Below are 51,425 nucleotides of genomic sequence, written 5' to 3' on the forward strand. Positions count from 1 at the left end.
CGCTGCTTTTGCGCCAGATCCCGCTGCGCAAGGACGGCGTCGTCGTTGGTTCGATCGATCTGGCGCTGGAGCGCGCCTACATCTATCGCGAATATGCCGAGAGCGAGATCGCCGAAATCCCCGGCGACGAGAAGGCGCGCGAGCTTGAAGCGCGCTTCGCCATGCTGGAAACGCTCGCCGACCACGACGACCAGCTGATGGAGCAACTGCTTGAGGAGATCGAACCGCCCAAGGACGAAGTCTTCGACGACCTCGCCGCCGACCTGCGTGACGGCGCCGTCACCCCCGTGCTGATCGGCTCGGCCGAAAAGGGCAATGGCGCGCTCAGGCTGCTCAAGGCGATCCGCCACGACGCCCCCGACATCGAGGCGACGCGCAAGCGGCTCGGCCTTGCCGACGGCAGCGCCGCCGTGGTGCAGGTCATGAAGACCATCCACACCTCGCATGCCGGCAAGCTGTCGTTGTCGCGGATCCTGTCCGGCCAGGTTGCCGATGGCGCCGAGCTCTGGCTCAACTCAACCGACACCGCCAAGGTCTCAGGCATCTACCGCATGCTTGGCAAGGACCAGTCGAAGCAGTCCAACGCCACCGCTGGCGACACCGTCGCTCTCGGCAAGCTTGAAAATGTCGCGACCGGCCAGACCCTGACCTTGGCCAAGGGCGGCATCAAACCGCTTGTCAGCCTTGCGCCGCCGAAGCCGGTCTATGCGTTTGCCCTTCGCCCCAAGGAGCGCAAGGACGAAGTCAAGATGTCGGCGGCGATCCAGCGCCTTGCCGAGGAAGACCCCTCGCTCACCTTGCATCACAACCAGGACTCGGCCGAAACGGTGCTGTCGGGCCATGGCGAGATGCATCTGAGGGTGATCCGCGAACGCCTCGAAGGCCGAAACCAGATCGCTGTCGAAGGCCATGCGCCGGCGGTGCCCTACCGCGAAACCATCCGCAAGGCCGTCCAGCAGCGCGGCCGCCACAAAAAGCAGTCCGGCGGCCACGGCCAGTTCGGCGACGTCGTCATCGAGATCAAGCCGCTGCCGCGCGGTTCCGGTTTCGAGTTCACCGACACTATCACCGGCGGCGTCGTGCCCAAGCAATACATCCAGTCGGTCGAAGCCGGCGCGCGCGACTTCCTCAAGACAGGCCCGCTCGGCTTTCCCGTCGTTGACATCGCCGTCAACCTGTCGGACGGCTCGTACCACTCGGTCGATTCCTCCGACATGGCGTTCCAGATGGCCGCCAAGATCGCGATGAAGGAAGGCATGCCGGGCTGTTCGCCGGTGCTGCTCGAACCGGTCATGAAGGTCGAGATCTTCACCCCCTCCGATGCCACGGCGCGCATCATCGCGCTGGTGCCGCAGCGCCGCGGCCAGATCCTCGGCTACGACGCGCGGGCCGACTGGCCCGGCTGGGACGTCGTCGAAGCGACGATGCCGCAATCGGAGATCGGCGACCTGATCATCGAGCTCCGCTCGGCCACCGCCGGTGCCGCCACCTATCGCGCCGAGTTCGACCACATGGCCGAACTCACCGGCCGCCTCGCCGACGAGGCGATGCAGTCGGGCGGCAAGGCAGCGTGAACTACGTTGCCGGGCGATCTTCGGGTCGCTCGGCAGTGGTCGCGTGGCTGTCTGGTGACGGATGGCGGGGAAGCGCTCCGCCATTTCCAACCTAGCAGCCAATTTCCCAGACCGATACAAACCAGTAACTGACAGGCTCGGTACGAGCCTCATCGCAACGCTGACGATTGGCCAAGGCGATACCCTTCAATCCGTCATTCCCGACCTCGTGAGCGAGTGAAACGAGCGGTGAGTGTCGGGAATCTATGCCGTGAAAGTCGAGCTGCCGCCACGGTCCAGACCGATGCGCCCAAGGTGCGCCGGTGCCCCTTCAGCGCGAGGCTTTCCCCGAGAACCAGGACTACCCGCACCCCACAGCCCGTACCAAACAGACAACACAATCCGACCTCGTCCTCCCGGACCACGCAATACGGCAGCTCACATGCCATCAAACTCCCGTGACCAGGAGAAACACTTGCCCCTCCCCACGCGTATGTGAACGTGACAGCGTTGATTTCGCCGTCCGCAGGCGCGACCTTGCGGCCGGCCTATTGGAGAACAAGCATGGCATTCATACACCGCCGCCGGTCCTGGGCGATCTCAGAAGCCCTGGCCACGCCCGAAGAGATGTTCCTCAACCGGCGCAGCATTCTCGCCGGCATGGGCATTGGCCTCGCCGCTGCCGCCCTGCCCCGTGCGGCGCGCGCCGAGGATGCGGATCCCACCGCTGATCTCTATCCGGCCAAGCCGAATGCGGCCTACAAGCTCGACCGTGCGCTGACGCCCGAAGAGATCAACGCCAACTACAACAACTTCTACGAATACGGCACCTACAAGGAGATCGCGGCGAACGCCCAGCAGCTCAAGACGCGGCCGTGGGAAGTTGAGATCGGCGGTCTCGTCGACAAGCCGATGACGCTCGCCATCGACGACCTGATCCGGAAATTCCCGCTCGAGACGCGGCTCTACCGCCACCGTTGCGTCGAGGCCTGGTCGATGACCATCCCGTGGAGCGGTTTTCCGCTGAAGGCGCTTGTCGCCATGGCGAGCCCCAAGGCGGACGCCAAGTTCATCCGCTTCGAGACCTTTAACGACCCGGCGATGGCGCCAGGCCAGAACGACTTCGTCTATCCCTGGCCCTATATCGAAGGCGTTACCATCGAGGAGGCCGCGCTCGACCTGCCCTTCCTCGTCACCGGCGCCTACGACAAGCCGCTGGCCAAGCAGTTCGGCGCGCCGCTGCGCCTGGCTTTGCCGTGGAAGTATGGCTTCAAGTCGATCAAGTCGATCCGCAAGATCGACTTCGTCGCCGAGCAGCCGGTCGGGCTGTGGGAGGCGATCCAGCCGAGCGAGTACGGCTTCTGGGCCAATGTGAATCCGGAGGTTCCGCACCCGCGCTGGAGTCAGGCCAAGGAGCGCGTGCTGCATACCGGCGAACTGGTGCCGACGCAGCTGTTCAACGGCTATGCGGCCGAGGTCGGCCAGCTCTATGCCGGCAAGGACCCCGCCAAGCTCTACATGTGAACATTCGGGCAAAGGCTCCCGCGTTCTCGCGCGTCCAGTTGGACGCGCGCACGTCCTAGTCGGCTTTTGCCTCGACATGCCACCATTTCGGCCGCCCGCCCTTGAACGAGTGGCCAGTCGGCATGAGCTCGGTCGCGCCCGGCTTGTCGAAGACACCAAGCAGCAGAGCCACGACCGGCGCGTCGTCGACCGCACCAAAGGAGCTGCCGCAGGCCGGGCAGAAGGCACGGCTGGAATAGTCCGACGGGCGATAGACCGCAGGCGCGCCGCCCGGGCCGGTCCAGGTTACCCGTTCGCTTGGAAACTCGACCCACGCAGCGGTCAGCGCGCCGGTGTGGCGCTGGCACATGCGGCATGAGCACGTATGCGGTTTGCCGGCCAGGCCAATCGCCTCAAAACGAACCGCGCCACAAAGGCAGCCGCCGCTGTAGACCTTGGCCTTGGCCGCGCTTGCCTTGTTCACACCTGCTTTACTCATGAAGTACCCCCAAGATGTCTGCGGCCCTGTTTCGCGAAACATGGATTCGCAGCAATGTCGCGCAGCCTTGTTCGGCTGCCGACAAAATAAAAGCGGCGCCCGAGGATATCCTCGGACACCGCTTTTTGCGGACCGTTCCGCGGGAGGCGGGACGGCAGGTCCGCCGCTACGTGGCCAACGTCTTGGGTCGTTGGCAATCTGCTGGACGCGGCGCGTTGCCTAAGCCCGGCACGTTCGGGTGATGCCCCCATCTCCCGACGCACCATCACCGCGTCCATGTAAAAACTAGGCGCGTCGCGGGGTCCGGGGAATGTTACCAGGGGTTACATGTCACTGTTACGCGGGAGATTTGGCCTGTTTCAGGCAACAAAAAAGCCGGATCCAAGAAGATCCGGCTGAGTTTGTTTGGAAGTGCCGATTAAGGCTAACCTCCAGAGGGGAACACTCGAGGGCGCTAATGGGAGGAGGAACGCGCCCTGGAGATGATCAATATATGTGCTCTCCTTGCCCAACAAACAAGCATCTATTTTGCAACGCACGCATGCAAAAACATACAGGCTGTGGTCCAACAATGTTAGAATGGCGATAGGACCAGTTTTCACCGCGAAAATCGCCCTTTGGGCATGTTGCAGCGCACACTCGGCATTCACGCGGGTACCGAAACCGGCCTGAATGCCCTTCATCGGGCAATGCTGGAAAATCGGGCACGACAAGATCATTGTTGCGGCGGAAGCAAAGCCAATAGGCAACATGCCCTGAATGCGACCTGAAAGATCAAGAGGAGTGCAGGCTTTGCGAAAACCATCCGCCATGCTCGGCAGCGCCGTCTTCTTCATCGCCGCGCCTGGCGTCGTCGCCGGCCTCGTACCCTGGCTGCTGAGCCGGCATTACGGCCTGCCGCTCGCGCCCTGGCCGCTGGTCGTTGCCGGTGCGAGCCTCATCGCAGCCAGCCTCGGTGTGCTGCTCCACGCCTTCGCGCATTTCGCGCTGGAGGGGCTCGGACCCCTGCCCCGATCGCACCGACAGACAGGCTGGTCATCGGCGGCATCTACCGCCATGTGCGCAATCCGATGTATGTCGCCGTGCTGTCGATCATCCTCGGCCAGGCGCTGATCTTCGCGCACTGGCCACTCGCAGCCTATGCCGCGCTCATGGCCGCTGTGATGGCGACCTTTGTCCGTCTTTACGAGGAGCCGGTACTCTCCAGGCAATATGGCGACGAGTACGAAACCTACCGGACCAACGTTCCGGGATGGCTGCCGCGCCTGACGCCGTGGCGCGGAGCCAGGAGCTGACTTCCCTAGAGCCTGTTCCATTCGGAATGGAACAGGCTCTAACTTTTTGTTGGAGCATGATCTTTTCCGAAAACCGGCTTCCACTTTTCGGGATCATGCTCTAGCCGTGCGGCATTCGCACGAACGTCCGCAACGCCGGGTCCAACGTGTCCCAGCCATGACCGCGGATGGTGTAGGTGACCGCCTGTGGATGGAACTGGCCCGGATCATCAAGGCTGGCCGCGCTGATCGCGATCAGGTCCGGCATGGCGACGAATGTCAGATAGACCGGCGTCCCGCAGGTCGGGCAGAAGGCGTGGACCTTTTCGTTGCCGCTGTCGGCGGCGACCCGCCATGTGCTCGCTTCGCCGGTGATCGCCATCTCGGCGCGGCGGGGGAAAGTCAGGTACGATCCGTGCCCGGTACCGCTACGCTTCTGGCAGTCCAGGCACTGGCAGTGGTTCTCGAAGATCGGCTCGTTGCTGGTTTCATAGCGGATCGCGCCGCAGGCGCAGCCGCCGGCATAGACCTTGGTCATCGTCATTCTCCTGCTGGCAGATTTGTTGGCGCATGGCCCGAAGATCGGTGCCGATCTTCGGCAAGAATCCTGCGCAAGATCATAGTGCTGGAGCGTCCCTTGCGCCTGGCAAGGCACGCGCGGCGCTCTCATTGGCGCCACAATTGATCAGGCCGCTTTCGGCTTGGCAAAAATGTCGAGGGGACGGCCGGTTTCAAGATAAGACTTCAGGCTCGACAGCACGATCGGCCAGCCCTTGCTGATGCCCTTCGCCATGCCGCCTCCAGCTTCGAGCTCGTCGTGAGTGACGGTCAGCCGAACCATGTTGTCGTATTCTTCGATGTCGAACGTCACCCGGCTGTAGCTTGCCGGATTTGCAGCCTCGGACGGGTCTGCCCAGGTGATGACGAGACGGCTCGGCGGCGCGGTCTCTACGACCTTGCCGACAATCTTGACGGCCCGTTCACCGCTGGCCTGGACATGCTCCCATGTCGAACCCGCGTTCCAGTCGGAGACGTTTTCGTGGCCCCAATAGCGCCTTGCAACATCAGGCCTGGTGATGGCCTCGAACACCTTGTCCGGCGTCGAGACGATGTAGGTCACGTAGACGAAGCTCGTCGTCTCTCGGGTTCCTGTCTTCTCTTGCGTCCCGATCTTCTCTTGCGTCATCGTCATTCTCCTTCGAGCTCTTTCTTCAGGTCGTGCAGCAGGCTGAGCCGCTGACTTTCGAACTTCCGCACCCACCGCTCGTAGACCTCGTGCAGCGGCACGGGATTGATGAAATGCAGCTTCTCCCGGCCACGCTTGACCGTGCTCACCAGATTGGCTGCCTCCAGGATCTCGAGATGCTGCGTTGCCGACTGGCGGGCCATATCGAGGTTGTCGCAGAGCTCACCGAGCGTCTGTCCGTTCCGTTCGCACAGGAGATCCAACAACCTCCTGCGAGTCGGGTCGCCCAGCGCTTTGAAAACCTTGTCAGCGTCCATCGGTCTCGCTCATTTCTAAATCATATTAGGCAGGCAAATACCTGCATGTCAACTCATGCAGGGAAATACCTGCACATCAGATGCCAGCACGGCCATGCCAACGCAATCGGCACGCCCCAAGGCAGCGTCCCGGTCGGAATGCAATGAAGCTGAATGAAGGGCGATCGGAAGCGCCAGCATGCGCGCGGCGGCGAAATCGATTCCGGTGGCTGTCCCAGGCCGCAGGACAGCCCTGCCCTCGCTGACGAGGGCAGTTCACGGCAGGCATGATTGTCGCGGATGCGAGCCTAGAAGGCCCAGCTGCGGGCCTTGGCGATGACGAAGTCGCGGAACACGTGCAGCTTGGCCTGCTCGCGCATCGCATCGGGATAGGCGAAGTAGGTGTCGAAGGACGGTACCTCTGTCTCAGGCAGCAGCTGCACCAGCCCGGCATCCTTGCCGATGACGTAGTCGGGCAGCATGGCAATGCCGGCGCCCGTCTGCACCGCCTTCTTGATCGACAGGATGTCGTTGATCTGAAGCGTCGGCACGCGCTGGCCGCCCTCGAAGTCACCGACCGTTTCCAGCCAATTGAGCTCGCTCAGATGCGTCGGCACCGGCACGCCGAAAGTGACGATGCGGTGGTTCTTGAGGTCGGCGATCGATTCCGGCTTGCCGTATTTGTTGACGTAGGTCGGCGAGGCATAGAGGTGGAAATGCACGGTGAACAGCCGGCGCTGGATCAGGTCCGGCTGCTGCGGCTGGCGCAGGCGTATCGCGCAGTCGGCCTGGCGCATGGTCAGGTCGAGCTCCTCATTGGCGAGGATCAGCTGGATCTGGATGTCGGGATACAGCTCGAGGAACTCCTGGATGCGCTCAGTCAGCCAGCCGGCACCAAGGCCGACGGTCGTCGTCACCTTGAGCACGCCGGACGGACGGTCCTTGGTCTCGGTCAGGCGCGTCTTGATCGTCTCGAGCTTCATCAAGACGTCATGCGCCGTGCGGAACAGCATCTCACCTTGTTCGGTCAGCACTAGGCCACGCGCATGGCGGTGGAACAGCGGCACGCCGATGTCGTGTTCGAGCGCGCTCACCTGGCGCGAGATCGCCGACTGCGACAGCCTCAGCGTCTCCGCTGCGTGCGTGAACGAGCCAGCCTCCGCCGCTGCGTGGAACACGCGCAACTTATCCCAATCCAACGCCATTTTTCCCCTCTTATGTCAGGCGTTTGGTGGCCTATTCGGCCGCTTCGCGATGCACTTCAACTCCGGCCAGATACTTTTCGGCTTCAAGTGCTGCCATGCAGCCCAGGCCGGCCGCCGTCACCGCCTGGCGGTAGATGTCGTCGGTCACGTCACCGGCGGCAAACACGCCCGGCACGTTGGTGCGGGTCGAATTCGCCTCGGTCCAGAGATAACCGTTCGGCTTCTGCTTGAGCTTGCCGACAAACAGCTCGACCGCAGGCGCATGGCCGATCGCCACGAACACGCCATGCGTCGCCATCTCGGTGATTTCGCCGGTATGGACATTCCTGAGCCTGACACCGTCGACCGACGGCGGCAGCGGCTTTTGTGCCGGCGCACCGACGATCTCTTCGACGGCGTGGTCCCAGATCACCTTGATGTTGTCCTTGGCAAACAGCCGCTCCTGCAGGATGCGTTCGGCGCGGAAATGATCGCGCCGGTGTACCACCGTCACCGTCTTGGCGAGATTGGACAAATAGAGCGCTTCCTCGACCGCCGAATTGCCGCCACCGACGACCACCACGTCCTTGCCACGGTAGAAGAAGCCGTCGCACGTGGCGCAAGCCGAAACGCCAAAACCCTGGAAAACCTGCTCGGAGGGCAGGCCGAGCCACTTGGCCTGGGCGCCGGTGGCGATGATCAGCGCGTCGGCGGTGTAGACAGTGCCGGAATCGCCCTTGGCACGGAACGGCCTGACGTCGAGATCGACCTCGGTGATGATGTCGTTGACCATCTCGGTCCCGACATGCTCGGCCTGCGCCCGCATCTGCTCCATCAGCCACGGGCCCTGGATCGGCTCGGCGAAGCCGGGATAGTTTTCGACGTCAGTGGTGATCATCAGTTGGCCGCCCTGCTGCATGCCGGCAACGAGCATCGGCTTGAGCATGGCGCGCGCCGCATAGATCGCCGCCGTGTAGCCGGCGGGACCCGAACCGATGATGAGAACTGGCGCATGTTTGGAGGTCATCGAAGGGCCTTCGTGGTCAATGGAAAAGCAGCATCCCGTCAAACGGGCTGCGGATCGTCCCTAATCTAGGTGTTCACCCATACCCCGCGCAAGGCGGCAAGATGTTACTCCCCCGAAAGCTTGACTGCCCAACCTCCGACACGTCGCCGAATGCGGCATGAAATGCATTTGACTGTGGCTCGGGTTCCCCAACCGATGCGAGTAGTTTAATTACGTGATTGCGCAAGATTCTTGCGTCAATCCTGGAGCACACATGCCCATCAAGGCCGATCTCGACGCCATCGATTGGAAGATCCTGCGCGAGCTGCAAGACGACGGCCGCATGACCAATGTCGAGCTGTCGCGCCGCGTCGGCATCTCGGCGCCGCCATGCCTGCGCCGCGTCAAGCGCCTCGAGGACGAAGGCATCATCCAGCGCTACCGCGCTTTGCTCAACGCCCCGGCACTCGGCATGGACGTCGTCGCCTTCTGCCTCGTCGGCCTCAACCGCCAGTCCGAAGTCGACCTCAAGGCCTTCGCCGATCGCACCCGCAACTGGCCGATCGTCCGCAGCGCCTGGATGGTCTCAGGCGAATCCGACTTCATGCTGCACTGCCTGGCCCCCGACCTCGGCACCTTCCAGACCTTCGTTATCGAAGAACTGACGTCGTCACCCAACGTCGACACAGTGCGCACGGCGCTGACTATTCGTCAGGTCAAGGACGACGGGCTGGTGGCTATCTGAGGGAGTGGAAACCAAGACTCAGGCAAATGGCACCCTGAGCCGCTCTAGGCCACGTAGTCGCGAGTTCAAGAACATCCATGCTTGCCGCAGGGGTCTCACGACCTCTCTCAGCGGCTTGCTCATCTGCTCGCCTCGGCTTTTTAGTTCAGGCCGTTCGTTTTCAAGTGTACTTTCGAAACCGACAACTTGGCTGCCTGCTCCCACCAGCATGTCCTGAATGCAAATTGCGGGTGTCAATTGGTAGATCGTAAGATCAGCCCAAGCCGTAGACGCTGGATTGAACATAAACTGATCGACTGGATCGACAAAATCCTCACTTAATTCAATGAGTTTCCGTGCAGCAGTTTTCGACAAGATGTAGCCGCTTGCGCCAGTATGCGTAGCCCGCAACCTCTTGAGAAAACGTCCCCCAACCATCTTGCTACGCTGTTTCTCAAGTAGGGTGTGCACCCTTGTCGTCTCGAGTTTCACCACATCAGCGTCGCCAGGAATCCAGCCGTCGTTGCTCAGCAGATCGGCGAGGCCAGATCCGAAATGGACGTCGTCCTCGAAGACTACTCCATGCGCGGGGGCAGCGCCCGCGATCGCCTCCCAGCACGCCCGATGGCTGAGAAAGCAGCCGGTTTCCCCTGGTCCGAGCTGGTAGATAAGCCCTGCCCGCTCCGGCTGGCGCAGCTTGCCCTCGGCGATCAGCTTCGCGCCGTCGACAGCCGGAACCCTTGTGAAGTCCAGGCCGAGACCGCCGAAGATCGCGGCCATGCGAGCCAACCGATCAGGCGAGCGATCCAGATTGATCAGGTAGATGTTCATTGGACGACCGTTCACGTCTTGCCCCAGTAGGTCGGTCAGCGGAACCGCACCTTGCCCCATCGCTGCCCGCGGAGACTTGCCCCAACGGAAGCAGCAAGGCGTCCCAGCGGCCTGGCAATCTCCTTCATCAGCTTCTCCGTGCCGTGCGCTTTTTCCTGCACGGGCCGCTCGTGTTTCAGCCCACTGGCCAGCGCATCGACGGAATCGTCCTTGCCGACGACCACCTCCTGTACGCAGATCGCCGGATCGACCTGATAGATAGTCAGCGCATTCCAGGCAACGGAGACCGGATTGAACATGAACTGGTCGACCGGGTCGGCGAAATCAGTGCTCAGTTCGAGCAGCTTGCGCGCACCCTTGCGCGAAACGATGTAGGCACCCGTCCCTGGATGCGTGTCGCGCAAACGCCGCACCGAGCGGTCGCCTGCGCGGGCGGTGCTGCCGCGGTCGACCAGCGTGCGCACGAGTGTCGTTTCGAGCTTCACCACGTCGGCATCCACGGGAATCCAGCTTGTATCCGCAAGCAACTCTCGTGCCCCGGCCCCGAAATGGACGTCATCCTCGAAGATCGCGTTGTATTCGGCTTCTTCCTTCTCGGCAGCTTGCCAGCACTCGATGTGGCTGAGAAAGCAGCCGATCTCGCCGCTGCCGAGGTCGTAGTACATGCCTTTCCGGGAATGACTCGCCTGCCTGTCCGCCAGATCACGGCCGTCGATCGCTGGCACCCTGGTGAAGTCGAGCTGCAGTTCGCCAAACAATGACGCCATGCGATCGAGGCGCTGCGGTGCGCGGTCTAGGTTGATGACAAAAATTTTCATCCCTCTTACGCTTACCCTGCACGCTGCGTGTCTGATTGCACCGTCAAGTCGATGGACACCTTTCTGAAGACAGACTGCCTGGCAGTCGCCAGCACGGCCATGCGGAAGGGATTCGCCAGCTGCCGCCCGACTCGCCAGAATTCATGCGCGACCTTTGCAATCCCACGCCTCCGTGCAGAACGAGGGTCGCTACGGTGAAACTGGCGTCGGTCCTGGGCAATCTGGCTCGTCAGTGAGCCGCCGACAGTGGCGTTCAGTGCCCACATGTCCTGAATGCAGAATGCCGGCATCAGCTGCAGCACGACGAGCTCTTCAAGGGTGCCACGCTCCGGCGAGTAGAGAATGACGTCGGCCGGTTCGCAGTGGCGCTCGGTGTAGTCAAGCAGACGACGCGCAGCACGCCTCGATACGAAATAGCCTGCCGATCCCAATTGCGCTGATTTCAGCCTGCGCAACTCATGCCCCGCAGGCTCACCCCAGGTCTTGTGAGACAATTCGGCCCGGGCCAGATCCGTTTCGGCTCTGACGATATCCACGCCCGCCGGGATCCAGCGGTCGGATCTCAGAAAGCTCGCCGCATCAGCCGAGAAGTGGATGTCGTCCTCGGCAACGAACGCCCAGTCGTCCTCGCCTTCGGCCACCAATGCCCAGGACTTGCGATGGCTCAGCAGGCAGGCCATTTCGGCCGGCGACATCGAATTGACGCCCGACGACATCAGTCGCAAGCGCTCGAATTCTTCTTCGGGCAGTTGCTTGGCGTCTACGGCCGGCACACGGACCGTCGTGACGTCCATGCCGGCAACCTGCGCCATGAACCAGTCGAGCCGGCCTGGCGACCGGTCGAGGTTGATAAAATAGATATTCAAAGCACGATCTCTACCATAATCGTGCCCCCGGCCCGCGGTTGCCATAAGGCAAGCGAGGGCGCGCAGCAAGCCGGGGGCGCATGACGGCTCAACATAGAGCAACCACGCCTAATGATTCAGCACTATTTCAGGCACCCAAGTGTTTTCCCGCACAAATTACGTTTTGCTGCAGCCCCTGGTGGAAGAACGGAAAGCAAATCGATCTCGATGCGAGAAATACCAAATACTTAAGAGGGTACTTACATTAGGGTTTAGAGAAACCCGGCAAGGTCTTAAGGGCGAGCCGGCGCACAATCCCGCCCCGCTAGCCCTTCGCCCACACCAGCTCATAGACCGCGCGCAGGCCGGCAGCCTCGTTTTCGAGTCGGAATCGCTTCGACACGTCGTCGAGCCCGGCAGCACCATGGGTTTCGGCCAGTTCCGGATCGGCGAGATATGGCCTGATCGCTTCGCGCAGCGCATCGCCATCGCCTGACGCAACGAAGTCGCCGGTCACGCCACGCGTCACGATTTCCGAATAAGAGCCGGCGTCGCTGGCAACGACAGCCGTGCGCGAGGCCATCGCCTCGAGCGGCGTCAGCCCGAAACCTTCGTTGCGCGATGGCGCGACGTAGAGTGTCACCCGGCGATACCACACGGCAACGTCAGGCACCTCGCCGAGCAGCAGGATGCGCTCCGACAGTCCAGCCGCCGCGATCCGCTGCCTGAGCTCGTCGGCGAAGCCCTTGTGCTCCGCGGTGACCCGGCCGGTGATGACGGCCGTCCACTCGGGATATTCGGGCAGCAACGCGATCATCGCGTCGACGAACAGGTCAGTGCCTTTGGAATGACGCACGCGGCCAAAGCAGCCGATGGCGTATTTTCCTGGCAGGCCAGTGGCGGCGAATTCATCTTCTGCGGTGCGCGGCGGATGGAATTTGTCGAGGTCTACCCCGTGCATCACCACCTTGTGCGGCACTTCGAGGAAACGCCCCGATAGCCGGCTGGTCGCGATCACGCCATCCATCTGGCGGAGCAGCCATTTGGTGAACGGCCGGTGGTCGCGCTGCGCGGCGGAGGTGAAAACCAGCCTGATCTGCGCCCAAAAAATGTGGCGCAGCACGAGCCCCGCCACCATTTCGGTGTTGCGCCTGGCATGCCAGATGCGCGGCCGCCCAGAGGCCGGGCGCCTGAGCAGCGATGGCAGCTGCCACCAGCGCATCCTGGGCAGGTGGTCGGGCAGGCCCGGCCCGACCACGGCAATGCCGAGCGCGCGCGCCTGCACCGGCACCAGCTGCACGATGGTGCTGGTGACGCCGGAAAGCCGCTGCTTGAGATTGGGCGCGATCACCTCGGTGCGCGCCATGTCGACCGCGCCGGCATGTTCGGCGCGGTTGTCTGCTTTGTTCATCGTGTCGGATTCGGCATCGCCAAAGCCAATGCCGCCTGTTGCATCAGATGAACTGGACCTGGACGATCTCGTAGCCGCGTGCGCCACCCGGCGCGTTGACCTCGATGGCATCGCCCACTTCCTTGCCGATCAGCGCGCGTGCGATCGGCGAGGAGATCGAGATGCGGCCCGACTTCACGTCGGCTTCCTGGTCGCCGACGATCTGGTAGGTCTTTTCTTCTTCGGTGTCCTCGTCGAGCAGCACCACGGTGGCGCCGAACTTGATCTTGTCGCCATTGAGCTTGCTGACGTCGATCACCTCGGCGCGCGCGACCAGGTCCTCGAGTTCGTTGATACGGCCCTCGTTGAGGCTCTGCGCCTCCTTGGCCGAGTGATACTCGGCGTTTTCCGACAGGTCGCCGTGCGAACGCGCCTCGGCAATGGCCTCGATGATGCGCGGGCGCTCTTCCTGTTGGCGCCAGCGCAGCTCTTCCTTCAGCGCGACGAAACCACCCGCCGTCATCGGAACCTTGTTCATAGTCGACCTCTCCTGGCCTTTGCCGCGCGGCCTTATGCTGCCGCGAGGCACAAAAAAAGAAAACGGTCCGGCAGCCTCGGCTAACGGAACCGTCTCACCTCTATCTCCACCGAATATAGCAATCCTGTCGCAGAATTCACGTCAAAAAATTCGGTTACCACCATCGACGTTGCAGCATCCGGAACCTGACGCTACGCCCACTCACCCGCTTGTGATTGAAGCTGTCGCGCTTTGATGCTCTACCATGGTTGCCACGCCAGCCATTGCACCTATGTCGGATAGATGAGCAACAACACACCTTTATTCGCCTTCATGCTCGTTTTGGCTGCTTCGCCGGCCCTCGCCCAAAGCCAGAGCTTCAACACGGACAATGTGACGCTACGCGCCGACGTCATTGTCCGTGATCTCGACCATCCTTGGGGTCTCGATTTCCTGCCCGGCAACGAAGCGATCGTCACCGAACGCACCGGCCACATTCGCATCCTGTCGCCGGACGGGCTGTCGGAACCGGTTTCGGGTGTGCCCGAAGTCGCGGTTCGCGGCCAGGGCGGCCTCCTCGACATCGCTGTTGCCCGTGATTTCGCCACGTCAGGCACGATCTTCTTCAGCTTCTCCGAGCCCGGCCCTGGCGGCGCGAGCACCGCAGTTGCCCGTGCCCAACTGGTCCGGGACGGTGCAGCGGCGCGGCTCGACGAGGTCAAGGTCATCTTCTCGATGAACCACAAGTCCGGCACCAGTCATCACTTCGGCTCTCGGATCGTCGTCAACGACGACGGCACGCTGTTCGTCACCACCGGCGACCGCGGACAGGGCGATCGCGCCCAAGACATGCAGGATCATGCCGGTGCCGTCATCCGCATCAACGCCGACGGCTCCATCCCCTCAGACAACCCCTCGCCCGACGGCAAGGCCATGGCGCCAGAGATCTGGTCGAAGGGACACCGCAACCTTCAGGGCGCGACCTATGACCCGGTGCTGGGCGGCCTCATCACCGTCGAGCACGGCGCCCAGGGCGGCGACGAGTTGAACCGCCCCGCTGCCGGCAAGAACTACGGCTGGCCCGTGATCACCTATGGGCGCGACTATTCCGGCGAAAAGATCGGCGTCGGCACGTCGGCCAAGGGTTACGAGCAGCCGCTGTATTATTGGGATCCGTCGATCGCCCCTTCCGGCCTCGCCAGCTATCAGGGCGACATGTTCCCGGAATGGAAAGGCGACCTTCTGGTCGGCTCGCTGAAATTCGAGCTTCTCAGCCGCCTCGACCGTGACGCCAAGGGCAACATCCTCGACGAGGAACGCATCCTCGATGGTGCTTTCGGCCGCATCCGCGACGTCAATGTCGCCCCTGATGGTTCGATCTGGCTGCTGACCGACGAAGGCGACGGTGCCATCGTCAGGCTGTCGCGCGGCGACTAGGCAACCAGCAGGCCTCCAACGAAAAAAGGGACCGGGCAGCGCCCGGTCCCCCTCCTTGATCAGTAGCGACAAACTCTCAGGCGGCGCTTCGGCGTGGCAGCTTCCAGCCCGGACGAACGAAGTGGCAGGTATAGCCGTTCGGGAAACGCTCGAGATAGTCCTGATGCTCCGGCTCGGCCTCCCAGAAGTCGCTGGCCGGGGCCAGTTCGGTCACCACCTGGCCCGGCCACAATCCCGAGGCATCGACATCCTTGATCGTCTCTTCGGCGACCTGACGCTGCACTTCCGAAGTGTAGAAGATCGCCGAGCGATAGCTCGCGCCGCGGTCGTTGCCCTGCCGGTCCTTCGTGGTCGGGTCGTGGATCTGGAAGAAGAACTCCAGCATGTTGCGGAAATCCGTCTTCGAGGTGTCGAAGACGATCTCGATCGCCTCGGCATGGCTGCCATGGTTACGATAGGTCGCGTTCGCCACGTCGCCGCCCGAATAGCCCACGCGGGTCGAGACGACGCCGGGAAGGCGCCGGATCAAATCCTGCATTCCCCAGAAACACCCGCCAGCCAGAATTGCCTGTTCGGTCGTCATGCGGCTTCTCCCTTGTTGGTGATGGGCCATAAATAGTGATCAAAGCTGCGATTTTCGAGTTCGCCGATCAAACGATGTCGTGAGCGAAAACGCCGGCGCCACGACGGAGAAGCCGCAGAGCCTCAGCCTTGGCAGAGCGCCGCCATTCTCAGCGCCCGCATGTGACGCCGGTCCGGAAACGACATGGGCCGGGCAACCAGCCCGGCCCATTGCTCGTAATCGTCGGGGCTCAGCCGGCGCGCAGATAGGCGTCGATCTGCTCTTCCAGCATGCCATATTCGCGGCAGCCCTTGCCGCAGCGCTTTTCGATCTCGGACAGCTGCACGCGGGCAGCCGCGACGTCGCCAAGCATCAAATGCGCCTCGCCCATATATTCGCGCACCAGCGTGTAGTCGGGATTGTTGCGCAGCGCTTCCTGGTAATAGCCAAGGCCGACAAGCACGCGGCCAGCCTTGCGGTGGGAATAGCCGAGATAGTTGAGGATGCGCGGGTCGGTCTTGTCGGCGGCCAGCGTCAGGACCTTGATCGCCTCGTCATACTTGCCGTCCATGGCGAGCGCGCGACCGGCCGAATAGAGGCTGTCGTCATTGATCATGCCCGCCTTGGGCGCTTCGCACTTCTTGGTCTCCTTATTGTAGACCATGCCATTGCTGCATTTCACCTCGTCGCCGCTGCTGCTTCCGCCACTGTCGGCCGAAAACACCGGCGCCGCCAGTAACGGCAGCGACACCACAACGCCTGCAAGCACTTTCGCAATTCGGGTCTGCATCGCTACCTCCTGGAGTGCGCCCATCGACAGACTAACGCAGATCGAGGCGGTTTTCATCCCGCACGAAAGTCCGGTATCGATCCATTCATGCCCGGCTGCTCATTTTCCGGCGCGGAGGCTGCGGCATGGACGAAATCGACGGTGACGGGTTGCTGCGCCATGACATACCCGCGCACCCTGCCTTGCGCGCGGGGCTGGTCGCCATCGGCGCCTTCGTCGTCGTCATTGCCACTTGGGAACTTTACCGGGGCGTCTGGCCGCTCAATGCCACGAGCCCGTTCTTCCTGTTCATCATTCTCGGCGCCTGGTCGGTCGGCATGCCGATGATCTGGGGCGGCCTGACCGGGCCGGCAGTCCACTGGACGGTCGGTCCCAGCCGAATCGAGATCGTCCAGAAACGCCCGTTCCAGCGGGACAAGCACCACGTTTTCCAGCCCGGCCAGATCGAGCGTTTCGAAACCCTGGAATGTCCTGCTATGGAAAGCGACAGCACTTGGCGCGTCACCATTGTCGGGCGCGACAGCAGCCGCTTCGACACGCGCCATTTTGGCACCCGCAAGACCGCGGATGCGTTTCGCGGACGCATCGAAAGCCTGTTCAACAGCTGACTGGCCAGGGGCCGCGTCTGCGGCGCCAAGCTGGCAGGCCTCGGTCAGCCCTTCAGGTAGCTGTCGATCTGCTCTCTCAAAAGCCCGTACTCGCGGCAGCCGGTGCCGCAGCGCCTTTCGATCTCCGACAGTTGCAACCGCGCGCCGGCAATGTCGCCGAGCGTCAGATGCGCCTCGCCCATGTATTCGCGCACCGGCATGTAGCCGGGATCGTTGAGGATCGCCTCCTGGTAATAGCCGAGGCCAACAAGGATGCGCCCGGCCTTGCGGTGCGAATAGCCGAGATAGTTGAGAATGCGCGCATCGGTCTTGTCTGCGGCAAGCGCCAGCACCTTGATCGCGTCATCGTGCCTGCCGTCCATAGCCAGTGCCCGGCCAGCCCGATAAAGGCTGCCGTCATCGATCATGCCCGCCTTGGGCGGTTCGCATTTCTTGGTCTTCTTGTTGTAGACGAGGCCCGTGCGGCATTTCACTGGGTCGGCACCGCCGCCGCCACTGCCGCCGCCCATGCCACCGCCACCGCCACCGCCTCCTCCGCCGTCAGCGGACATCACGGGAATGGCAAACAGCGGCAGCGCCACCAGTGCGCTGGCCAGAAGCCTCAGATATCGGATCTGCATGGTAACCTCCACCGATGCGTCCCCCCGTCGAGGCAAACGCACCGGAGCAGGCCTTTCGTCCTTAGCCGCGGAAAATCAGCGCGGCTCCGCCGGCGATCAGGGCGAAGCCCATGGCGTGGTTCCAGGTGATGCCTTCCTTCAGGTAGAACACCGAGAAGATGACGAAGACGCTGAGCGTCACCACCTCCTGGATCGTCTTGAGTTCCGCTGCGGTGTAAAATTCGTGGCCGATGCGATTGGCCGGCACCGCGAGCCAGTATTCGAAAAACGCGATCAGCCAGGAAAAGATCACCGCGGCGTAGAGCGGCGCGGTCTTGAACTTCAGATGCCCGTACCAGGCGAACGTCATGAACACGTTGGACGCGATCAGCATCAGCACGGGAAGAACCTTGGGCGAAAGCAGAAAAGCCATGGGAGATACCGTTTGGAGCGAGGAAGGCCGGGCTATTTCTGCCTCGCGCTGCTCCGTGTCAACCACGACAACCACACCGCGAACATCGAGGCAGTGACGTTGCCGCCAAATGCGCTATCATCAGTCGGGGGGAAGGCAACAGGAGCACGCTCGTGCAGCAGCGGCGCGAAAAAGAGTGGGACCTGACCATTGGCCCGGACACCGTCCGGCTGTTCATCCTCAAGGCCAAGGCGATCAGCGCCGGAGTCAACGAGGATTACGAAGACGGCGCCGAACACGAGGTCGAATATGACGGCGACACCCACGACAACCATCGTCACGACGGGCTCGCCGAGGAAGAGGCTGAAAACCTCACCGAAAAGGAACTGCGCGGGCTGATCGCCGACCTCAATGTCGACCAGGCCGCCGAACTGGTGGCGCTCGCCTGGGTCGGGCGCGGCGACTACGATGCCGCCGAATGGTTGGACGCGGTCGCCGAAGCGCGGCAGCGTGGCAACCGCCGCACCGCCAAGTACCTGCTGGGCATGCCCATGCTGGGCGACTGGCTTGAGGAAGGTCTCGAGGCCCTGGGGGCGTGAGCCTGGCCGCATCCGGCTGATGACAGCGCCGTCACCGAATTTGATCACGTCTCGCGGCCGTCACAAGCAACCCGCAGACCGTCAGCGACGTTCACCGGCGATGCACACATGCAAGTCCCGCCTGCTTTCCCTGATCCTTGTCCTGCCGCTGGCGTCATTCGCAGCAATCCCGCACGGCATTGCCCAATCGAAGCCGTCGCTGCCCGATCGAGCGCCGCTGCCACAGGCGGCCCCGGCGCCGGCCATGCCCGCACCGTCACCCGTCGCGCCGCCGCGATCCGGGCAGGTGTTGATCCCCACGCCCGAGCCGCGCCCTGACCAGCCGCCCAGCCGGGAGATGTTCGGTCCGCCGATCCCGGAAACCACAGCGAAGGCCGCTGCAGTACCAGCCTCCGTCCCGATCCCGCCGTTCCGCCCCGATGGCGCCGAAGCACAACCCGACCGGGAGGTGTTTGGCCCGCCGGCACCGAGGATGCTGGCCGACAAGCGCTCCAACGCTCCGCGTCCGGCAACGATGCCGATCGAGGAGGCCGCGTGTCGGACGCGCCTGAAGGTGCTTGGCGTCGAATTCGAAGAGTTTGCCTCGCAAAGTGACGCGGACGGTTGTGCCTTGCCCTTTCCGCTCAAGCTGAAGCGGCTGTCCCGCTCCATCGACATCGAGCCCGACGCGGTCATCAACTGCGCTGCAGCCGAGGCCTCGGCCCGCTTTGCAACCAGTGTCATCGCGCCGGCGGCAAAGGCCGAATTCGGCGACGAACTGAGTGTCGTCGGACAGGCCTCGGCCTATGTCTGCCGCCCGCGCAACGGCACAAGGAAGCTGTCCGAGCATGCCTTCGGCAATGCCCTCGACATCGCTCGCTTCACGCTCGCCAAGGGAGCAGCCATCGATGTCGAGCCGACTCCGCCGGAGAAGAACGCAAAATTCCTCGGCGTCGTGCGCAAGGCCGCCTGCGGGCCGTTCAAGACCGTGCTCGGCCCCGGCAGCGATGCCGACCATGCCCGGCATCTGCATTTCGACCTCGCGCCACGCAAGAACGGCGGCACCTTCTGCCAGTAGGCCATGGCTGGACCGCAGCGACCATCGTTCGCGCCGCAATTCGGCCCCAGCCGTAAACGGGGCCGCTGATCTTTCCTTTACCCTTGGCGACTAGGCTCATGCCTTCAAGGGGACAGGAGCCTTCGCATGGCCGCAGATTCGCGCGCCACCATTCCGGTCGGATCGCCGCGTGCCTCGCGCCAGCGCGCGCTGCTGCTCGCCACGGCCCTTGTTGCGGCTGGTCTCGGCCTCAGCTCCTGTACATCGGGCGACGTGTTCGCGCTCCAGCCCGCCGTCGATGTCGGCTCGCAGACAGCATCTTTGGGTCCCGTCGCCGCAGCCCCCGTGATGGTCGATCCGCAGTCCGACCCGGCACTGGTCGCCCAGGCCGATCCGGCGATCGAGCCGACGCTCGATGCGCAGGCTGCTCAGTTCGAGGAGATCCAGCCTGACGCGCCGCAGCCGGTCCAGACCGCTTCGCTTGCCCCGGCCCAGGGGCGCGGCATGCAGACGCTTGTCCCGTCCAATCCCTACATGGTCGCCTATCCCAAGCTCGACGATCCCTCAAACATGCCGCAGTCCGCCCCGATGCGGCCCGCCGTCATCCCAGCCGACGAGGTCGATTGCCGCAGCGACCTGAAGAAACTCGACGTCACCTATCGCGACCTGCCGCCGATCCGTGACGGCGCGGCCTGCGGCATCGACTATCCGGTCAAGGTTTCGGCCATCGGTTCGGTGCAGATGAAGCCGGCGGCCACCGTCACCTGCCAGATGGCAGCCAGCTTCGCCGCCTGGACCAAGCGCGACCTGGTGCCTGCGGCGCGCCTGCGCTACTTCTCCGGCGTCAAGACCATCCATCAGGGCTCGAGCTATTCCTGCCGCAAGATCGCCGGCTCGCGCACGCTCTCCGAACACGGCAAGGGCAACGCGCTCGACATCATGCGCATCGAGCTCAACAGCGGCCGCGACATCGACGTCGAAAAGCCCGGTCTGTTCGCCTTCCGCACGCGCGGCTTCCTCAACACCATCCGCGCCGACGGCTGCAGCTATTTCAATACCGTGCTTGGCCCCGGCTACAATTACGACCACCGCAACCATTTCCACTTCGACATCAAGCAACGCCGCAACGGTTATCGCGCCTGCCGCTAGCCTTTTTCTCCGGCGGCCCGGCCATGCTCCCGGCCAAATGCACGATGCGCTTTGCCAAAGTTGCTGCTAATATTTATCTTGCTAATGCAACCCATGGTTTTAATTCGCGCCGCAAATCTGTGCGCCCCACCGGCAGCGGGGTACGATGTTACGGGGAAAACTGCAGCGACAGGCAGCCCTGTGGTTCGCCGCTTTATGCGCGGGCTACCTCATGCTCGCCTACTTCGCCGCCCCCGAATTCTGGTCGTTCCGTTTCCTGCACGGCGACCTCAAGCCTGAAGCCCTGCTGACCACCACCGAGCAAGGCATCCCCGGCGACCCCATCAACATCGGCCTTGTCGGCACCGAGCAGGACGTCGTGGCAGCCTTCACTGCCGCCGGCTGGGACCCCGCCGATCAGCTGTCGGTGAAGTCAGCGGTTGAAATCGGTGAAAGCGTGCTGCTTGACCGCCCTTATGTCGACGCGCCCGTGAGCACGCTGCTGTTCAATGGCCGCAGCCAGAATCTCGCTTTCGAAAAGCCGGTCGGCAACAGCCCCGATACCCGCCACCACGTCCGCCTTTGGCTGACATTCACGCCGGGCCCTGATGGCCGTCCGACCTGGTACGGTGCCGCGAGCTTCGATCGCGGCGTAGGCATAAGTCACGACACCGGCGCGATCACCCACCATATCGGACCCGACATCGATGCCGAACGCAATGCGCTGATCGGCGATCTGACCGCTGCCGGACATATCGAGTCGGTCAAGACGATCCCAGGCATCGGCCTGACCAAGACCGGCCGCAATGGCGAGGGCGATCCCTACTTCACCGACGGCAAGGTGCTGATGGCGGTACTTGTGCCGGCCAAATAGCGACATCATCGCCCTGTCGCAGCGGAAGAGTATTTTTCGAGCCGTCTTTCCGAAGGGGCTTAAGCAATGCTATGCAGCGACAATCATGTTATACGCTGAAATCGGTATCGTGGTCGTCCTCATCTGTGTGAACGGCCTTCTGGCAATGTCCGAACTTGCCATCGTTTCTTCCCGTCCTGCCCGCCTGAAGGCGATGATCGACCGCAACGTCAAGGGTGCCGGCCGCGCGCTTGAGCTCGGCGCCAACCCGGGCAAGTTCCTGTCGTCCGTGCAGATCGGCATCACCCTTGTCGGCGTGCTGTCAGGCGCGTTCTCAGGCGCCACGCTCGGCCAGCGGCTGAGCATCGTCCTTGCGAACTCTGGCGCGAGCGCCGGCGTCGCCGACGCGCTCGGCGTCGGTATCGTCGTGGCGGTCATTACCTATGGCTCGCTGATCATCGGCGAGCTGGTGCCCAAGCAGATAGCCCTGCGCGACCCCGAAGGCGTCGCCTCGCGCGTAGCACCCGCCATGGCGCTGCTCGCCAAGATCGCGCTGCCGCTGGTCTGGCTGCTCGACATTTCTGGCCGTTCCGTCCTGTGGCTGCTCGGCCAACGCGGCGAGAGCGAGGAAAAGGTCACCGACGAAGAGATCAAGATGCTTGTCGCCGAAGCCGAGCATCACGGCACCATCGAATCCGACGAGCGCCGCATGATTGCCGGCGTCATGCGTCTGGGCGATCGCGCCGTGCGCGCCGTCATGACCCCGCGCACCGAGGTCGACTGGATCAACCTGCAGGCCGAGGAAACGGCCACCCGCAAGCTGCTGATGGAAACCCAGCACTCGCGCCTGCCCGCCGGCGAAGGATCGGTCGACGCCATGGTCGGCGTCATCCAGACCCGCGAATTGCTCGCCTCGCTGCTTGCCGGCCGCGCTTTCGACCCGCGCAAGCATGTCCGCACCGCCCCGATCGTCCACGATCAGGCCGATGCGCTCGACGTGCTCACCACGCTCAAGCAGTCCGACGTGCCGATGGCGCTGGTCCACGACGAATACGGCCATTTCGAAGGCGTCGTTTCGCCCGCCGACATTCTCGAAGCCATCACCGGCGTGTTCCGCTCCGACCTCGACGAGGACGACGTTGACAATGCCGTCCAGCGCGAGGACGGCACATGGCTGCTCGCCGGCTACATGCAGGCCGACGAGATGGGCGATCTGCTCGGCATCGACCTGCCCGAAAATCGCGACTACGAAACCGTCGCCGGTTACGTGCTGTCGCACATGCACCACCTGCCGGCGACTGGCGAATGCGTCGACGCGCAGGGCTGGCGCTTCGAAGTCGTCGACCTCGACGGCCGCCGTATCGACAAGGTGCTGGCGTCACGCCTGCCCGGCACCCACCGCGAACCGGCGCGGTAGGAGCAACGCCAGACTCGGTGGTTGGCGGCAATCGCCGCCAACCTATGGCACCAGCAAGACTTTTCCCGACGAGCGCCGTTCCTCGATCGCTCGGTGCGCCTCACTTGCGCGATCGAGCGGGTAGCTCTCGCCCAGCATAACCTTGAGCTCACCTGTCGTAGCCATACGAAAGAGTTCGCCGAGATCACTGTGGACCCGCTTCGGCGAAAGCAGCGGCAGCAGCGCGAACCCCTTGAGCGACTGGTTGGCCGCAAGCATCGCCTCCAGCTGCGCAGCATCGAGCGCAAACCTGCCCATCGCGCCAAACAGCAGTTCGCCGCCTGGCGCCAGGGCATCGAGTGCTGCCGCCGTCATCGCGCCACCGACCATGTCGTAGACGATATCGACGCCCGCAGCGCCACTGGCCTTCCTTGCGCGCGCCGGCCAATCCGGCCTGCTGTAGTCGATGCCAGCATCCGCGCCCGGCGATGAGGTGAAGTCGAGCTTGACTGGGGTGCCGGCGGCGGCAATCACCTGCCTGGCACCGGCACGTTTGGCCAGGTGGATCAACAGCGTGCCAACGCCGCCGGAAGCAGAAGTGACGAGGATCGACTTACCCTGTGGCGGACTTTGCCGAAGCAGATGCGCTCCCGCCAAGGCCCTGCACCATCAGCGCCGTCGCGTGGCCGAAAGCCAGATCGTCGGGCAACGGCACAACAAGATGCCAGGCAGCATGAAAAAGGGCGGCTCGTGGCCGCCCTGATGATCCCTTGGGAGGAAAGTCGCTGCTCAGGCAGCCTTGGCTTCTTCGTTCAGCACGTCAGCCTCGCGCGCGATCTTCAGCGCCTTGGCCCACCAGGTGATCTCCTCGATCAGCCCGTTTGCCGACTGGTTCAGGTGGTCGAAGTCGGAGAGCTTCTTTTCGCCCTGGCGCACGGCCAGGAAATCGGCCCACACGATGTGCACGGCAGCCTTGGTCGGCGCCATCTGCAGTTCCACCGCGTGCATGCGCAGCTGCTCGACGGCACGTGCGCCACCGACACCGCCATAACCGACGAAGCCGGCCGGCTTCTTGTTCCATTCCTTGGCGGCGTAATCGAGCGCGTTCTTCAGCACGGCGGTCGGGCCATGGTTGTATTCGGCGGCGGTGAAGATGTAGCCGTCGAACTCGGCGACCTTCTTCTGCCAGCGTTGGGCGACCTCGTTCTGCGACGGCACCCAGGCGGACGAGGCGACTTCGTCGAAGAACGGCAACGGGAAATCTCTCAGGTCGACGATTTCGACCTCGATATCGCCGTGGGATTTTGCGATCTTGGCGATCCATTCCACGGGCGTGTCGGCGAAGCGCGCGGCGCGTGTCGAGCCAACGACGAGGGCGATCTTGGGTTTGGACATGGCAGCAACCTTTCGGGCGTGAGTATCGAAGCGATACTGGTAACTAATGGATACCCACGCTATATAGGTGACTGGAAAACACGTGCACAAGGAGGCACTTTTTTGATACCGAGGCACCCGCACCGCACCGAGGATTGCCGTGCCGTCAGCGATATCCTGCAGCGCGTCGGCGACAAATGGACGGTGCTCGTCGTCGGCAAACTCGGCGACGGCGCCATGCGCTTCAACGAGCTGCGCCACGCTGTCGGCGGCATTTCGCAAAAGATGCTGACCACCACCCTGCGCGGGCTGGAACGCGACGGCTTCGTCTCGCGCACCGTTTTCGCGACAATCCCGCCGCGCGTCGACTACGAACTCACCGATCTCGGCCGCGAACTGCTGGTACCGGTCGGCGCACTTGGCGAATGGGCCCGGCTCAACCAGCGCCGTGTCGCCGAGGCTCGGATGAAGTTCGACACGGCGGTGGAGTAGACGCAGGCGGGGAATATCTTCGCGGCGTCCTTCGAGGCTCGCCCTTCAACGCCGCGCACGATGCTTCAGGGGCTGCGCGTGGGCTCGCGCCTCATGATGAGGACCCTCGGAGTTTCGTAGTCACCGGGCTTTGAAGTGCCATTCACGAATACCGCTCAACGGCGTCGCCAGCGCAGACGGTCGTCCTCACCCTGAGGTGCGAGTGCGAGCCCGGTACAACGTCAGAGGCTATCGACGGCTTCGGCGGGCGAGCCTCGAAGGCCGCACCATCATTCCGCCGGCACCGGCTTCGGCTTGCCCTGCCCGTCCAGTGCCACCATGACGAAATCGGCATCGGTCACCTTTTCCATCATGTCGGAGAGATAGCGCTGCGCCCAGGCTTCGACCTTGAGCGTCATCGAGGTGCGGCCGACGCGGTCGACATGGGTGTAGATGCACAAAGTGTCGCCGATCTTCATCGGCTTGGCGAAGGCCATTTCCTTGACCGCCGCCGTCACCACGCGGCCGCGCGCGCGCTCGGCGGCGCGAATGCCGCAGGCAAGATCCATCTGCGCCATGACCCAGCCGCCGAAGATGTCGCCGGCGGCGTTGGCGTCGGCGGGCATCGCCAGCGTCCGCAGCGTGAGTTCGCCTGTCGGCTGGCCATCGGCATACTGAACCATCGTGTCTCTTCCCCGAAGCATTCTGTCCCCCACCCGTAACTTTGCGGCGGCGGCCACGTCAACGCCGCATCTGTTGCATCGGCCGGTCGTATTTTTCACAAGCCATGCCGTAACCGACGCCGAAGCCTTTCGCTAAGGCGATAGTCTGGCCGCATTGAGGAACACCGACAGGCCGCCGCCCGCATGCAGACGTTCGATTTCATTGTTGTCGGTTCAGGCTCCGCCGGTTCGGTGGTGGCCGAGCGGCTTTCGGCAAGCGGACGCTTTTCGGTGCTGGTGCTCGAAGCAGGCGGCACCGACCGCCGCTTCTTCGTCCAGATGCCGCTGGGCTACGGCAAGACCTTCTTTGATCCTCAAGTGAATTGGAACTACGCCGCCGAAGCCGACCCCGGCCTTGCCGGCAACAAGGACCACTGGCCGCGTGGAAAAATCCTCGGCGGCTCGAGTTCGATTAACGCCATGGTGTGGATCCGCGGTGCGCCCGAGGATTTCGACGCCTGGCGCGATGCCGGCAATCCCGGCTGGGGCTTTGACGACCTGCTACCCGCCTTCAAGGCGATCGAGGACAATCAGGCAGGCAGCACCGGGCTGCGCGGCACGGGCGGCCCGATCCACGTCACCGACAACAGGAAGAACGTCCATCCCCTCACCCACCGCTTCCTGGCTGCAGGCCAGCAGGCAGGCCTCGCCTTGAATCAGGACTTCAACGGCCCCTCCCAAGAGGGCGTCGGCGTTTATCAAATCACCACCAGGGACGGTCGTCGCATGTCGGCCGCGCGCGGCTTCCTGCGCCCCGCGATGAAGCGCGCAAACGTTCGTGTCGAAACCAATGCGCTGGCGACCAAAGTGCTATTCGAAGGCACACGCGCCGTCGGCGTCGAATATCTGCAAAACGGCGCCAAGAACACGGCCCGCGCCGGCCGCGAGGTCATTCTTTCCAGTGGCTCGGTCAACACGCCGCAATTGCTGCAGCTCTCCGGCATAGGCCCAGCGTCAGTGCTCGGCGAACTCGGCATTTCAGCACTGCATGACAACTGTCATGTCGGCCGCAACCTGCAGGACCACCAGGGCGTCAACTACACCTGGAAAGCCAAGGTACCGACGCTCAACCAGCTGTTGCGGCCGTGGTGGGGCAAGATGCTGGCCGGCATGCAATATCTCGCGCTGCGCACCGGTCCGCTGTCGATGAGCATGAACCAGGGCGGCGGCTTCTTCCGCTCGAGTCCGACCCACGCCCTCCCCAACATGCAGCTCTACTTCCAGGTGTTTTCCACGGTATTGCCCAAGGCCGGCGAGCGCCCGATCCTGTCGCCCGATCCCTTCCCCGGCTTTTCCATCGGCCTGTCCAACTGCCGCCCGTCGAGCCGCGGCGAGATCATGATCCGCTCCGCCGAGCCAACCGTCCACCCGCGCATCACTGTCAACGCCTACGCGACCGATGCCGACGTCGCCGAGATGCTCGATGCGGTGAAATTCCTGCGCAAGCTGGCCGCCATGCCTGCCATCGCCGAGATTATCGCTGACGAGGTTTTGCCAGGCCCGTCAATCACTTCCGACGCCGACTTGATTGAGGATTTCCGCAAGCGCTCCGGCACCGTCTACCACCCCGTATCAACCTGCCGCATGGGGCCTGACCCCAAGACCTCGGTGGTCGACCCGCGCCTGCGCGTCCACGGCCTCGCCGGCCTGCGCGTCATCGACGCCTCGATCTTTCCCGACAATATCACCGGCAACACCAACGCCGCCACGATCATGACCGGCTGGAAGGGCGCGGAGCTGGTGCTGGAGGATGCAGGGTGAACAGCTCCGAGAGCTCGCGCAGCCCCTCACCCTTACCCTCTCCCCATGAAGGACGGGGAGATGGGTCGCCAGCGTCGCGGCCAGCCTCCTTCTCCCCGTTCTCGAAGGGAGAAGGTCCGGCAGGGGATGAGGGGCAGCGCCTGACGTCAACGATTTCACGCCACCGGGAGGAGCATCGATGAAGATCACCGACGTCAAGACCTTCGTGGTCAACAACCCGCCGCCTGGCATCGGCGGCAAGTATTTCATCTTCGTCAAGCTCACGTCAGATGGCGGCGTGGTTGGTTATGGCGAGGCCTACAACGCGACCTTCTCCGCCCATGTCACGGCGCGGATGATCGAGGACATGGCCGAGCGCTACCTTGTTGGACAAGACCCACACGACATCGAAAACCTGTTCCGCCGCTGCTATTCGTCCGGCTTCACCCAGCGGCCAGACGTTTCCGCCATGGGCTGCTTTTCGGCGCTGGAAATGGCCTGCTGGGACATCATCGGCAAGGAAGCCGGCAAGCCGGTCTACAAGCTGCTCGGCGGCCAGGTACACGAGACGCTGCGCTCCTACACCTATCTCTACCCGCATCAAGGCAGCGTCCACACCGAAGACGTGGCACCGAAGAACGTCTACAACGACCCCGACATGGCCGCCGAATGCGCGTCGCTCTATGTCGAACAAGGCTTCAACGCGGTGAAGCTCGATCCGGCGGGGCCGTGGACAGCCTATGACGGCCACCAGCCCAGGCTGATCGACATCGATCTGTCGGTACGCATGATGAAGGCCATCCGCGAGGCCGTCGGCACCCGCGCCGATATCCTGTTCGGCACCCATGGCCAGTTCACCGCCTCGGGTGCGCTGCGCATAGCGCGCGCCATCGAACCCTACGATCCCTTGTGGTTCGAGGAACCGGTGCCGCCTGATATGCCCGAGGTGATGGCACAGGTCGCGCGTGGCACCTCGATTCCCATCGCTACCGGCGAGCGGCTGACCACCAAGTTCGAGTTTGCCCGGGTCATCGAAAACCGCGCCGCCACCATCCTGCAGCCCGACCTCGGCCGCTCCGGCGGCATCCTCGAGACCAAGAAGATCGCCGCCATGGCCGAGGCCTATCACATCCAGATCGCGCCGCATTGTTATTGCGGGCCGATCGTTGGCGCCGCCAACATCCAGCTCGCCGTCACCTTGCCCAACTTCCTCATCCTCGAATCACTCAAGCAGTGGGACGGCTTCCACGCAACGCTACTGAAGAAGAAGATCGAGTGGCAGGACGGCCACGTCATCCCCTCGAAGGAACCAGGTCTTGGCGTCGAGCTCGACGAGGCGGTCTGCGAAGCCAACCCTTATGACGGTCCCCACCTGCACCTGCAGATGGTGCAAACGCCGCTGCTGCCGTGAGCAATACGGTGACCCAGCCCCTCGCCTACGCCTTCGTCGGTCTCGGCCATCTCGGCGCCAACCTCGCGGCGTGCCTTGTCCGCGGTGGTTTCGAGGTGGTCGTCTATGACCGCAATGCCGAGGCCGTCGAGCGCCTCGTAACGTTGGGTGCGTTCGCCGCGTCGAGCCCAGCCGAAGCCGCCGCCCGCGCCGGCAACGCCATCACTTGCCTGCCCTCGCCCCAGGTCAGCGAGGCGGTGCTGGCCGGGCCAGACGGGCTGCTCGCCGGCCTGCCCAAGGGCGGCACCTGGATTGAGATGTCGACCAACGGCCGCGACGAAATCCTGCGCCTTGCCGACATCGCCGCCGAGTCTGGTGTCTACACACTGGAGTGCCCCGTCACCGGCGGCGTGCATCTCGCCGCCGAAGGCAAGATCACAGCATTGGTCGGCGGCGATGCCGCGCTCTACCAGCGCCACCGCGCAGCCATCGAGGCGATGTGCGCCCGCGGCTTCCTGATGGGGCCGATCGGCTCGGCCGCGGTCATCAAGGTCATCACCAACATGCTGGCCTTCATCCACCTCGTCGCGGCCGGCGAGGCACTGATGCTGGCGAAGAAAGGCGGGCTCGACCTCGCCCAGGCCTACCACGCCATCGCTGCCTCCTCAGGCAACAGCTTCGTCCACGAAACCGAAAGCCAGTTGGTACTCAACGGCTCCTACGACATCGGCTTCACCATGGATCTCGCGCTCAAGGACCTCGGCTTCGCGCTCGCCATGGCGGATGAGAGCGGTGTCCCGCTCGACCTCGCGTCCCGCGTCGCCGCGATCTTCGCACAGGGCAAGGCGGCCTATGGCGGCGACGCCTGGTCGACGATGATCGTCAAGCTGCTCGAGGACGCAACGGAGACTGATCTGCGTGCGACGGGCTTTCCAGCGAGACTGTGAGACGGCCCCGTTACTCTCTCCGTTGTGGGGAGGGTCGGTGAGTAGCAGAGCGAAGTGAAGTTCGCGAGGCGAGGTGGAGGTACCCCGCGCTCGCCCAACTACCCCGTCGCTTCGCGCCGACCTTCCTCACAAAGGAGAGGGTCAAGCGCCGGCACGGCTTGCCCATCCTCGCGCCTTTGACACCCGGCCCCAGCTCAAGATAGCTCTCGCCATCACATGAGGAGGATTCTCCGATGCGGGCGAGCCTGAGGGCAAAAATAATCGACGTCTGCGCGCGCAAGATCGCCGCCAAGGGGTCCGATGTCGGGCTGTCGTTCTACGCGTTTTTCGCCAACAAGAATGACGATCCAGAACTGCTCATGGAAGCCGCCGAATGGTGGATCCGCACACACAAGCTCGACCATTTCGAAAAGGCCGCGAAGATCGAGGCGATGGTCCGCGCAATGGACGCCTAAGCGGCACTCTTTCAATTTCAGCAGCTTACGCCATTTCCCGGACTCAACCTCGCAACCGTTTGAATCAGCACCTGACCTTCAGCACCTTGGGCACCATCTCGTAAGTCGCTGGAATATGCCCCGGCGACTCGCCATCGATGTCGACGAGTGCGGCATTGGCAAGTGGATCGCCCAGCGGCTCGACCACGACCCTGCGGCCGCGCAGGATGGTGATGGCGGGATGGTTGCGGTGGCGCCCGCCATAGAGCAGCCGCAGGTCGAGGATCAGCTTGAGCTTGCTCGCGGCGCGCAGGATGACGATGTCGAACAGCCCGTCGTCGGGCACGGCGTCGGGCGCGATCATCATGCCACCGCCGAAGAAGCGCTCATTGGCCACCGCCACCATTGCCACCCTGGCCTCGACCGGTTCGCCGTCATCGACGGTGATGCGCACGTCCTGGAAGCGGTAGCGCACGAACTCGGTCACCGTGCGCCAGAAAAACAGCGCCTTGGCCGGCACCCAATGCTTGCGCCGGTCGCTGTTGACCGCACGCACCGTCGCGCCCGATATGCCGAGGCTGGCAATGTTGACGAAATGCCGGCTCGCCAGCCGGCCGTGGTCCTCGACGAAGGAGACGCGGCCGGCATCTATCAGCCGGTCGCTGCCCTCGGCAATGCGCGCGATCGCCGCCTGTATCTCGACCGGAATGCCCATGCCGCGGGCGAAATCGGAGCCGGTGCCGCAAGGCAGCACACCGAGGATCGCCGCAGCGCCTGTTTCGGCCTGCATCTGCAAAAGTCCGTCGGCAACCTCGCTGATCGTGCCGTCGCCGCCGGCAGCGACCACCAGCTCGCAGCCGAGCGCTACCAGGTCGCGCGCGATGACCGCGCCGTCTCCCGGCCCGGAAGTCTCGCGAAACTCCACCTCGCCGAAGCGCGCGGCAAGCGCTGCCGCAACCTCGGTCCAGTGCGTGTCCAGCCTGCCGCCGCCGGCTACCGGATTCCTGACGACACCGACTTTCACGAACGAAACCCTCCCCGGCAGCATACGCGCCACCGCCTCCCCGCTTATTGTTAGCCGCGGCACCAAATGCGCAAGGGAAAGGTTGCAAAGTTCACATCCTGTCGACCGCCTGGCGGGGAAGAAATGCCGCCAGAAGGCCACAACGCAACCGCGAATGCGCCGCGCCACCGTCATGCCATGATTGCGGCCAACTGGCGCCGCGATCAGAGCGGAGAAATCGCTTCATCAACAATCCCTGAGGATTCGGACCGTGATCAAGTCTGCCCTTGTCGCCATGACCATCGTTGGTTGCGACTGCGACGCCAAGCTTTGCGAGTATATCGGCGAAACGCCGGCACAGTGGACGTCCGTCTCCGACTGCGAGACGGCGATGAAGAGCCGCATCCTGCGCGAAGGCAATCATGCCTACCCGCTGGTGACCGGCATCTGCCGCACCACCGCTTTCGTCGACCCGCAGCTCGCTGCCGCGCCCGCGGTCCAGCCACAGGTCCTGCCTGCCGCCTATGCCGGCACCAGCGAAGACTCGGTGCTCTACCGCACCGCCAATGGCTACGCGCTGGTTCGCTCGGGGCTCGATCGTTTTGCCGACGGCACACTTGCGGTGGCGAAGCGCTCGTCCAGCTGGCTCGCCGCGAACATCGGCTTCTGAGCCTGCCTGCTTGAAAAAATGGCCGACCTCGGAAGAGGCCGGCCGCAGTTTGGTTTGCGTCCTGGAAGGGTATCAAGAACGTCACCCGCCCTGCCGGGCGCATGGCATTGCCGGCAGCGCGCATGTGCAACAGCTGTTACGAGGCCGCTTCGATCGCGGTCACGGCGCCCGTGGTGTCGTCCACCGTCACCTTGACCTTGGCGCCGGCAGCGAGGCCATCGACCTTGATGGTTTCGGGGATGACATAGGTCTTGCCGTCGTCGAGCGTGATCGAGCGCGTCGCCGGATCGACCGACTGGACCGTGCCCTGGACTTCAGCAGCATAGGCGGCACCGATGAAGGCGAGCGAGGCGACGGTCGTTGCAAGGATCTTGTTCATGTCTGGTACTCCCGTTCTGGTCTGTCCCGGCTGGCCCTGCCCTCGTAGCAAGGCCCGCCGAACGAGATGGAAACTGACCGGCGAACCGCTGTGGCGCAAATCACGTTGCATGAAATTACTGAACGTAATCATAAGCTTATTTCTGCCGTATTTGACCGTAACCGCCCCATCACCGGCTGCTTCGGCATCCCCTCGATATCGCTTCGGCCCTTGGCAGCCATGCGATGGGAGGCGTCACACCACTGTCACCGCCTCGCCACCTCATGGCCGGATTCCAGAACGGCCGATCACGAAACGCCTTTCGACGTTAGGGCGGAGAGATTTTTTCCGCGCGGGCCGCCACCCTCCCGCGACGTTTTGCGCCTTCGTTTCGTTGGTCCAGTCGGCTCGGTCACCTTCACAGTCGCCAGTGATTCTGGCATAGCTCGCGCCGCACGATTTGTGCTTTTGGGAAGCTCCCGTGAACCCCCTGTTCGAAATCGTCGGCGCCGTCGCCGCTGTCCTGACCACGCTGTGCTGGCTGCCGCAGATCGCCAAGATTCTGCGCGAGCGCAAGACCAGCGACATTTCGCTCGGCACCAATGCCGCGCTCGCCACCGGCATCTCCTTGTGGATCGTCTATGGCGTAGCGCTCGGCTCGTTGCCGGTGATCCTGTCGAACTCGGTCACCTTGCTGTTCATCCTCGCCATCGTCGGGCTCAAGCTGCGCTTCGGTTAGCGGACCGGCCCGAAAACCAGAACCGGTTTTCGGAAAGCGCGATACAGAGCTTCAAAGTATTTGAGCGTCCTTCTGCGAACGGACGCGCAGCGCTCCAACCGCACCTCACGAACCGATCTTGCGCACCAGCGAGGCCGTCGCCAGGATTGTAGCCATGTCGGCGATCATCGGCTCGATATACGCCTTGTAGTCGAGCGCCTCAGTCGACGCGGGCAGCTCGAAGAAGTCCTTCTTGTGCGGCAGCAGCAGGAATCCGTCCTTGCCCGACAGCGCGATCCGCGCCGGCTCGCCCGGCCATGCTTCCTTGAGCCAGATCAGTGCCTGCGCCATCTGCCCCGACACCAGCGGCTGCGCCGCCTCGACATTGTCGCTGCGGAAATCATAGTCCTCGTCGAGATCGCCTCCGGACTTGATCTCCTGCATCCCACCAAACATTTCACGGAAGAAGCCCATCACGGTGTTGGTCTTGAGCGTAGCGACAAGTATACCCGGAAACGGCTTGGCCATGTCGAAGGCGACGATGATGCCGTCGAACAAAGTGACGTCGGACTTCTCCACACGCCGCCATGCCGCGGTCTCATAAAGCTCGAAGGTGAAGCCCTCGTATTTACCCGAAATGATGTCGTCGAACTGGCTGTCGCTGTAGTCGCCGATCGTTTCGCGCGGCAGCTTGGCGAAGGTCGCAGGCACGTCGCCCTTGCCGAGCCGCATGTTCTCGATGAAGCCGAAGACGATCGGTAACAGCCGGTTGCGGAACGAGGAATTGGCAAGCTCGACCGGCTTCACGGCCCGGAAATAGGCGAAGAACGCCGCCACGAACGCCACCGCATAGAGATAGACATGCGGCGTCGACACCCAGACCTCGGCGGGATCGGCGGCAAGATTGAAGATCAACGCCAGAGCGAAGACGGCAACGATCAGCCCGCCCAGATAGAGCGGCACCCGCCAGATCGTCGAACGCCGGATCGCCGTGCGCTCGCTCTGGTAGGCTTCAAGTTCCTTCTTGATGCCGGCAATCTGCGCCGCGTCGGGCATGAAACCAGTTGCGCTCATATCCGCCCCCAAAAGCACGCCGGCATGGTGCCGGCAGCAGGCGCGATGATAGCGGCTTTTCGCCAAATGTCGCGGCATAAACAAGGGGATGGCGCAACATCCGGACTCAGCTCGTGAAGCCTGGGGAGGCTGCTCCGTAAACCGCCTGCCAGCGCGCCCGCGCCTTCGTTCCGAGTTCGCCAGCGACCTTGTCGAGCGGCACCATCTTCTCGCGCTCGCCGTCACGCTGGCGCATGAACGGCGCCATGCGATAGCTCGCGATCTGGCCGCGCGTCGCCGCATCGGCGCTGACGTCGACGATCAGGATCGCTCCGATCCGACCAGGCCATGGCTGTCGCGCCAAGGCGGTGCCAAGGAAGTCGCCGAGCCCGTAGGCAACCAGCGTGTCGCCGACGCGCCCAATCGGCTGCACGACATGCGCGTGATGCCCGACAACGAGCCCGACGCCGAGCTCGGCCAGGCGCCGTGCCCGGTCGCGCGTGTCAGGCCGTGGGAAATGACGGAACTCCCAGTCCCAGTGCGGCACGGCGCAAACCAGGTCGGTCCCGTCCGCAAGGCCGTTGCCGGCGGCAGCAACAAACTCGTCGGCCATCGCCACCCGCCCGGCAAAGGCTGAAGCCGGCGCGTTGCGCCATTGGGTGAACGCGCAAAGCCCGAGTGTAACCGGCCCGATGGTGCGCATCGTCACCGATGTCGTCGTCCCGATGGTGGCGATGCCCAGTTCGTCGAGTGCCGCCTTGGTCGCCTCGAAGCCGGCGATGCCCTGGTCAAGCACATGGTTGTTGGCGAGCGACAGCACCAGCCGACTGGGCGCGATGGCAGCAGCTGCCAGTGCGCCCTGGAGAAACCCCCGCGTCATCGCGTGGTGGGTTCCAAGCCGCGTCCCAAGCCGCGCGCTCGGACTTGCAACGACAGGGCTTTCGCAATTGCCGACCACCAAATCCGCCGCCCCCAGCAGCGCCACAAGTTCGCGGTCGAAGACCGGCGGCCTGCGGTTGGCGACGGCGGAAATGTCGCCGACGAAAGCCAGGCGCACGCTTTGGCCATGCTGAGGCAGGAACCGCACCTGATCGGGCAGGTAGCCGGCACCAGCACCGCGCAGCGACGGCTTCACAAACCGCGCCGGCCAGGAAATCTTGTAGGAGAAAGGATAGTTGGACACGCTGCGCCTGAAATTGATTGCCGTCACACTAGCAGCATTTCATTGCGCACAGCTGGCGGTTCCAGGCAGACGTTACTTTTGCCGGCGCTTTTTGCTCGAACGGTCGATGGCCAGACGGTAGATCTTGTCGATCTCGCCGACGATGCGCTGCGGGTCGAGCTGGCGCGCGATCTCCTGCCGTCCCGCCTGCCCCACCGCCTGGCGCCTGGCTTCGTCGCGCAGTTCCAGCGCCGCCTCCGCCATACCGGCGACGTCGCCGACCTCGAATGTCTGCCCTGCGGGCAGCAGGTCGACCATGTTGCCGACGCGCGTCGACAGCACCGGCAAGACCGCCGCCATTGCCTCCAGCGGCGCGATCGGCGCCTGCTCGTCGCGCGAGGTCATCAGAAACACGTCGAGGGCCGGCAGCAAATCGAGCGCGTCACTGCGCAATCCCGGCAGATGGATTCGCCCCTTAACCTCGGGCGCGGCGATCGCGCCGTCCCACTCGGCCATGATGTCGTTACCCTGCTGGGTCGAGCCGACGACCAGCAGTTCGGCATCGACGCCGTTGTCCAGCAGACGGCGCAGCACTCGCACCATGTCGATCTGGTTCTTGCGCCCGCCCAGTTGTCCGACCGAGCCGATCAGGAACGCATCGTCGCGGATGCCGAGGGCCGCGCGGGCTTGCGACCGGGAGGCCGCCGACACCGGCTCGATCCTGGAGACGTCAAACATGTTGGGCAGCAGGTGGATGTGCCGGCGCGAAACCAGCCAGTGCCTGATGTAATAGTCCACCGTCCACTGGCTGAGCCCGATGACCTCATGGGCAAACAGCCACGGCAGCTGGTACTGGCGCGCATGCGCCGTCATCACGATCGGCGTTCCGGCGGCGCAGCGGAACACCAGCCCGAACTTGTTGCCACGGCTGCCGTGGCAGTGCACCACGTCCTCGCCCCAGTCGCGAATGGCATAGCCGACGCGCCGAATCTCCTTTGGCGTCGTGGCGAAACCCGATCCCATCATCTGGATCGGGCCGTCGAACTTCTGATGCTCGATCCACGAGCCGAGCGAATGCACCAGCATCACCTCATGCCCGGCATCGAGCTGGGCCTGGATCAGGATCCGCGAACTGGTGGCAACGCCGTTCAGCGCGCCATGGCCGACAAGATGCGCGATCTTCATTGCGCTGGCGTCTGCTGCGAACGGTTGGTCAGGAAGCTCATCTGCCGCTTAGGTCTCAAAATTGGATGGACGCTCTCTAACATTCCCAGATGCTCCGGCATACACGGCTTGTGCACGCCACATCGCCGCGCCTCGGGCCGGCCGTCCTTTGTTACCCAGGCATAAAGGATAATGCCGGCAGTACACTGGCGCGCGCGACAATAGGCAGTAATCTCAAGCAGTTCGAATGATTCAGGTCTGGAGGCACTGCCCATGATGTTTCGAAGACTTGCCACCGCTGCGGCCTTGCTGGCCGGATTGATGGCTCTTCCTGTCACTGCCATGGCCGCCGAAGCCTACACCACCGGCAACGTCAATGTCCGCAACGGCCCCGGCACAGGCTACGCCAAGCTCGGCATGCTCTACGAGGGCACCCGCGTCGACCTGCGCGGCTGCGAAGGCAACTGGTGCAACGTCTATGGCCCCCGCCTGCGCGGCTGGGTCTCGGCCAACTATCTCGACGAGTATGTCGGCCGTCCGCCGGCCGTGGTCGTGGCCCCGACAATCATCGTGCGGCCACCCCACTACCGCCCGCCGCACTGGAACCGGCCCCCGCACTGGAATCGCCCACCCAAGCCACGTCCGCCAAGGCCGCGCCCACCCGGCGCCAACTGCAAGATCGCGCCCGGCTTCCCCTGCCCAAGGTGACATCCTCCTGACAGCCTGATGTCAGGAGCACGATTGCCCGTCCGCGCGGGTGCCGGCTTTCCGGCATCCGCGCCCTTTCCATTTTAGCCGATACCGCCCATATTTCGTCCATGGCCAAATCTCCTGACAAGAAAACGCCCGCTTCGGGAAGCGACAACCGTGCCGCGCAGCGCAAGCGCGGCGGCAATGGCGTGACCGACTTCATCGACGCCTCCGAGCCGCTGCACCGTCCGGGCTTCGGCGAAGCGCCGCAGGCCGAATTCACGGGCGCGCCGTTATCAGGTTCGATCGCCGATTGGGCCGAGCAGATCGCCAAGGAGGCTGAAAAGCCGCAACCCAAGCCAAAAAAGATCCCCGAGAAAAGTTCGGCCCCCACGCGCTCGTCGCGCGGCACCTCGATGGGCGGCGCGGCTTCGGCCAAGGATCGCGCCGCCGCGGGCCTCAGCCCGGTCGCCGGTCTCGACATCTCGCTTGAAGACGCGGCGTCGCTATCCAATTCCGGCGTCACCGCCACCGTCGCCGCCCTGTCGGCGCTGATCGAGAGCGGCAACCCGCTGTTCAAGGATGGCGAGATCTGGGTGCCCCACCGCCCCGCCCGCCCGGAAAAATCCGAAGGCGGCATCCAGATCGTCATGCAGTCGGAATTCGAGCCGGCCGGCGACCAGCCCACCGCCATCAAGGACCTCGTCGAAGGCGTCAGCTCGGCCGAGCGCACGCAGGTGCTGCTCGGCGTCACCGGATCCGGCAAGACCTTCACCATGGCCAAGGTCATCGAGCAGACCCAGCGTCCCGCACTGATCCTGGCGCCCAACAAGACGCTCGCCGCCCAGCTCTACAGCGAGTTCAAGAAGTTCTTTCCCGACAACGCGGTCGAGTACTTCGTCTCGTATTACGACTACTTCCAGCCCGAGGCCTACGTCCCGCGTACCGACACCTACATCGAGAAAGAATCGACTATCAACGAGCAGATCGACCGCATGCGCCACTCGGCGACGCGCTCGCTGCTCGAACGCGACGACGTCATCATCGTCGCCTCGGTGTCGTGCATCTACGGTATCGGCTCGGTCGAAACCTACACCGCCATGACCTTCCAGATGGCGGTCGGCGACCGGCTCGACCAGCGCCAGCTGCTCGCCGACCTCGTCGCCCAGCAATACAAGCGCCAGGACATCAACTTCGTCCGCGGCTCGTTCCGCGTGCGCGGCGACACCATCGAAATCTTCCCTGCACACTTGGAAGACTCGGCCTGGCGCATCTCGCTGTTCGGCGACGAGATCGATTCGATCACCGAATTCGACCCGCTGACGGGCCAGAAAACCGGCGACCTCAAGAGCGTAAAAATCTACGCCAATTCGCACTATGTCACGCCGCGCCCGACCTTGAATCAAGCCATCAAGTCGATCAAGGAAGAGCTGCAGCACCGCCTGCAAGAGCTTGAAAAGGCTGGCCGTCTGCTCGAGGCCCAGCGCCTGGAGCAGCGCACGCGCTTCGACCTGGAGATGCTGGAAGCCACCGGCTCCTGCGCCGGCATCGAAAACTATTCGCGCTATCTCACCGGCCGCCGTCCCGGCGATCCGCCGCCCACCCTGTTCGAGTACATCCCCGACAACGCGTTGGTCTTCATCGACGAAAGTCACGTCACCGTGCCGCAGATCGGAGGCATGTATCGCGGCGACTTCAAGCGTAAGGCGACGCTGGCTGAATACGGCTTCCGCCTGCCGTCCTGCCTGGACAACCGGCCGCTGCGCTTCGAGGAATGGGACGCCATGCGCCCGCTCTCGGTCGCGGTATCGGCGACGCCTGGCAACTGGGAGATGGAAGAGGCCGGCGGCGTCTTCGCAGAGCAGGTCATCCGCCCGACCGGCCTGATCGACCCGCCCGTCGAAGTGCGGCCTGCGAAAACCCAGGTCGACGATGTTGTCGGCGAAATCCGCGAGACGACCAAGGCCGGCTACCGCACGCTGGTCACCGTGCTGACAAAACGCATGGCCGAGGACCTGACCGAGTACCTGCACGAAAACGGCGTCCGCGTCCGCTACATGCACTCCGACATCGACACGCTGGAACGCATCGAAATTCTCCGCGACCTCAGGCTCGGCGCTTTCGACGTGCTCGTGGGCATCAACCTGCTGCGCGAAGGCCTCGACATTCCCGAATGCGGTTTCGTCGCCATTCTCGACGCCGACAAGGAAGGTTTTTTGCGCTCCGAGACCTCGCTGATCCAGACCATCGGCCGCGCAGCACGTAACGTCGACGGCAAGGTCATCCTCTACGCCGACCAGATCACCGGCTCGATGGAACGGGCCATGGCCGAGACGACGCGCCGTCGCGAAAAGCAGATGGCGTGGAACGAGGCCAACGGCATCACGCCGGAAAGCGTCAAATCGCGCATCTCCGACATCCTCGACTCGGTCTACGAAAAGGACCACGTCCGCGCCGACATCTCGCAGTTCACCGACGAGGCCGGTGCGATGATCGGCAACAACCTCAAGGCCCATCTCGAAGCGCTCGACAAGCAGATGCGCAACGCCGCCACCGATCTCGACTTCGAGAAGGCGGCCCGCATTCGCGACGAAATCAAGCGTCTGCGCGAGATGGAGCTCGCCATCTCCGACGACCCTCTGGCCCGCGACGTCGAGAGCCAGAGCCCCGCTTCCGGCCGTGAAAAAGGCAAGCACAACAAGGGCGTCGCCAAGCATCGCACGGTCGAGGAGCAGGAACGTTTCCGCAAGCTCGACGAGGCGCGTGCCGCCGAGGAGGCGGCCAAGGCTGCGCGAACCAACCTGTTCCGCAAGCCCAAGCTCGACGAGATGGGTGCCGACGGTGCGGTTCCCGCAGGCAAGACGCTGTTTGCCAAGCCCGGCATCGACGACATGGGCCCGGGCACTGACATGGCAACGCCCGCCGGCGCCATCTCGCGTTCGCTGTTCAAGAAACAGTCGGCCGACGAGGCGCACGGCGCCGACTACGGCGTGCCCGACGACGGTAAATCACTGTTCCGCAAGAACGACCTCGACGAGATGACCGTTCGCCGCACCGAAAAGCCGGTCGAGGGCGTCAAGCCGGTCAAGCGCGCCAAGATCGGCGCCGGCTCCTACGAGGACCCGGCCGAAGCCGCGCGTGCGAAAAAGAAGCCGGGCAAATCAGGACGGCCGGGGAAGTAGCCCGGTCGCTTGCGCCGACAACAATGCGTTCGGCCAAAAATCTTCGTCGACCATGTCGGATCGTGCCGGCCTCGCTCGTCCTAGAGGCGAGGCATCGGCCAACGGTGGTCAAGATGCCCGCAACAGGTGCCGCCAGCGCGGCGATTGGCTCAAGCGAGGAACGGAGACAACAAATGTCGGAAACACAGAACGAATATCCCGCCCCGAAAGTCCTTGGTGGCCTGATCGCCTATTTGCAGGTCGATGGCGCCTACAAGGCGGCGGAATTCTACAAGCGCGCCTTCGGTGCCGAGACGGCCTTCGCCTTCCCGCCCGACGAAAAGGGCCGCACCATGCACATCCATCTCTACATCAACGGCAGCTCGATGATGCTGGCCGATGCCTATCCCGAGCACGGCCATGCCCACGAAAAGGCCCAGGGCTACACCATGCAGCTCATCCTCGGCGACGACATCGACGCCTGGTGGAAGCGCGCGGTCGATGCCGGCTGCGAGGTGGTCGTGCCGCTCGACGTCATGTTCTGGGGCGACCGCTGGGGCCAACTGCGCGATCCGTTCGGTGTCGCCTGGGCGATGAATGCACCGGTCAAGCCGGCCTGACAGGCTTGACCCACGCTGCGCGCCTCTGTGGCGCGCAGCACTTCGCTGGCTATCAGTCGTGCGTTTCACCAGCCAGCGGTGTCGCCAGCATCGACGGCCGCTGTTCGAACGCGTCGAACCAGCTTGTCAGCCGCGTCCGCTCGCGAAACGACGGCAGCTCGCGGAACGCCATCCACGACAGCGCGGTCGCCAGCGCCACGTGTCCGACATGCAGCGCATCGTCATCCAGCTCTTCTTCGAGCCAGTCATAGGTCGCCTCGATCTTGTCAGTGAAACCTTCGGCCAGCGCCGCATAGCGCAGATGCCCGGGCCGCCGCTCGGTCTCCCAGCGCAAACCGATACCCGTCTGTGCCAGCCCTTGCGCCACCGCCTGCAGCCGCAACGCCTGCCAGCGCGCCTCACCCTCATCCGGGATCAGCTTTCGACCGTCATGCAGCGTGTCGAGATAAGCGCAGATGACGTCGGAATCGAAGATCGGCCCGCCGTCCGGGCGCAGCAGCACCGGCACCTTGCCGAGCGGGTTCTCGGCATAGACCCGCGCGTTGTACAAGGTCGGACTGGTTTCATGATGGATCACATCGAGCTGGCCGGCGAAGCCGATCTCATGCGCGAAGACAAGCGCCTTGCGGGCAAAAGGCGAATGGGTCTGGTAGTAGAGGATCATTGTTTTCCCGTGCAGGCCGGCGGCAGGTAGCTCCGCCGTTCTAGCCTGCACGCGGCGAGAATTGCGCTCTCATTGCCGCCCGCTGGCGCAAGTTCGTTTCGCACTGGCGTGCCCCTTTGATGCGTTTCCGCACTCGCTGCCCCAGGCAGGTCGCCCCTATGCGATTCCTATAAAACCGGCCGCCTCCCTCTCTCGAATTCACACACGAGGGTGGACTATCTGTTATTCCATCATGCATCAGGAAAACATCGCAGCCCTGGCCGACCGTATCGCCGAAATCAGGATCCTGCGCGAGCATCACCTATGGGCCGCCGCCGGCATTTTCGGCCTCGATGACCTCGACGGCACCAAGCGCCGAAAGTTCAGGGCGCTGATGGATGCCGACGCACTGCTCGACGCTGTGCTGCTGCTTGCCGCCAGCGCCGGGCCACCGCGACAGGTCGAAAACATCGGCAACCACGCCGGGCGCTGGCTCTGTTCCATGCGCTACGCTTCGACTGGCGGCAGCCGAACCTGCGCGGCCAGGCATGCAGACCTAGCGGCCGCGGTTCTCGCTGCGCTGCTGGCGAGCTTTCAGCAGCCATCCATGGCGCGCCGCCGCCGCGCCAGCAATTTCCTCCAGCATGATCGGGCCCACAGCCATGACACCCAAAGCCGTGACCACTGAGCGGATTCATCAACGCTTTTTCGGCGCCATATCTGCGCTCCCCACGCCGTTCGGCAACGGCGAAGTCGATCTGAGAAGCCTCGCTGCGCTGGTAGAATGGCAGATCGCAGAAGGCATCAACGGTCTCGTCACCTGCGGCACCACAGGCGAGGCCCCGACCCTGTCCTGGCATGAGCGCATCATGGTGATCCGCAAAACGGTAGCGACATCAAACGGGCGCGTGCCGGTCATCGCCGGCACCGGCACCAACAGCACGGAATCGACCGTTGCCTTCACTGCAGCCGCTCGCGATTTTGGCGTCGATGCCGCGTTGATCGTCACGCCCTACTATAACAGGCCGAGCCAGGCCGGCATCGTCAGGCATTTCGAGACCATCGCCGCCAAGGTCGACAGTCCTGTTTTCGTCTACAACGTTCCGTCGCGCACCGGCGTCGACCTCACGCCGGCCACCATCGAGCAACTGGCTGCGATCCCCAACATCATCGGCTTCAAGGATGCGACCGGCGACCTGTCGCGCCCCATGGCATTCGCCCAAAGGTTCGGCGACCGCTTCACCTGGCTGTCCGGCCACGATGCCACCGCTTTCGGCTTCAACACCATGGGCGGCAGCGGCACCATCTCGGTGGTTTCCAATGTGGCGCCGCGCCTTTGCGTGGCCATGCACGACGCCTGCCGGCGTGGCGATCCGCACGCGGCGCGCGAAATCCACAATCGGCTCACGAAGTTCATTGCCGCGCTCGAACTCGAGACCAATCCGGTACCGGTCAAGCATGCCCTGCACCTGATGGGCAAGATGCCACCAGATGTCCGGCTGCCCCTGGTCGAGGTCGAGCCCAATACCGCGTCCGCCATCGGCGATGCGCTGTCGGTACTGGACACGCATCCCCACCCCGCGCGTGCGCTCCGTCCCGTACCGCTTGCCGCCCGGATCGCCTCCACCAGCCGGCATTTATGAGATCCGAATTTTTCCGTCCCTTTCAGCCAATCAAATTCAGATGGCGAGGACATCACATCATGACATGCACCGAACCACGCGCGCGGCCGTCGGCGACGCCGCTGCCGGAACTTGAGGAAAGGAACACCATCATGGGCACTCTGGCTCGCGACATCCACCCGGCCCTCCACAGCCACCGCTTCATGGTTGGCCGCGATCCGCACGGACGCTGGGTGGTCAGCGACGAACTGGGCATGGTCGGCGGCATCTTCGCCGACAAGGACTCGGCCGTCCGCTTTGCCCTGACCGAGAGCGACCACATGCCGGGTGCCGTATTCTGCGCGCCCTGCGAGATCACGCTCAACCTCGGCCCGACCTCCGGAAACGACAATGCCGGCCGCCACTAGCCCGGAACAATAGCTCCAAAGGGCGAATTCACGCGAGCCGCCCGTCCGTGTTCAAATGCCCTGATGGCCGCCCGCTTCGGGCCGCCGGCGGGAAAGGAGCACGGTGCCATGGCAGGTCTCGGCACATTCGCCTTCGCAGCAAGCATCCTTGCAACGGTCGCGGTAGTTTCCGCCGCCGATGCGGCACCGATGGTATCTGCGCCGGGTGACCTAACAGCCCTTTCCGCCAGCGATGGCCTCATCCTCGTCGGCAGCAAGTCGGTGACCGTTTCGAAATCGACAAGCAAGTCGAGCTCGCGCTCGAAAAGCTGCTCCAACGGCAGTTGCACCACCGACAGCGATTCCCAGAGCAATTCCGGCACCAGTTCCTCGACCAGCACCTCGACGAGCACCAACTCATCGAGCAACTCGAACACCAACTCGAACTGACCGCTTTCACTTCAGCCAGTTTCCAGCGCCGAACCCCAGCGCTTCACAGGCCCGCTCCGGCGGGCCTGCTTTTTCATGTCAGCGGTACCGTCAGCCCGGCCTTGACCCGGTCCATCGCCACCAGCGTGCGGAACTTCCTGATGTTGGAATCGGCAAAGAACAGCCGCCGGGTAAGCGCCTCATACTCGGCCATGCTGGCCACTGTTACCACCAGCACGAAGTCCGCCTCGCCCGTCACGTAGTAACATTGCTGCACTTCCGGCGCCGCCGCGAAGGTCGCCTTGGTGGCGTCGAGCAGGTCGATCTGCTCGCTTTCAACCGAGATCTCGACGATGATGGTGATCGGCCGTCCAACCCTATCGGGCTCGACCACCGCCACATTGGCCGAGATGACGCCGCTCTCTTCCATGCGCTTGATCCGCCGCTGCACGGCAGGGGCCGACAGGTGCACCGCCTCGCCGATCTCGCGCTGCGGTGTTGCGTTGTCGCGTTGCAGGATGTCGAGGATCTTCAGGTCAAAATCGTCGAGATCGACCGCCTTCACCGCTTTCCGCAAAACGCCATCCCTCACGATACAAACTTGCGCCAATGCCGCCAGATAAGAGCGCATTTCTCGCCACCGGTGCAATATAAATGCGCAGATCGAGGAGACACTGCCGCAATGCTCATCCGCAACCAGCACCCCGACTACCGCAAGCCGCTTGAGGCGATCGATGCCGAGACGCTCGGCGTCGCCGCCGCCGAAACCGTCGAGCGCTTCCTGGCGCGCCGGCCCAACCATCGGCCGACGCCGCTGCGCTCGTTGCCCGCGCTCGCCGGCGAGCTTGGCCTCGGCGCCATCCACCTCAAAGACGAGGGCTATCGCCTCGGCCTCGGCAGCTTCAAGGCGCTTGGCGGCGCCTATGCGGTCATCCGCCTGGTACTGGAAGCGGCGAAACAGACGCTCGGCCGCCCTGTCGACATCGCCGAACTGCACAGCCCTGACGTCGCGAAAATCTCCGCCACCATGACCTTCGGCTGCGCCACCGACGGCAATCATGGCCGCTCGGTCGCCCAAGGGGCGCAGCTTGTCGGCGCCCGCTCGGTGATCTTCGTCCATGGTGGTGTCAGCAATGCCCGCGTCGCGGCCATCGCCCGCTACGGCGCGGTGATGGAGCGCGTCGCCGGCACCTATGACGATTCGGTCGCCGAAGCAGCGCGGGTCTGCGCCGTCAACGGCTGGACCGTGGTCTCCGACACGTCATGGCCGGGCTACGAGCGCATCCCCGGCCTCGTCATGCAGGGCTACACCGCGATCTTCCGCGAAGCGCTTGAAAAGCTGCCTGAAACACCGACCCATGTCTTCATCCAGTCGGGCGTCGGCGGCATCGCCGCCGCAGCCTCGGGCTACCTCGCCTGCCGCCTTGGCGAGGCGCGCCCGACCTTCGTGGTCGTCGATCCGGCGCGCGCCGCTTGCATCTTCGAGACCGCGCGGCAAGGCAAGCCGGTCAAGCTCCAGCGTGGCGAACCGACCGTCATGGCGATGCTCGAATGCTACGAGCCCTCGCAGGTCGCCTGGCGCGTGCTGTCGCGCGTCGCCGACGCCTTCATGACCGTCGACGACGAGACCGCCGTCGAAGTCATGACCCTTCTCGCCCGCCCGCTCGGTCATGACCCGGTTGTCGTTGCGGGCGAAAGCGGCGGCGCCGGCCTCGCCGGCCTGCTCGTTGCCGCCCGCGATCCCGACATGCGCGCGGCCATCGGCCTCGACGCCACGTCGCGCGTGCTGCTCGTCGTCACCGAAGGCGCCACCGACCCCGACCGCTACCGCGAGCTCGTCGGGCTGACGCCGGGAGATATTGCCATTACGGGGAAGTGACGGGGGTTCCCTTCTGCGGGCGCCGCCGCATCACCTTTTCCCCTTGTGGGAGCAGGCAAGCGCGATCTTCGCCATATCAGCCCAATTTCCTCCATTTCGCGCCATGCTAGTGCAATGTCCGCCTCGTATCAGCCACACTCCACGTCTGACATGAGGGCACGTTCGAGATGACCTTTTCTGCCGCGGCAGCTTCCTTCAGCTCGCACTTCCATCCATCGCCGAGATCAAGCGTATCCTCGTCAAGCGTATCGACGAGCAGCGCCAGAGCGTCGGCATCGTCGTCGGCACATTTGGCCAGGAAGGCCGTCACATTGTCGCGCATGGCAATTTCGGCGCCTACTACGCTCGCCCGGTCGATGCCGACACCGGCTTCGAGATCGGCTCGATCACCAAGGTCTTCACCACACTGCTCCTCGCCGAGATGGCCGGACGCGGCGAGGTCGGGCTCGACGACCCGGTCGCCATGCATCTGCCCGCAACCGTCCACATGGCGCAGCGCAACGGTCGCGAGGTCACCCTGACCGATCTCGCCACGCACACCTCCGGCCTGCCGCGCCTGCCTGAAAACATGGCGCCATCAGACGACGACAACCCCTACGCCGACTACAGCGTCGAGCAGATGTACGCATTCCTGGCCGCCTATGAGCTGCCCCGCGACATCGGCAGCCAGTACGAGTATTCCAATCTCGGCATGGGCCTGCTCGGCCATGTGCTCGCCCGCCGGGCCGGCATGAGCTACGGCGCGCTAATCCGCGAGCGCATCCTGGCACCGCTCGACATGCGCTCCACCGCCGACACCCCAGCCGTTTACATGAAGTCACGGCTCGCCAACGGCCACGATGCCCAGCTGATGCCGGTGCTGAACTGGGACCTGCCGACGCTCGCGGGCGCCGGCGCCCTGTTGTCTACCGCCGACGACATGCTGAACTTTGTCGAGATGCTGGTGGATGCGCCCGCTTCGCCGCTTCATGCGGCCCTTGCCACCACCTTGGCCATCCGCCGCCCGACCGGTACCGAAGGCGACGAGACCGGGCTTGGCTGGGTCATCTCGGGCAGTGGCGACGACCAGATCATCTGGCACAATGGCGGCACCGGCGGCTATCGCTCCTATCTTGGCTTCATGCCGGCCAAGGGTGTCGGGGTCGTTGCCCTTTCCAACACCTCGACTGAAGCCGGTGTCGACGACATCGGCCGGCACCTGCTCGACAGCAAGAACCCGCTCGCCGAACCGCCAAGAGAACGTGTAGCCATCACCGTCGATCCGGCGATCTACGACCGCTATGTCGGCACCTACAGGCTTGCGCCGCAGTTCGAGATCGCGATTACGCGCGAAGGTGACGGCCTGTTCGCCCAGGCGACCGGCCAGGGCCGCCTCGAGATTTTTGCCGAGAACGAGACGCAGTTCTTCCTCAAGGCCGTCAACGCCCAGCTGACCTTCGACGTCGGTTCCGACGGCGCTGCCACGGGCCTGACGCTGCACCAGAACGGCATCGATCAAAAGGCACCGCGCGCGAAGGCGTAGCCGCGAGCCATCGAAGTGGATATCCTGTCCGCGTCGAGGCAAATGCTTCGACACGATGGATCTCGATCACCGATGAAACCGCTGTCCCAGAGCGATTTCGCCTTGTCGAAGCAGGGTTGCCTACTGCCCAACGGTATCCGTCTCGCCTATGTCGAGCTGGGCGAGCGGGGCGGAACGCCCGTACTGCTCCTGCACGGCTTTACCGACAGTGCGCGCAGCTGGAGTCTGGTTGCTCCCTACCTTGCAGCCGGCCTGCGGCTCATCGCACCTGACTTGCGCGGGCATGGGCATTCCGACAAGCCGGACGGATGCTACACGATCCCCGAGTTGGCCCATGACCTCAGGCTGTTCCTTGCCGAACTCGGCATCGCGCAAGCCAACATCGTCGGCCATTCTCTGGGAGGGCGGCTTGCGCAAGCCCTTGCCGAGCGCTGGCCACAAATCGTTCGCAAGATCGTGCTGATGTCGACATCCGCCATGCCGCGCGAACGTGCCGGTTGGCTTTGGAACAATATCATCGGACTGGGCGACCCCATTGATCCGTATAGCGATTTCGTGCGGGCATGGTGTTCCGGCCCGGTGCCGGTGGAAGAGGAATTCCTCTTTCATGTCCGTCGGGAATGCGCCGCGGTTCCAGCCCGGATCTGGCATTCGGTCTACTATGAGCAGACGGCCTACGATCCGCTGCCACTGTTGCGGGACATTTCCGCCCCGACGCTCATCATGCGCGGCGAACACGACGACATCGCCACGTCAGAACATCAATCTCAGATGCTGGCGGCGATCAGTGGCGCAAAGCTGATCACATTGCCTGGCCTTGGCCACAATATGCATTGGGAAGCGCCCGGCCTTGTCGCCGGGCACCTCCGTTCGTTTCTTCAGTAGGCGTAGACCCCTATTCCGCCGCCAGCGCCGGGTGCTGAATGACCGCGGCTATGTTTTCGCCCTTCTTTGCCTGCGGTTCGGCCGGCTTGGTCTTCGGCTCACGGCCAAAGAACAGCGCATAGCCGGCCGGCAGCACCAGGATGGTCAGCACGGTGGCGACCAGGATACCACCCATCATCGAATAGGCGAGCGGGCCCCAGAACACGCCCCAGGAAATCGGGATCAGCGCCAGCACCGCCGTCATCGCCGTCAGAACGATCGGCCGGAAGCGGCGCACGGCAGCGCCGATGATCGCCTCTGAACGCTCCATGCCCGCCGCGATGTCCTGGTCGATCTGGTCGATCAGGATGATCGAGTTGCGGATGATGATGCCGAGCAGCGCGATGACGCCAAGGATCGCCACGAAGCCGAACGGCGCGCCTGAGATCAGCAGCGCCGCAGCCGCCCCGATGATGCCGAGCGGACCGGTCGCCAGCACCAGCATTGCCTTGCCGAAGTGCTGCAATTGCACCATCAGCAAAAGCACGATGACCAGCAGCATCACTGGCGCCTTGGCGGCGATCGAGGCCTGGCTTTCGGCCGCGTCTTCGGCACCGCCTTGGATCTCGACCTTGTAGCCGGGCGCCAGGCCGTCGCGCAGCGGCTTGAGGTCGGCGTAGAGCTTCACCGCCACGTCGTTGGGCTGGATGTGGTCGGGCAGCGTCGCCCGCACGGTGATCGTCGGCAGCCGGTCGCGGCGCCATTCGATGCCCTGCTCCATGACAGGCACCACCTTGGCCACCTGCGACAGCGGCACGAAACCGCCGAAGTCGGTCGGGATGTAGACCGAGTTGACCGCCGTCAGCAGATGACGATTGGCTTCCGGCTCGCGGGCGACGATCGACACGGTCTCCTCGCCGTCGCGGAAATTGTCGAGCGGCGCGCCCTGCATCGTTGCCTGCAGCATCTGGCGGATGCGCTGCGACGAGACGCCCAGCGCCCGCGCCCTGTCCTGGTCGACGACCAGCTTCATTGCCGGCACCTGTTCGAGCCAGTCGTCATGGATGGCGGCAAGCTCGGGCGTCGCTGCGAACTTTGCCTTCACCTCGTCGGCGATGCGGCGCACCTCGGCCCTGTCGGGACCGGTCACGCGCAGCTGCACCGGCCAGCCCGTCGGTGGTCCGAGGAACAACCGGTCAACCTTGCCGCGGATCGAGGGGAAGTCCTCGGCCAGGATGCCGCGCAGCTTGACGATCAGCCGTTCGCGCGCCGGCTCGTCATTGGCCATGATCAGGAGTTGGGCGTAGTTCGGGTTGCGCAACTGCTGGTCGAGCGGCAGGAAGAAGCGCGGCGCACCTTCGCCGATATAGGTGGCGATGAACTTCTTGTCCGGATCGGCCATCATCTTGGCTTCCACAGCCTCGGCTTGCTTTTCGACCTCCTTGATGGAGGTGCCCTCAGGCAGCCAAAGGTCGACGAGAATTTCAGGCCGCGACGACTGCGGGAAGAAGTTCTGCGGAATGAACTGGAAGGCAAACAGCGAGCCGAAGAACGTCACCAACGTCATGACCAGCACGATGATGCGGTGGCGCACGGCCCAACTCACCGTCGCGCGCAGGCGGCGGTAGAAGCTGGTGTCGAAGGCATCGTGATGGCTGCCGGCATGGTTGCGCTGCTTCAGGATCATGTTGCCGAGCCATGGCGTGAAATAGACCGCCACGAACCACGAGATCACCAAAGCGATGCCGACAACGTAGAACAGCGAGCGCACATATTCGCCCGCTGTCGACTCGGCAAAGCCGACAGGAATAAAGCCCGCGGTGGTGATCAGCGTGCCTGTCAGCATCGGGAACGCCGTCGACGAATAGGCGAAGGATGCCGCCTCGACCTTGACCAGCCCCTCCTCGAGCTTGCGCTCCATCATCTCGACGACGATCATTGCGTCGTCGACAAGCAGCCCGAGCGCGATGATCAGCGCGCCGAGCGAAATGCGCTGCAGGTCGATGCCGAGCTGGTACATCACAGCGAAAGTCGCGGCCAGCACCAGCGGAATGGTGATGGCGATGACCAGACCAGAGCGCCAGCCGATCGACAGAAACGACACCACCAGCACGATCAGCAGCGCTTCGATCAGCGCCTTCATGAACTCGCCGATGGCTTCCGTCACCACTTCCGGCTGGTTGGAAATCTGGTCGACCGAAACGCCATAAGGCAGCGCTTCCTCAAAGCGCTTGTAGGTCTCTTCGACGGCCTTGCCGACATCGGTGACCTTGAAGCCCTTGGCCATCACCACGCCGACCTGGACGCTGTCCTGGCCATTGTAGCGGAACTTGCGCTGGTAGGGATCTTCGAGCCCTGATGTCACGGTGGCGATGTCGCCGAGGCGGGTAACCTGGTTGCCGGCGCGCAGGCGCAGTTCGCGAATGTCGGCTGTCTTGGACAGATCGCCCTCGACCGAGATGCGCACCGAATGCGTGCCGGTGTCGACGGCACCCGCCGGGTCGATGTTGTTTTGGCCGGCAATGGTGTTGCGCACGTCGTTCAGCGTCAGGCCGCGTTCGGCCAGCGCCTTGGACGAAACGTCAATGTAGATGCGCTGCGGCTGGTCGCCGAGGATGACCGCCTTTTCGACGCCCGGCGTCGTCAGCAGCATGTCACGTGCCTTGATCGCCAGCGCCTTGAGCTCGGGATAGCTGTAGCCTTCGCCTGATATCGAATGCAGCGTGATGAAGGTGTCGCCGAACTCGTCGTTGAAATAGGGCCCGAGCAGGCCTTGCGGCAGCTCGCTCGAGATGTCGCCGACCTTCTTGCGCACCTGGTAGAAGGCGTCCTTGACCTCGGCGGTATCGGTGTCGCCCTTGACCTGCACGGTGATGATGGCGCTGCCGGCGCGCGTATAGGACTTCACCCAGTCGAGATGCGGCGTTTCCTGCAGCTTGCGCTCGATCTTGTTGACGACCTGGTCCTGCATCTCCTCGATCGAAGCGCCCGGCCACACCGCCTGCACCACCATGACGCGGAAGGTAAACTCCGGGTCCTCGCTCTGGCCCATGCGCATCAGGCCGAGCGCGCCGGTAATGATGATCAGCCCGAACAGGAAGCGTGCGATGCTCGGATGCCCGATCGCCCAACGCGACAGGTTGAAAGGCTTCTTGTCCTGGCTGGAATTGTCCATGGCCGTGGTTCCACGCTGGCGCACGCGACCGGTATCCGGCACAGCTGAGCGCAGGTTCAATTTTGAATGGCGTCGGGGGGGGGGGGGGGGGGCGGCCCCCCCCCGCGCCGGGGGGGGGGGGGGGGGGGGGGGGGGGGTGGTGGGGGCCGGCGGCGCGGCGGGGGGGGGGGGGGGTGGGCGGG

General features: G+C 63.8%; 54 protein-coding genes and 1 pseudogene (1 of these 55 only partly in view). 27 read left to right on the forward strand and 28 right to left on the reverse strand.

What is annotated here, in order from left to right; all coding sequences use genetic code 11:
• Together IHE39_RS26005 and msrP are read left to right on the forward strand one after the other, a co-directional pair.
• On the forward strand, nt 1-1,574 hold the 3' portion of the coding sequence (locus IHE39_RS26005) for an elongation factor G (RefSeq protein WP_192568534.1). Its footprint begins 478 nt before the window's first position; only the last 1,574 of its 2,052 coding nucleotides appear in the window; the start codon falls outside the window, past its left edge; it ends in the stop codon at nt 1,572-1,574.
• Between the two features lie 543 nt (nt 1,575-2,117).
• A complete protein-coding gene (gene msrP, locus IHE39_RS26010) occupies nt 2,118-3,077 on the forward strand; it encodes a protein-methionine-sulfoxide reductase catalytic subunit MsrP (protein WP_192568535.1) in 960 nt (319 codons plus the stop codon).
• 55 nt (nt 3,078-3,132) lie between these two features.
• Here the strand turns inward: msrP and IHE39_RS26015 are convergent, their stop codons facing one another.
• The gene (locus IHE39_RS26015) at nt 3,133-3,555 is read right to left on the reverse strand and encodes a GFA family protein (RefSeq protein ID WP_192568536.1); all 423 of its coding nucleotides are present in this window, start codon (nt 3,553-3,555) and stop codon (nt 3,133-3,135) included.
• A gap of 359 nt (nt 3,556-3,914) precedes the next feature.
• Nucleotides 3,915-4,391 (reverse strand): hypothetical protein, encoded by a 477-nt coding sequence (locus tag IHE39_RS26020; protein WP_184766928.1) that lies wholly within the window; start codon nt 4,389-4,391, stop codon nt 3,915-3,917.
• Here IHE39_RS26020 and IHE39_RS26025 point away from each other — a divergent pair.
• Nucleotides 4,348-4,850 (forward strand): annotated as a pseudogene (locus IHE39_RS26025) (methyltransferase family protein). The gene IHE39_RS26020 and the pseudogene IHE39_RS26025 sit on opposite strands and share 44 nt — an antisense overlap.
• Nucleotides 4,851-4,950: 100 nt before the next feature.
• On the opposite strand, the gene IHE39_RS26030 reads toward IHE39_RS26025, so the two are convergent.
• The 5 genes from IHE39_RS26030 to trxB form a co-directional block, all read right to left on the reverse strand.
• The gene (locus IHE39_RS26030; RefSeq protein WP_184766927.1) at nt 4,951-5,367 is read right to left on the reverse strand and encodes a GFA family protein; all 417 of its coding nucleotides are present in this window, start codon (nt 5,365-5,367) and stop codon (nt 4,951-4,953) included.
• Between the two features lie 147 nt (nt 5,368-5,514).
• Nucleotides 5,515-6,015, reverse strand: a complete 501-nt coding sequence (locus IHE39_RS26035) for an SRPBCC family protein (protein ID WP_192568537.1) — start codon at nt 6,013-6,015, stop codon at nt 5,515-5,517.
• 2 nt (nt 6,016-6,017) lie between these two features.
• On the reverse strand, nt 6,018-6,332 hold the full coding sequence (locus tag IHE39_RS26040) for an ArsR/SmtB family transcription factor (protein ID WP_184766925.1): 315 nt from the start codon (nt 6,330-6,332) through the stop codon (nt 6,018-6,020).
• Between the two features lie 287 nt (nt 6,333-6,619).
• Nucleotides 6,620-7,516: a LysR family transcriptional regulator gene (locus tag IHE39_RS26045; protein WP_184766924.1), complete on the reverse strand. Its 897-nt coding sequence runs from the start codon at nt 7,514-7,516 to the stop codon at nt 6,620-6,622.
• A 31-nt stretch (nt 7,517-7,547) separates the two neighbouring features.
• A complete protein-coding gene (gene trxB, locus IHE39_RS26050; RefSeq protein ID WP_192568538.1) occupies nt 7,548-8,522 on the reverse strand; it encodes a thioredoxin-disulfide reductase in 975 nt (324 codons plus the stop codon).
• Nucleotides 8,523-8,775: 253 nt separating this feature from the next.
• Here trxB and IHE39_RS26055 point away from each other — a divergent pair, with 253 nt between their 5' ends.
• Nucleotides 8,776-9,246: an Lrp/AsnC family transcriptional regulator gene (locus tag IHE39_RS26055; protein ID WP_184766922.1), complete on the forward strand. Its 471-nt coding sequence runs from the start codon at nt 8,776-8,778 to the stop codon at nt 9,244-9,246.
• A gap of 18 nt (nt 9,247-9,264) precedes the next feature.
• Here IHE39_RS26055 and IHE39_RS26060 read toward each other — a convergent pair whose 3' ends face one another.
• The 5 genes from IHE39_RS26060 to greA all read right to left on the reverse strand — a co-directional run bounded on the left by IHE39_RS26060 (nt 9,265) and on the right by greA (nt 13,647).
• Nucleotides 9,265-10,056, reverse strand: a complete 792-nt coding sequence (locus IHE39_RS26060; protein ID WP_192568539.1) for a glycosyltransferase family 25 protein — start codon at nt 10,054-10,056, stop codon at nt 9,265-9,267.
• A 35-nt stretch (nt 10,057-10,091) separates the two neighbouring features.
• Entirely contained in the window at nt 10,092-10,874 is a 783-nt protein-coding gene (locus IHE39_RS26065; protein ID WP_192568540.1) for a glycosyltransferase family 25 protein, read from the reverse strand.
• 11 nt (nt 10,875-10,885) lie between these two features.
• Nucleotides 10,886-11,785 carry a glycosyltransferase family 25 protein gene (locus IHE39_RS26070; protein WP_281399410.1) on the reverse strand — a complete coding sequence of 300 codons (900 nt, stop codon included), beginning with the start codon at nt 11,783-11,785 and terminating at the stop codon, nt 10,886-10,888.
• Between the two features lie 259 nt (nt 11,786-12,044).
• Nucleotides 12,045-13,130 carry a glycosyltransferase family 4 protein gene (locus IHE39_RS26075; protein ID WP_434781341.1) on the reverse strand — a complete coding sequence of 362 codons (1,086 nt, stop codon included), beginning with the start codon at nt 13,128-13,130 and terminating at the stop codon, nt 12,045-12,047.
• A gap of 43 nt (nt 13,131-13,173) precedes the next feature.
• Nucleotides 13,174-13,647 (reverse strand): transcription elongation factor GreA, encoded by a 474-nt coding sequence (gene greA / locus IHE39_RS26080; protein ID WP_184766918.1) that lies wholly within the window; start codon nt 13,645-13,647, stop codon nt 13,174-13,176.
• 282 nt (nt 13,648-13,929) lie between these two features.
• Here greA and IHE39_RS26085 point away from each other — a divergent pair, with 282 nt between their 5' ends.
• The gene (locus IHE39_RS26085; RefSeq protein WP_192568542.1) at nt 13,930-15,063 is read left to right on the forward strand and encodes a PQQ-dependent sugar dehydrogenase; all 1,134 of its coding nucleotides are present in this window, start codon (nt 13,930-13,932) and stop codon (nt 15,061-15,063) included.
• A 76-nt stretch (nt 15,064-15,139) separates the two neighbouring features.
• On the opposite strand, the gene msrA is transcribed toward IHE39_RS26085, so the two are convergent.
• Nucleotides 15,140-15,646, reverse strand: coding sequence for a peptide-methionine (S)-S-oxide reductase MsrA (gene msrA / locus IHE39_RS26090; protein ID WP_192568543.1), 507 nt, complete (start codon nt 15,644-15,646; stop codon nt 15,140-15,142).
• A gap of 229 nt (nt 15,647-15,875) precedes the next feature.
• Complete coding sequence (locus tag IHE39_RS26095) at nt 15,876-16,415, reverse strand: tetratricopeptide repeat protein (RefSeq protein WP_192568544.1); 540 nt, start codon at nt 16,413-16,415, stop codon at nt 15,876-15,878.
• 125 nt (nt 16,416-16,540) lie between these two features.
• Between IHE39_RS26095 and IHE39_RS26100 the strand changes: the two genes are divergently transcribed.
• Complete coding sequence (locus IHE39_RS26100) at nt 16,541-17,023, forward strand: hypothetical protein (RefSeq protein ID WP_192568545.1); 483 nt, start codon at nt 16,541-16,543, stop codon at nt 17,021-17,023.
• 44 nt (nt 17,024-17,067) lie between these two features.
• Here IHE39_RS26100 and IHE39_RS26105 read toward each other — a convergent pair whose 3' ends face one another.
• Both IHE39_RS26105 and IHE39_RS26110 read right to left on the reverse strand, forming a co-directional pair.
• Nucleotides 17,068-17,643, reverse strand: a complete 576-nt coding sequence (locus IHE39_RS26105; RefSeq protein ID WP_192568546.1) for a tetratricopeptide repeat protein — start codon at nt 17,641-17,643, stop codon at nt 17,068-17,070.
• Between the two features lie 61 nt (nt 17,644-17,704).
• Nucleotides 17,705-18,055 (reverse strand): DMT family protein, encoded by a 351-nt coding sequence (locus IHE39_RS26110; RefSeq protein WP_184766911.1) that lies wholly within the window; start codon nt 18,053-18,055, stop codon nt 17,705-17,707.
• Nucleotides 18,056-18,207: 152 nt separating this feature from the next.
• Between IHE39_RS26110 and IHE39_RS26115 the strand changes: the two genes are divergently transcribed.
• From IHE39_RS26115 to IHE39_RS26135, 5 genes are all read left to right on the forward strand, one after another.
• Nucleotides 18,208-18,633 (forward strand): DUF3775 domain-containing protein, encoded by a 426-nt coding sequence (locus tag IHE39_RS26115; RefSeq protein WP_184766910.1) that lies wholly within the window; start codon nt 18,208-18,210, stop codon nt 18,631-18,633.
• A gap of 244 nt (nt 18,634-18,877) precedes the next feature.
• Nucleotides 18,878-19,690, forward strand: a complete 813-nt coding sequence (locus IHE39_RS26120; protein ID WP_343070132.1) for an extensin-like domain-containing protein — start codon at nt 18,878-18,880, stop codon at nt 19,688-19,690.
• A gap of 126 nt (nt 19,691-19,816) precedes the next feature.
• A complete protein-coding gene (locus IHE39_RS26125; protein WP_246485640.1) occupies nt 19,817-20,818 on the forward strand; it encodes an extensin-like domain-containing protein in 1,002 nt (333 codons plus the stop codon).
• A 145-nt stretch (nt 20,819-20,963) separates the two neighbouring features.
• Nucleotides 20,964-21,671 carry an LssY C-terminal domain-containing protein gene (locus tag IHE39_RS26130; protein WP_184766908.1) on the forward strand — a complete coding sequence of 236 codons (708 nt, stop codon included), beginning with the start codon at nt 20,964-20,966 and terminating at the stop codon, nt 21,669-21,671.
• Nucleotides 21,672-21,756: 85 nt separating this feature from the next.
• Nucleotides 21,757-23,067, forward strand: coding sequence for a hemolysin family protein (locus tag IHE39_RS26135; protein WP_184766907.1), 1,311 nt, complete (start codon nt 21,757-21,759; stop codon nt 23,065-23,067).
• 42 nt (nt 23,068-23,109) lie between these two features.
• Here IHE39_RS26135 and IHE39_RS26140 read toward each other — a convergent pair whose 3' ends face one another.
• Both IHE39_RS26140 and IHE39_RS26145 read right to left on the reverse strand, forming a co-directional pair.
• The gene (locus tag IHE39_RS26140; RefSeq protein ID WP_246485641.1) at nt 23,110-23,703 is read right to left on the reverse strand and encodes a quinone oxidoreductase family protein; all 594 of its coding nucleotides are present in this window, start codon (nt 23,701-23,703) and stop codon (nt 23,110-23,112) included.
• Between the two features lie 132 nt (nt 23,704-23,835).
• On the reverse strand, nt 23,836-24,441 hold the full coding sequence (locus tag IHE39_RS26145; protein WP_192568548.1) for an NADPH-dependent FMN reductase: 606 nt from the start codon (nt 24,439-24,441) through the stop codon (nt 23,836-23,838).
• Between the two features lie 102 nt (nt 24,442-24,543).
• Between IHE39_RS26145 and IHE39_RS26150 the strand changes: the two genes are divergently transcribed.
• The gene (locus tag IHE39_RS26150; protein WP_192568549.1) at nt 24,544-24,912 is read left to right on the forward strand and encodes a winged helix-turn-helix transcriptional regulator; all 369 of its coding nucleotides are present in this window, start codon (nt 24,544-24,546) and stop codon (nt 24,910-24,912) included.
• Nucleotides 24,913-25,181: 269 nt separating this feature from the next.
• On the opposite strand, the gene IHE39_RS26155 is transcribed toward IHE39_RS26150, so the two are convergent.
• The gene (locus IHE39_RS26155) at nt 25,182-25,574 is read right to left on the reverse strand and encodes an acyl-CoA thioesterase (RefSeq protein WP_184766904.1); all 393 of its coding nucleotides are present in this window, start codon (nt 25,572-25,574) and stop codon (nt 25,182-25,184) included.
• Between the two features lie 183 nt (nt 25,575-25,757).
• Between IHE39_RS26155 and IHE39_RS26160 the strand changes: the two genes are divergently transcribed.
• The 4 genes from IHE39_RS26160 (at nt 25,758) to IHE39_RS26175 (ending at nt 30,145) form a co-directional block, all read left to right on the forward strand.
• Nucleotides 25,758-27,374 (forward strand): GMC family oxidoreductase, encoded by a 1,617-nt coding sequence (locus IHE39_RS26160; RefSeq protein WP_192568550.1) that lies wholly within the window; start codon nt 25,758-25,760, stop codon nt 27,372-27,374.
• 178 nt (nt 27,375-27,552) lie between these two features.
• The gene (locus IHE39_RS26165; RefSeq protein ID WP_192568551.1) at nt 27,553-28,764 is read left to right on the forward strand and encodes a mandelate racemase/muconate lactonizing enzyme family protein; all 1,212 of its coding nucleotides are present in this window, start codon (nt 27,553-27,555) and stop codon (nt 28,762-28,764) included.
• An 8-nt stretch (nt 28,765-28,772) separates the two neighbouring features.
• Complete coding sequence (locus IHE39_RS26170) at nt 28,773-29,690, forward strand: NAD(P)-binding domain-containing protein (protein WP_192568552.1); 918 nt, start codon at nt 28,773-28,775, stop codon at nt 29,688-29,690.
• Between the two features lie 233 nt (nt 29,691-29,923).
• Nucleotides 29,924-30,145: a DUF6500 family protein gene (locus IHE39_RS26175; protein ID WP_192568553.1), complete on the forward strand. Its 222-nt coding sequence runs from the start codon at nt 29,924-29,926 to the stop codon at nt 30,143-30,145.
• A gap of 64 nt (nt 30,146-30,209) precedes the next feature.
• On the opposite strand, the gene IHE39_RS26180 is transcribed toward IHE39_RS26175, so the two are convergent.
• Nucleotides 30,210-31,148: a YegS/Rv2252/BmrU family lipid kinase gene (locus IHE39_RS26180; RefSeq protein WP_192568554.1), complete on the reverse strand. Its 939-nt coding sequence runs from the start codon at nt 31,146-31,148 to the stop codon at nt 30,210-30,212.
• 250 nt (nt 31,149-31,398) lie between these two features.
• Between IHE39_RS26180 and IHE39_RS26185 the strand changes: the two genes are divergently transcribed.
• Nucleotides 31,399-31,797 (forward strand): hypothetical protein, encoded by a 399-nt coding sequence (locus IHE39_RS26185; protein WP_192568555.1) that lies wholly within the window; start codon nt 31,399-31,401, stop codon nt 31,795-31,797.
• Nucleotides 31,798-31,933: 136 nt separating this feature from the next.
• On the opposite strand, the gene IHE39_RS26190 is transcribed toward IHE39_RS26185, so the two are convergent.
• Complete coding sequence (locus IHE39_RS26190; protein WP_192568556.1) at nt 31,934-32,176, reverse strand: DUF1344 domain-containing protein; 243 nt, start codon at nt 32,174-32,176, stop codon at nt 31,934-31,936.
• A gap of 460 nt (nt 32,177-32,636) precedes the next feature.
• Between IHE39_RS26190 and IHE39_RS26195 the strand changes: the two genes are divergently transcribed.
• Nucleotides 32,637-32,894: a SemiSWEET family sugar transporter gene (locus tag IHE39_RS26195; RefSeq protein ID WP_246591330.1), complete on the forward strand. Its 258-nt coding sequence runs from the start codon at nt 32,637-32,639 to the stop codon at nt 32,892-32,894.
• 105 nt (nt 32,895-32,999) lie between these two features.
• On the opposite strand, the gene IHE39_RS26200 is transcribed toward IHE39_RS26195, so the two are convergent.
• The 3 genes from IHE39_RS26200 to IHE39_RS26210 all read right to left on the reverse strand — a co-directional run bounded on the left by IHE39_RS26200 (nt 33,000) and on the right by IHE39_RS26210 (nt 36,273).
• A complete protein-coding gene (locus IHE39_RS26200) occupies nt 33,000-33,947 on the reverse strand; it encodes a DUF3137 domain-containing protein (RefSeq protein ID WP_192568557.1) in 948 nt (315 codons plus the stop codon).
• A 106-nt stretch (nt 33,948-34,053) separates the two neighbouring features.
• Nucleotides 34,054-35,109 carry a CapA family protein gene (locus IHE39_RS26205; protein WP_192568558.1) on the reverse strand — a complete coding sequence of 352 codons (1,056 nt, stop codon included), beginning with the start codon at nt 35,107-35,109 and terminating at the stop codon, nt 34,054-34,056.
• A gap of 72 nt (nt 35,110-35,181) precedes the next feature.
• Entirely contained in the window at nt 35,182-36,273 is a 1,092-nt protein-coding gene (locus tag IHE39_RS26210; RefSeq protein ID WP_192568559.1) for a glycosyltransferase family 4 protein, read from the reverse strand.
• Nucleotides 36,274-36,525: 252 nt separating this feature from the next.
• On the opposite strand from IHE39_RS26210, the gene IHE39_RS26215 reads away from it, so the two are divergent.
• From IHE39_RS26215 to IHE39_RS26225, 3 genes are all read left to right on the forward strand, one after another.
• Complete coding sequence (locus tag IHE39_RS26215; RefSeq protein WP_192568560.1) at nt 36,526-36,960, forward strand: SH3 domain-containing protein; 435 nt, start codon at nt 36,526-36,528, stop codon at nt 36,958-36,960.
• A gap of 110 nt (nt 36,961-37,070) precedes the next feature.
• Nucleotides 37,071-40,124 (forward strand): excinuclease ABC subunit UvrB, encoded by a 3,054-nt coding sequence (gene uvrB / locus IHE39_RS26220; RefSeq protein ID WP_192568561.1) that lies wholly within the window; start codon nt 37,071-37,073, stop codon nt 40,122-40,124.
• Between the two features lie 173 nt (nt 40,125-40,297).
• Nucleotides 40,298-40,723, forward strand: coding sequence for a VOC family protein (locus tag IHE39_RS26225; protein ID WP_192568562.1), 426 nt, complete (start codon nt 40,298-40,300; stop codon nt 40,721-40,723).
• A 52-nt stretch (nt 40,724-40,775) separates the two neighbouring features.
• Here IHE39_RS26225 and IHE39_RS26230 read toward each other — a convergent pair whose 3' ends face one another.
• On the reverse strand, nt 40,776-41,387 hold the full coding sequence (locus IHE39_RS26230; protein WP_192568563.1) for a glutathione S-transferase family protein: 612 nt from the start codon (nt 41,385-41,387) through the stop codon (nt 40,776-40,778).
• A gap of 232 nt (nt 41,388-41,619) precedes the next feature.
• Between IHE39_RS26230 and IHE39_RS26235 the strand changes: the two genes are divergently transcribed.
• The 3 genes from IHE39_RS26235 to IHE39_RS26245 are packed head-to-tail and all read left to right on the forward strand — an operon-like array spanning nt 41,620 to nt 43,395.
• Entirely contained in the window at nt 41,620-42,054 is a 435-nt protein-coding gene (locus IHE39_RS26235) for a hypothetical protein (RefSeq protein ID WP_192568564.1), read from the forward strand.
• The gene (gene dapA / locus IHE39_RS26240) at nt 42,029-43,009 is read left to right on the forward strand and encodes a 4-hydroxy-tetrahydrodipicolinate synthase (RefSeq protein ID WP_210327697.1); all 981 of its coding nucleotides are present in this window, start codon (nt 42,029-42,031) and stop codon (nt 43,007-43,009) included. The genes IHE39_RS26235 and dapA overlap by 26 nt, the downstream gene beginning before the upstream one ends.
• Before the next feature lie 59 nt (nt 43,010-43,068).
• Nucleotides 43,069-43,395: a hypothetical protein gene (locus IHE39_RS26245; protein ID WP_246485642.1), complete on the forward strand. Its 327-nt coding sequence runs from the start codon at nt 43,069-43,071 to the stop codon at nt 43,393-43,395.
• Here the strand turns inward: IHE39_RS26245 and IHE39_RS26250 are convergent.
• Entirely contained in the window at nt 43,392-43,811 is a 420-nt protein-coding gene (locus IHE39_RS26250) for a hypothetical protein (protein WP_192568565.1), read from the reverse strand. The two genes, IHE39_RS26245 and IHE39_RS26250, sit on opposite strands and share 4 nt — an antisense overlap.
• A gap of 86 nt (nt 43,812-43,897) precedes the next feature.
• Entirely contained in the window at nt 43,898-44,380 is a 483-nt protein-coding gene (locus IHE39_RS26255) for an Lrp/AsnC family transcriptional regulator (RefSeq protein WP_246485643.1), read from the reverse strand.
• Nucleotides 44,381-44,485: 105 nt separating this feature from the next.
• Here IHE39_RS26255 and IHE39_RS26260 point away from each other — a divergent pair, with 105 nt between their 5' ends.
• The 3 genes from IHE39_RS26260 to IHE39_RS26270 all read left to right on the forward strand — a co-directional run bounded on the left by IHE39_RS26260 (nt 44,486) and on the right by IHE39_RS26270 (nt 48,089).
• Complete coding sequence (locus IHE39_RS26260; protein WP_192568567.1) at nt 44,486-45,682, forward strand: diaminopropionate ammonia-lyase; 1,197 nt, start codon at nt 44,486-44,488, stop codon at nt 45,680-45,682.
• A 274-nt stretch (nt 45,683-45,956) separates the two neighbouring features.
• The gene (locus IHE39_RS31115; protein ID WP_343070133.1) at nt 45,957-47,204 is read left to right on the forward strand and encodes a serine hydrolase; all 1,248 of its coding nucleotides are present in this window, start codon (nt 45,957-45,959) and stop codon (nt 47,202-47,204) included.
• A gap of 72 nt (nt 47,205-47,276) precedes the next feature.
• A complete protein-coding gene (locus IHE39_RS26270) occupies nt 47,277-48,089 on the forward strand; it encodes an alpha/beta fold hydrolase (RefSeq protein ID WP_184767832.1) in 813 nt (270 codons plus the stop codon).
• Nucleotides 48,090-48,099: 10 nt separating this feature from the next.
• Here the strand turns inward: IHE39_RS26270 and IHE39_RS26275 are convergent, their stop codons facing one another.
• Complete coding sequence (locus tag IHE39_RS26275) at nt 48,100-51,243, reverse strand: efflux RND transporter permease subunit (protein ID WP_192568568.1); 3,144 nt, start codon at nt 51,241-51,243, stop codon at nt 48,100-48,102.
• Nucleotides 51,244-51,425: the final 182 nt, after the last annotated feature.

The sequence above is a fragment of the Aminobacter carboxidus genome (genome assembly GCF_014863355.1).
In the GTDB taxonomy this organism is placed as follows: Bacteria; Pseudomonadota; Alphaproteobacteria; order Rhizobiales; family Rhizobiaceae; genus Aminobacter; species Aminobacter carboxidus.

Bases quoted from the DNA above. Each gene is read 5' to 3' on its own strand.
- msrP (WP_192568535.1), top strand. From the start codon at position 2,118: ATGGCATTCATACACCGCCGCCGGTCCTGGGCGATCTCAGAAGCCCTG.
- IHE39_RS26015 (WP_192568536.1), bottom strand. From the start codon at position 3,555: ATGAGTAAAGCAGGTGTGAACAAGGCAAGCGCGGCCAAGGCCAAGGTC.
- IHE39_RS26020 (WP_184766928.1), bottom strand. From the start codon at position 4,391: ATGAAGAAGACGGCGCTGCCGAGCATGGCGGATGGTTTTCGCAAAGCC.
- IHE39_RS26030 (WP_184766927.1), bottom strand. From the start codon at position 5,367: ATGACCAAGGTCTATGCCGGCGGCTGCGCCTGCGGCGCGATCCGCTAT.
- IHE39_RS26035 (WP_192568537.1), bottom strand. From the start codon at position 6,015: ATGACGCAAGAGAAGATCGGGACGCAAGAGAAGACAGGAACCCGAGAG.
- IHE39_RS26040 (WP_184766925.1), bottom strand. From the start codon at position 6,332: ATGGACGCTGACAAGGTTTTCAAAGCGCTGGGCGACCCGACTCGCAGG.
- IHE39_RS26045 (WP_184766924.1), bottom strand. From the start codon at position 7,516: ATGGCGTTGGATTGGGATAAGTTGCGCGTGTTCCACGCAGCGGCGGAG.
- trxB (WP_192568538.1), bottom strand. From the start codon at position 8,522: ATGACCTCCAAACATGCGCCAGTTCTCATCATCGGTTCGGGTCCCGCC.
- IHE39_RS26055 (WP_184766922.1), top strand. From the start codon at position 8,776: ATGCCCATCAAGGCCGATCTCGACGCCATCGATTGGAAGATCCTGCGC.
- IHE39_RS26060 (WP_192568539.1), bottom strand. From the start codon at position 10,056: ATGAACATCTACCTGATCAATCTGGATCGCTCGCCTGATCGGTTGGCT.
- IHE39_RS26065 (WP_192568540.1), bottom strand. From the start codon at position 10,874: ATGAAAATTTTTGTCATCAACCTAGACCGCGCACCGCAGCGCCTCGAT.
- IHE39_RS26070 (WP_281399410.1), bottom strand. From the start codon at position 11,785: ATGGCAACCGCGGGCCGGGGGCACGATTATGGTAGAGATCGTGCTTTG.
- IHE39_RS26075 (WP_434781341.1), bottom strand. From the start codon at position 13,130: ATGAACAAAGCAGACAACCGCGCCGAACATGCCGGCGCGGTCGACATG.
- greA (WP_184766918.1), bottom strand. From the start codon at position 13,647: ATGAACAAGGTTCCGATGACGGCGGGTGGTTTCGTCGCGCTGAAGGAA.
- IHE39_RS26085 (WP_192568542.1), top strand. From the start codon at position 13,930: ATGAGCAACAACACACCTTTATTCGCCTTCATGCTCGTTTTGGCTGCT.
- msrA (WP_192568543.1), bottom strand. From the start codon at position 15,646: ATGACGACCGAACAGGCAATTCTGGCTGGCGGGTGTTTCTGGGGAATG.
- IHE39_RS26095 (WP_192568544.1), bottom strand. From the start codon at position 16,415: ATGCAGACCCGAATTGCGAAAGTGCTTGCAGGCGTTGTGGTGTCGCTG.
- IHE39_RS26100 (WP_192568545.1), top strand. From the start codon at position 16,541: ATGGACGAAATCGACGGTGACGGGTTGCTGCGCCATGACATACCCGCG.
- IHE39_RS26105 (WP_192568546.1), bottom strand. From the start codon at position 17,643: ATGCAGATCCGATATCTGAGGCTTCTGGCCAGCGCACTGGTGGCGCTG.
- IHE39_RS26110 (WP_184766911.1), bottom strand. From the start codon at position 18,055: ATGGCTTTTCTGCTTTCGCCCAAGGTTCTTCCCGTGCTGATGCTGATC.
- IHE39_RS26120 (WP_343070132.1), top strand. From the start codon at position 18,878: ATGCCCGCACCGTCACCCGTCGCGCCGCCGCGATCCGGGCAGGTGTTG.
- IHE39_RS26125 (WP_246485640.1), top strand. From the start codon at position 19,817: ATGGCCGCAGATTCGCGCGCCACCATTCCGGTCGGATCGCCGCGTGCC.
- IHE39_RS26130 (WP_184766908.1), top strand. From the start codon at position 20,964: ATGTTACGGGGAAAACTGCAGCGACAGGCAGCCCTGTGGTTCGCCGCT.
- IHE39_RS26135 (WP_184766907.1), top strand. From the start codon at position 21,757: ATGTTATACGCTGAAATCGGTATCGTGGTCGTCCTCATCTGTGTGAAC.
- IHE39_RS26145 (WP_192568548.1), bottom strand. From the start codon at position 24,441: ATGTCCAAACCCAAGATCGCCCTCGTCGTTGGCTCGACACGCGCCGCG.
- IHE39_RS26155 (WP_184766904.1), bottom strand. From the start codon at position 25,574: ATGGTTCAGTATGCCGATGGCCAGCCGACAGGCGAACTCACGCTGCGG.
- IHE39_RS26160 (WP_192568550.1), top strand. From the start codon at position 25,758: ATGCAGACGTTCGATTTCATTGTTGTCGGTTCAGGCTCCGCCGGTTCG.
- IHE39_RS26165 (WP_192568551.1), top strand. From the start codon at position 27,553: ATGAAGATCACCGACGTCAAGACCTTCGTGGTCAACAACCCGCCGCCT.
- IHE39_RS26175 (WP_192568553.1), top strand. From the start codon at position 29,924: ATGCGGGCGAGCCTGAGGGCAAAAATAATCGACGTCTGCGCGCGCAAG.
- IHE39_RS26190 (WP_192568556.1), bottom strand. From the start codon at position 32,176: ATGAACAAGATCCTTGCAACGACCGTCGCCTCGCTCGCCTTCATCGGT.
- IHE39_RS26200 (WP_192568557.1), bottom strand. From the start codon at position 33,947: ATGAGCGCAACTGGTTTCATGCCCGACGCGGCGCAGATTGCCGGCATC.
- IHE39_RS26210 (WP_192568559.1), bottom strand. From the start codon at position 36,273: ATGAAGATCGCGCATCTTGTCGGCCATGGCGCGCTGAACGGCGTTGCC.
- IHE39_RS26215 (WP_192568560.1), top strand. From the start codon at position 36,526: ATGATGTTTCGAAGACTTGCCACCGCTGCGGCCTTGCTGGCCGGATTG.
- uvrB (WP_192568561.1), top strand. From the start codon at position 37,071: ATGGCCAAATCTCCTGACAAGAAAACGCCCGCTTCGGGAAGCGACAAC.
- IHE39_RS26225 (WP_192568562.1), top strand. From the start codon at position 40,298: ATGTCGGAAACACAGAACGAATATCCCGCCCCGAAAGTCCTTGGTGGC.
- IHE39_RS26230 (WP_192568563.1), bottom strand. From the start codon at position 41,387: ATGATCCTCTACTACCAGACCCATTCGCCTTTTGCCCGCAAGGCGCTT.
- IHE39_RS26235 (WP_192568564.1), top strand. From the start codon at position 41,620: ATGCATCAGGAAAACATCGCAGCCCTGGCCGACCGTATCGCCGAAATC.
- dapA (WP_210327697.1), top strand. From the start codon at position 42,029: ATGACACCCAAAGCCGTGACCACTGAGCGGATTCATCAACGCTTTTTC.
- IHE39_RS26245 (WP_246485642.1), top strand. From the start codon at position 43,069: ATGACATGCACCGAACCACGCGCGCGGCCGTCGGCGACGCCGCTGCCG.
- IHE39_RS26260 (WP_192568567.1), top strand. From the start codon at position 44,486: ATGCTCATCCGCAACCAGCACCCCGACTACCGCAAGCCGCTTGAGGCG.
- IHE39_RS26270 (WP_184767832.1), top strand. From the start codon at position 47,277: ATGAAACCGCTGTCCCAGAGCGATTTCGCCTTGTCGAAGCAGGGTTGC.
- IHE39_RS26275 (WP_192568568.1), bottom strand. From the start codon at position 51,243: ATGGACAATTCCAGCCAGGACAAGAAGCCTTTCAACCTGTCGCGTTGG.